General features: G+C 42.6%; 48 protein-coding genes (1 of these 48 running past the window's edge). 37 read left to right on the plus strand and 11 right to left on the minus strand.

The features are described 5' to 3' along the window. The first annotated feature begins 149 nt into the window (after positions 1 to 149). Positions 150 to 266, plus strand: a complete 117-nt coding sequence (locus LIZ66_RS19350; RefSeq protein WP_270430591.1) for a hypothetical protein — start codon at positions 150 to 152, stop codon at positions 264 to 266. Beyond that, positions 253 to 1,269, plus strand: a complete 1,017-nt coding sequence (locus tag LIZ66_RS10935) for an ATP-binding protein (RefSeq protein ID WP_227200823.1) — start codon at positions 253 to 255, stop codon at positions 1,267 to 1,269. The genes LIZ66_RS19350 and LIZ66_RS10935 overlap by 14 nt, the downstream gene beginning before the upstream one ends. A gap of 58 nt (positions 1,270 to 1,327) precedes the next feature. On the opposite strand, the gene LIZ66_RS10940 is transcribed toward LIZ66_RS10935, so the two are convergent. Continuing rightward, positions 1,328 to 2,449, minus strand: coding sequence for a DUF362 domain-containing protein (locus tag LIZ66_RS10940; RefSeq protein ID WP_195408758.1), 1,122 nt, complete (start codon positions 2,447 to 2,449; stop codon positions 1,328 to 1,330). Between the two features lie 147 nt (positions 2,450 to 2,596). Continuing rightward, the gene (locus tag LIZ66_RS10945) at positions 2,597 to 3,136 is read right to left on the minus strand and encodes a nitroreductase family protein (protein ID WP_118577635.1); all 540 of its coding nucleotides are present in this window, start codon (positions 3,134 to 3,136) and stop codon (positions 2,597 to 2,599) included. Between the two features lie 177 nt (positions 3,137 to 3,313). On the opposite strand from LIZ66_RS10945, the gene LIZ66_RS10950 reads away from it, so the two are divergent. The 5 genes from LIZ66_RS10950 (at position 3,314) to LIZ66_RS10970 (ending at position 6,526) form a co-directional block, all read left to right on the plus strand. Further along, positions 3,314 to 3,799: an RNA polymerase sigma factor gene (locus tag LIZ66_RS10950; RefSeq protein ID WP_118577634.1), complete on the plus strand. Its 486-nt coding sequence runs from the start codon at positions 3,314 to 3,316 to the stop codon at positions 3,797 to 3,799. Between the two features lie 64 nt (positions 3,800 to 3,863). Beyond that, a complete protein-coding gene (locus LIZ66_RS10955) occupies positions 3,864 to 4,364 on the plus strand; it encodes a fimbrial biogenesis chaperone (protein ID WP_227200824.1) in 501 nt (166 codons plus the stop codon). Positions 4,365 to 4,520: 156 nt separating this feature from the next. Beyond that, a complete protein-coding gene (locus LIZ66_RS10960) occupies positions 4,521 to 5,315 on the plus strand; it encodes a GNAT family N-acetyltransferase (protein ID WP_195408757.1) in 795 nt (264 codons plus the stop codon). A 195-nt stretch (positions 5,316 to 5,510) separates the two neighbouring features. Further along, entirely contained in the window at positions 5,511 to 6,047 is a 537-nt protein-coding gene (locus LIZ66_RS10965; RefSeq protein WP_195408756.1) for a DUF3877 family protein, read from the plus strand. A gap of 86 nt (positions 6,048 to 6,133) precedes the next feature. Then, positions 6,134 to 6,526, plus strand: coding sequence for a VOC family protein (locus LIZ66_RS10970; RefSeq protein ID WP_195408755.1), 393 nt, complete (start codon positions 6,134 to 6,136; stop codon positions 6,524 to 6,526). 111 nt (positions 6,527 to 6,637) lie between these two features. Here the strand turns inward: LIZ66_RS10970 and LIZ66_RS10975 are convergent, their stop codons facing one another. The 4 genes from LIZ66_RS10975 to LIZ66_RS10990 form a co-directional block, all read right to left on the minus strand. Next, complete coding sequence (locus tag LIZ66_RS10975) at positions 6,638 to 7,504, minus strand: IS3 family transposase (protein ID WP_227200843.1); 867 nt, start codon at positions 7,502 to 7,504, stop codon at positions 6,638 to 6,640. 32 nt (positions 7,505 to 7,536) lie between these two features. After that, positions 7,537 to 8,214 carry a helix-turn-helix domain-containing protein gene (locus LIZ66_RS10980; RefSeq protein ID WP_195477191.1) on the minus strand — a complete coding sequence of 226 codons (678 nt, stop codon included), beginning with the start codon at positions 8,212 to 8,214 and terminating at the stop codon, positions 7,537 to 7,539. Between the two features lie 193 nt (positions 8,215 to 8,407). Then, entirely contained in the window at positions 8,408 to 9,976 is a 1,569-nt protein-coding gene (locus LIZ66_RS10985; RefSeq protein WP_227200825.1) for a response regulator, read from the minus strand. Next, complete coding sequence (locus tag LIZ66_RS10990) at positions 9,973 to 11,703, minus strand: sensor histidine kinase (RefSeq protein ID WP_227200826.1); 1,731 nt, start codon at positions 11,701 to 11,703, stop codon at positions 9,973 to 9,975. Before LIZ66_RS10990 ends, LIZ66_RS10985 begins: the two co-directional genes overlap by 4 nt. Positions 11,704 to 11,997: 294 nt before the next feature. Here LIZ66_RS10990 and LIZ66_RS10995 point away from each other — a divergent pair, with 294 nt between their 5' ends. From LIZ66_RS10995 to LIZ66_RS11010, 4 genes are all read left to right on the plus strand, one after another. Then, positions 11,998 to 13,299 (plus strand): ABC transporter substrate-binding protein, encoded by a 1,302-nt coding sequence (locus LIZ66_RS10995; RefSeq protein ID WP_227200827.1) that lies wholly within the window; start codon positions 11,998 to 12,000, stop codon positions 13,297 to 13,299. A 24-nt stretch (positions 13,300 to 13,323) separates the two neighbouring features. After that, positions 13,324 to 14,202 carry a carbohydrate ABC transporter permease gene (locus LIZ66_RS11000; protein WP_227200828.1) on the plus strand — a complete coding sequence of 293 codons (879 nt, stop codon included), beginning with the start codon at positions 13,324 to 13,326 and terminating at the stop codon, positions 14,200 to 14,202. Then, positions 14,199 to 15,044, plus strand: coding sequence for a carbohydrate ABC transporter permease (locus tag LIZ66_RS11005; protein WP_195379561.1), 846 nt, complete (start codon positions 14,199 to 14,201; stop codon positions 15,042 to 15,044). The genes LIZ66_RS11000 and LIZ66_RS11005 overlap by 4 nt, the downstream gene beginning before the upstream one ends. A gap of 82 nt (positions 15,045 to 15,126) precedes the next feature. After that, positions 15,127 to 16,518, plus strand: a complete 1,392-nt coding sequence (locus LIZ66_RS11010) for a glycoside hydrolase family 32 protein (protein WP_227200829.1) — start codon at positions 15,127 to 15,129, stop codon at positions 16,516 to 16,518. Positions 16,519 to 16,692: 174 nt separating this feature from the next. Here LIZ66_RS11010 and LIZ66_RS11015 read toward each other — a convergent pair whose 3' ends face one another. Then, complete coding sequence (locus LIZ66_RS11015) at positions 16,693 to 17,391, minus strand: FadR/GntR family transcriptional regulator (RefSeq protein WP_148461516.1); 699 nt, start codon at positions 17,389 to 17,391, stop codon at positions 16,693 to 16,695. 279 nt (positions 17,392 to 17,670) lie between these two features. On the opposite strand from LIZ66_RS11015, the gene LIZ66_RS11020 reads away from it, so the two are divergent. From LIZ66_RS11020 to LIZ66_RS11070, 11 genes are all read left to right on the plus strand, one after another. Then, positions 17,671 to 19,026, plus strand: a complete 1,356-nt coding sequence (locus LIZ66_RS11020; protein WP_148461517.1) for a GntP family permease — start codon at positions 17,671 to 17,673, stop codon at positions 19,024 to 19,026. A 13-nt stretch (positions 19,027 to 19,039) separates the two neighbouring features. Then, positions 19,040 to 19,276 (plus strand): HPr family phosphocarrier protein, encoded by a 237-nt coding sequence (locus LIZ66_RS11025; RefSeq protein ID WP_118577612.1) that lies wholly within the window; start codon positions 19,040 to 19,042, stop codon positions 19,274 to 19,276. 18 nt (positions 19,277 to 19,294) lie between these two features. Next, entirely contained in the window at positions 19,295 to 21,040 is a 1,746-nt protein-coding gene (gene ilvD / locus LIZ66_RS11030) for a dihydroxy-acid dehydratase (protein ID WP_173715742.1), read from the plus strand. A gap of 2 nt (positions 21,041 to 21,042) precedes the next feature. Beyond that, positions 21,043 to 22,095: a sugar kinase gene (locus tag LIZ66_RS11035; RefSeq protein ID WP_148461520.1), complete on the plus strand. Its 1,053-nt coding sequence runs from the start codon at positions 21,043 to 21,045 to the stop codon at positions 22,093 to 22,095. 15 nt (positions 22,096 to 22,110) lie between these two features. Further along, positions 22,111 to 22,749 carry a bifunctional 4-hydroxy-2-oxoglutarate aldolase/2-dehydro-3-deoxy-phosphogluconate aldolase gene (locus tag LIZ66_RS11040; protein WP_173718054.1) on the plus strand — a complete coding sequence of 213 codons (639 nt, stop codon included), beginning with the start codon at positions 22,111 to 22,113 and terminating at the stop codon, positions 22,747 to 22,749. A gap of 201 nt (positions 22,750 to 22,950) precedes the next feature. Then, complete coding sequence (locus LIZ66_RS11045) at positions 22,951 to 24,483, plus strand: sugar ABC transporter ATP-binding protein (protein ID WP_148461522.1); 1,533 nt, start codon at positions 22,951 to 22,953, stop codon at positions 24,481 to 24,483. Continuing rightward, a complete protein-coding gene (locus LIZ66_RS11050) occupies positions 24,476 to 25,492 on the plus strand; it encodes an ABC transporter permease (protein ID WP_148461523.1) in 1,017 nt (338 codons plus the stop codon). Before LIZ66_RS11045 ends, LIZ66_RS11050 begins: the two co-directional genes overlap by 8 nt. A gap of 138 nt (positions 25,493 to 25,630) precedes the next feature. Next, a complete protein-coding gene (locus LIZ66_RS11055; protein WP_148461524.1) occupies positions 25,631 to 26,563 on the plus strand; it encodes an ABC transporter substrate-binding protein in 933 nt (310 codons plus the stop codon). Between the two features lie 213 nt (positions 26,564 to 26,776). Then, positions 26,777 to 28,423 carry a response regulator gene (locus tag LIZ66_RS11060; RefSeq protein WP_173715745.1) on the plus strand — a complete coding sequence of 549 codons (1,647 nt, stop codon included), beginning with the start codon at positions 26,777 to 26,779 and terminating at the stop codon, positions 28,421 to 28,423. 7 nt (positions 28,424 to 28,430) lie between these two features. Beyond that, positions 28,431 to 29,480: a sensor histidine kinase gene (locus LIZ66_RS11065; protein ID WP_148461526.1), complete on the plus strand. Its 1,050-nt coding sequence runs from the start codon at positions 28,431 to 28,433 to the stop codon at positions 29,478 to 29,480. After that, positions 29,477 to 30,961, plus strand: coding sequence for an ATP-binding cassette domain-containing protein (locus LIZ66_RS11070; protein WP_173715746.1), 1,485 nt, complete (start codon positions 29,477 to 29,479; stop codon positions 30,959 to 30,961). The genes LIZ66_RS11065 and LIZ66_RS11070 overlap by 4 nt, the downstream gene beginning before the upstream one ends. A 124-nt stretch (positions 30,962 to 31,085) precedes the next feature. On the opposite strand, the gene LIZ66_RS11075 is transcribed toward LIZ66_RS11070, so the two are convergent. Next, positions 31,086 to 33,497, minus strand: coding sequence for a glycoside hydrolase family 3 protein (locus LIZ66_RS11075; protein ID WP_148461528.1), 2,412 nt, complete (start codon positions 33,495 to 33,497; stop codon positions 31,086 to 31,088). 272 nt (positions 33,498 to 33,769) lie between these two features. Here LIZ66_RS11075 and LIZ66_RS11080 point away from each other — a divergent pair, with 272 nt between their 5' ends. Further along, positions 33,770 to 34,693 carry an AraC family transcriptional regulator gene (locus tag LIZ66_RS11080; protein ID WP_195380072.1) on the plus strand — a complete coding sequence of 308 codons (924 nt, stop codon included), beginning with the start codon at positions 33,770 to 33,772 and terminating at the stop codon, positions 34,691 to 34,693. A gap of 103 nt (positions 34,694 to 34,796) precedes the next feature. Here the strand turns inward: LIZ66_RS11080 and LIZ66_RS11085 are convergent, their stop codons facing one another. Next, on the minus strand, positions 34,797 to 35,537 hold the full coding sequence (locus tag LIZ66_RS11085; protein ID WP_118577600.1) for a lysophospholipid acyltransferase family protein: 741 nt from the start codon (positions 35,535 to 35,537) through the stop codon (positions 34,797 to 34,799). A gap of 202 nt (positions 35,538 to 35,739) precedes the next feature. Here LIZ66_RS11085 and LIZ66_RS11090 point away from each other — a divergent pair, with 202 nt between their 5' ends. From LIZ66_RS11090 to LIZ66_RS11130, 9 genes are all read left to right on the plus strand, one after another. Continuing rightward, on the plus strand, positions 35,740 to 36,186 hold the full coding sequence (locus LIZ66_RS11090) for a protease complex subunit PrcB family protein (protein ID WP_118577599.1): 447 nt from the start codon (positions 35,740 to 35,742) through the stop codon (positions 36,184 to 36,186). Between the two features lie 29 nt (positions 36,187 to 36,215). Beyond that, positions 36,216 to 37,772, plus strand: a complete 1,557-nt coding sequence (locus tag LIZ66_RS11095; protein WP_173734781.1) for a DUF3794 and LysM peptidoglycan-binding domain-containing protein — start codon at positions 36,216 to 36,218, stop codon at positions 37,770 to 37,772. A 241-nt stretch (positions 37,773 to 38,013) separates the two neighbouring features. After that, complete coding sequence (gene ispE, locus LIZ66_RS11100; protein ID WP_173715750.1) at positions 38,014 to 38,868, plus strand: 4-(cytidine 5'-diphospho)-2-C-methyl-D-erythritol kinase; 855 nt, start codon at positions 38,014 to 38,016, stop codon at positions 38,866 to 38,868. A 15-nt stretch (positions 38,869 to 38,883) separates the two neighbouring features. Continuing rightward, positions 38,884 to 39,558: a GntR family transcriptional regulator gene (locus LIZ66_RS11105; RefSeq protein WP_118577596.1), complete on the plus strand. Its 675-nt coding sequence runs from the start codon at positions 38,884 to 38,886 to the stop codon at positions 39,556 to 39,558. A 182-nt stretch (positions 39,559 to 39,740) separates the two neighbouring features. Continuing rightward, positions 39,741 to 41,231, plus strand: a complete 1,491-nt coding sequence (locus LIZ66_RS11110) for a spore germination protein (protein ID WP_173715783.1) — start codon at positions 39,741 to 39,743, stop codon at positions 41,229 to 41,231. Positions 41,232 to 41,240: 9 nt separating this feature from the next. Next, positions 41,241 to 42,929: a GerAB/ArcD/ProY family transporter gene (locus LIZ66_RS11115; protein ID WP_227200830.1), complete on the plus strand. Its 1,689-nt coding sequence runs from the start codon at positions 41,241 to 41,243 to the stop codon at positions 42,927 to 42,929. 24 nt (positions 42,930 to 42,953) lie between these two features. Continuing rightward, complete coding sequence (locus LIZ66_RS11120; protein ID WP_227200831.1) at positions 42,954 to 43,181, plus strand: hypothetical protein; 228 nt, start codon at positions 42,954 to 42,956, stop codon at positions 43,179 to 43,181. Between the two features lie 87 nt (positions 43,182 to 43,268). Beyond that, a complete protein-coding gene (murI, locus tag LIZ66_RS11125) occupies positions 43,269 to 44,090 on the plus strand; it encodes a glutamate racemase (protein WP_227200832.1) in 822 nt (273 codons plus the stop codon). Between the two features lie 24 nt (positions 44,091 to 44,114). Continuing rightward, on the plus strand, positions 44,115 to 44,561 hold the full coding sequence (locus LIZ66_RS11130) for a YwiB family protein (protein WP_227200833.1): 447 nt from the start codon (positions 44,115 to 44,117) through the stop codon (positions 44,559 to 44,561). Positions 44,562 to 44,614: 53 nt separating this feature from the next. Here LIZ66_RS11130 and LIZ66_RS11135 read toward each other — a convergent pair whose 3' ends face one another. Continuing rightward, the gene (locus LIZ66_RS11135) at positions 44,615 to 45,985 is read right to left on the minus strand and encodes a sensor histidine kinase (protein WP_227200834.1); all 1,371 of its coding nucleotides are present in this window, start codon (positions 45,983 to 45,985) and stop codon (positions 44,615 to 44,617) included. Between the two features lies 1 nt (position 45,986). Continuing rightward, the gene (locus LIZ66_RS11140; protein WP_227200835.1) at positions 45,987 to 46,691 is read right to left on the minus strand and encodes a LytR/AlgR family response regulator transcription factor; all 705 of its coding nucleotides are present in this window, start codon (positions 46,689 to 46,691) and stop codon (positions 45,987 to 45,989) included. 495 nt (positions 46,692 to 47,186) lie between these two features. Between LIZ66_RS11140 and LIZ66_RS11145 the strand changes: the two genes are divergently transcribed. From LIZ66_RS11145 to LIZ66_RS11165, 5 genes are all read left to right on the plus strand, one after another. Continuing rightward, positions 47,187 to 49,952, plus strand: coding sequence for a glycoside hydrolase family 3 N-terminal domain-containing protein (locus tag LIZ66_RS11145; RefSeq protein WP_227200836.1), 2,766 nt, complete (start codon positions 47,187 to 47,189; stop codon positions 49,950 to 49,952). Between the two features lie 266 nt (positions 49,953 to 50,218). Next, a complete protein-coding gene (locus LIZ66_RS11150) occupies positions 50,219 to 53,248 on the plus strand; it encodes a beta-glucosidase (protein ID WP_227200837.1) in 3,030 nt (1,009 codons plus the stop codon). Between the two features lie 97 nt (positions 53,249 to 53,345). After that, positions 53,346 to 54,359, plus strand: coding sequence for an alpha/beta hydrolase (locus LIZ66_RS11155; protein WP_227200838.1), 1,014 nt, complete (start codon positions 53,346 to 53,348; stop codon positions 54,357 to 54,359). Between the two features lie 374 nt (positions 54,360 to 54,733). Continuing rightward, positions 54,734 to 56,674, plus strand: coding sequence for an alpha-L-rhamnosidase-related protein (locus tag LIZ66_RS11160; RefSeq protein WP_227200839.1), 1,941 nt, complete (start codon positions 54,734 to 54,736; stop codon positions 56,672 to 56,674). A 153-nt stretch (positions 56,675 to 56,827) separates the two neighbouring features. Then, positions 56,828 to 57,671, plus strand: partial view of a glycoside hydrolase family 2 TIM barrel-domain containing protein gene (locus LIZ66_RS11165; protein WP_227200840.1) — the beginning only. The gene runs 1,781 nt beyond the window's last position; only the first 844 of its 2,625 coding nucleotides appear in the window; it begins with the start codon at positions 56,828 to 56,830; the stop codon falls past the right edge of the window.

A 57,671-nucleotide genomic window follows, 5' to 3' on the forward strand; every position in this document is an offset into this window, starting at 1 on the left:
GTATCCCGCCAGATTTCAGATACTCTGGTAACTTAGTTGCCGAGTAGTTCACGAGAAAGGTAGATAGTTATTTAAGACAGTGGAAGGATAAAGAAAACAGGCTTCCGCTAATCATTAAAGGTGCAAGACAGATTGGGAAAACGGAATCTATTGTTCATTTTGCAAGTGAAAATTATGAGAATATAGTTTTTATAAATTTTGTGCTGGAGGGGCAGTATAAAACTATATTAAGTGACGGATATTGCCACTTCTTTGAAGGCTTTTAAGCTGGATGGAAGATTTGATGTAATTTGCAGCGGATCTCTACTTGGAATTAACTATAAAAAGATCCACAGCAATAGCGTTGGCTATAAAACAGATTACGAAATGTTTTCCATGGATTTTGAGGAGTTTCTCTGGGCAAAGGGTTACTCAGATTTACACATCGAACAGATCCTGGAACATATGTGTTCTGGGAAAGCATTTTCTGATACGGAGTTGTCTGTTTACAAAAAACTGTTTCTTGAATATTGCGTGCTTGGGGGCATGCCAGCAGTGATCAGACAATATATAGAAACGAATACATTTTCTGATACTTTGGAAATTCAGCATCAGATTCAATTAGATTATGAAGAAGATATCAGAAAATATGCAGAAGGGTTAGACCAAACGAAGATTGCCAGTGTATATCGAAGTGTTCCGGTACAGCTGGCAAAAGAGAATAAAAAATTCCAGTTAAGTAAAATTGAGAAAAACGCAAGAAGCAGAGAGTATTCGGGCTGTATTGACTGGCTTAAGGATGCGGGAGTTGTTTCTGTTTGCTACTGTTTGGAATATCCGGAATTGCCGTTAAAAGGAAATTATGATGAATTGAAGTTTAAGCTGTACTATCCAGACACCGGCCTGCTAATTGCCTCTTTAGATGAAGAAGCGCAGGAAGATTTACGTGCAAATAAAAATATGGGTGTTTATAAGGGGGCTTTATATGAAAATTTCGTTGCAGAGGCGTTTCTGAAGCAAGGATTAGGATTATATTATTACAAAAAAGAAAATGCAACTTTGGAAGAAGATTTTTTTGTCAGGACAAAAGATGAACTGGTTCCGGTTGAAGTAAAGGCAAATAAAAATCGCTCAAAATCTTTAAGAAAATTGATTGATAATGAAAGTTACAGCGATATTAAGTGGGGAATAAAACTGGCTGACAGCAATGTGGGAATAGAAAATGGCATTTATACATTTCCATATTTCTGCTCCTTTTTGATTAAAAGATATCTGGCAAAAAGAGGCTAAAATTAAACGGCTGCCGCATTGTTCAAAGTGTTTTGATAATGCGGCAGCTATTTATTAATTAAATTCTTTTCAGTTCATAGCTTCTTGTTCCAAGTCCAATCTTCTCACCATGATCCAGAGTTGCTTCCCACTCTACATTCGGATTGGAATCCATAAAGTGGTTGTGGTGGCAATGCCATTCCGGTTTCGCAAGATTGTCGCCAAGCTGGCTGTTGCGGATTGGTTCTGCAGCAAGACATGCATCTACGCAGGCCTGATCAAGAGCAATCGGGTCGAAGCTTGCGAACATTCCGATATCCGGAAGAATCGGAGCATCATTTTCGCCGTGGCAGTCACAGTTAGGGCTGATGTCCTGAACCAGAGCGATATGGAAGCATGGGCGTCCATGACAGACTGCCTGTGCATACTCTGTCATCTTACGGCAGAGAAGCTCATTGGAATTGCTGTGCGGGTTGTGAATTGCATCAAAACTGCAGGCACCGATACAACGGCCGCAGCCCTTGCATTTATCATAATCAATGACCGCTTTTTTCTCCGGATATGTAATAGCGTCACTTCCGCATTCCTTTGCGCAACGTTTGCAGCCGCGGCAAAGGTCTGTTTCGATAACTGGTTTACCACTATTGTGCTGAGCCATTTTTCCGGCACGGCTTCCGCAGCCCATACCAATATTCTTGATTGCGCCGCCGAAACCGGTGGCTTCATGTCCCTTGAAATGAGTAAGACTGATGAATACGTCAGCGTCCATTACAGCACGGCCGATTCTGGCAGTTGGACAATACTCTGCATTCTCTACAGGAACTTCTACATCATCTGTACCGCGAAGTCCGTCACCGATAATGATCTGGCAGCCAGTGGTGATAGTATTAAAGCCATTCAGATTCGCACAATCCATGTGCTCCAGGGCATTCTTACGGCTTCCCGGATAAAGGGTGTTACAGTCAGTAAGAAACGGCATTCCTCCAAGCTCCTTACAAAGATCGGCTACTACTTTTGCATAATTGGGGCGCAGGAAAGCAAGATTTCCAAGTTCGCCGAAATGCATTTTGATGGCAACGAATTTACCCTCCATATCGATGTCTTTGATTCCTGCTGCGATGCAAAGCTTTTTCAGCTTGTCCAGCTGGCTTGTGCCGACTTTACAGCGGAAGTCAGTGAAATATACAGTTGATTTTTCCATAAAATTCCTCATTTCTGATTTTTATTTATCTTCATATTATTCTTGTGATTGCTTTAATGTCAAGTTATTTTTGTACTATAGCGTGTCCTCAAAATCGTTCCCACAAATTGTAACTCACATCTTGCAGAAAGCCTTTTCAAACACGTTTTAAAAGAACTTCAGAACATCCTCCAACTCTCTGCGTCTCGGACGGCTGGGCTCCTCATCGGCTTTTCCCACAGCAATAACGGAAACAATGGTTTCACTTTCCGGAATAGAAAGCATTTCACGAATTTTGTCCCCATCCCGAAGTCCCATAATCAGAGTGGAAAGACCAAGCTCTGTGGCTTTCAGAATCAGGTTTTCGTTCTGAAGACCAAGGTCGTAACAGCCCCATCCATTTCCAATCTCATTATCAGGAGTGCCGTCTGTCTGGAAACCGGCACGGTTATGTACGAAGGTGGTGACGATTAAAGCTGCATGCTCAGTTTTTACATCGTTATTAGCGTAACACAGGCATTCCTTACGAAGCTTCTGACTCATGTCCGCTGATAAAACACAGTAATAACGACCTGTTTCTGTATTCTTCCATGATGGCGCTTCCAAAGCGGCCTGTACAAGCTGCTGGATCTGCTCTTTAGTAACATTTGTATGGGAACTGTACTTACGCACAGATCTTCTGTTCTCAATAAGTGTCTGAAATTCCATGAAAAAGCCCCCTTAAAGTATGTTTTGGCTGTATTTTAGCATAATTCATTGGATGTGAAAAGTTAAAATTTTTTGTAACCTTTCTCCCTATTTATTTGTATAATTAGTGAAGGTACCCGACACAAGAAAATAACAGACCGCTGCTTTTCATACTGATCAGCAGCCAGAGGAGTTCTCATGAGACAACCAGTTCAACAGCTGATCCAGCTCTACCAGAACAATCTTTTTACCGCAGCGTTTAATATTTGTCAGAATCAGATGGATGCGGAGGATGCTGTTCAGGAGACGTTTGTTCAGTATTACACCAGCAGAAAAGAATTTGAAAATGAGCAGCACATCCGGGCATGGCTCCTTCGTGTGGTTATCAATAAGGCGAAAAATATAAACAGGACTTTCTGGAAGAAAAATAAATGCTCTCTGGAGGATTATATGGAAACTCTTTCTTTTCCAGATTCCCAGTCAAGAGATTTGTTTGAAGAGGTAATGAAGCTTCCGGACAAGTACCGCATTGTGATTCACTTGTTTTATTACGAAGATTATCTCGTCAGGGAAATAGCCGAAATCCTGAAGCTTTCAGAAAGCAATGTAAAGGTTCGGCTTTCCAGGGGAAGAGCCTTGCTTAAGGATTCTTTAAAGGAGGAATGGGAAAATGACGAATGGTGAAAAATATAAAAAAGCTTTTTCCGTATTGCAGACTTCAAAGGGCTCATTACAGGAGGTTGAAAATATGGCAAAATTACAGAAAAGAACAAAAATGAAAACTGCAGCTGCAGTGATTGCAGGCTGTATTATCCTTGGAGGAACCGGTACTGCATATGCAGCGAATGTTGGAGGTATCCAGCGCACGGTTCAGATCTGGCTTCATGGTGATCAGACACAGGCGACCTTAGATGTTTCCAATGACGGTACTTATACTATGGAATACTATAATGAGGATGGCACACTTCATCAAACCGGTGGCGGTGGAGTATCTATTGATGCTGACGGAACTCAGCGCGCTCTTACAGCGGAAGAGCTTATGGAGGAAATCAATTCTCCTGATGTAGAATACGAAGAAGATGGAAGCGTATGGGTTTATTTTCATAATCAGAGTATTGACATTACCGACAAATTTGATGATAATAATGTTTGTTTTGTAAAGGTTACAGATGGAAAAGAGACATTCTATTTAACGGTGAAATATAAGAATGGGTACACTTTTTCAAATGATAAATATATAGAACCGTAGAGCTTTTTTCAAACACGCTCTAAAGCGTTTGGTAGGCGTGGAACAGCTGACTTTCATATATGGTGATGTCACCGACATGTTCGTTTAGATAATTGAATTAAGCAAGGATGGCGAGGGGCAAAGGTCTCTCGCCTGATTTACGTAAGGGGGATGAATATGATTTATGAATTAATAGAAACGGGCAGAGCCAGTGCTCTTTTTGCAGGCTGGCAGGATAGTGTGGTCTGGTCCGCATTGCAGGGAGTGATGGGGAAAATATATGTGGATTCTCTGGAAAAACCGGAGAGTGGTGTTGTTATGCTTGGGGATTTCTGCTTCCTGAGTGGAAAACCGGAATCAGAGATCATTTCCGGAGCTTTGACAAATAGTGCATCAGAGGAAGTGATTCTGGTTCCGCAAAATGATGACTGGGCACAGATGATTGTGGAGTGTTACGGGGAGAAGGCAGAGAAAGCGCTCCGTTATGCAATCAAAAAGGAACCTGGGATTTTTGATTTAAAGCAGCTTCAGAAGGTAGCACAGAGTTTGCCAGGAGAGTATGAGATGAGACTGATCGATCAGGAGCTTTTTGAAATTTGCAGAGATACACAGTGGAGTAAGGATCTGACAGCAAACTACGAAAGCTATAGTCAATACAAAGAGTATGGACTTGGTGTTTGCATTTTAACGGGCGGGGAAGTAGTCGCCGGAATTTCCTCTTATTCTGGTTATGGCAGAAGAAGTGACGAGAATCTTGGATGTCATGGTGGAATTGAAATTGAGGTAGTAACCCGTGAGGACTACCGGAGAAAAGGTCTTGCATATATCGGAGCGGCGCGGCTGCTTCTGGAGTGTGACAAACGCGGGCTTTATCCAAACTGGGATGCAGCCAACAAAATGTCAGTAGGACTGGCAGAGAAACTGGGGTATCATTTCAGCCATGAGTATGTGGTTTATAAAGTGAAAAAGTAAGTTGCGGCGAACCTGGAAGTATGATAGAATATGAAATGCTGAAACAAAATGTTATATAATTGTGATTTTTGTTATAAAAAATAAAAGAAAACACTCACAATAGAAGAAAAATGTCAACTGATTGAAAAAGTGGCGGAAGCATTCGGCTGAAAGAATGGGATGTAAGGCTGCTTTTTAGTGGAAGTAGGAGAACTTATGACTGGATTTGAGAAGCTGGAAAACAGTTTAATAGATGTAATAAAGGAAGAACAGGCTAAGCTTGGATTTAAAGAAGAGAAGATTCACTTATATTATCCGCTGTCTTCCCTGAATCATTTCTTCCTGGCACAGGACAGCGCAGATGAAATGGCAGCCCGTCTCCAGAACCTGCCGGAAAAATTGACATCCAAACTGGGAGAAGTGAGGGTGTCTCATAAAGGGGACAGATTCTGCTTTTATATACCGGAGCCAGGAAGCGTTTATGTACATGAGAATATGAAAGAGAATGAATTTATTAAAGTACTTATTGAACTGGTTCAGAAGCATGAATGTACGAAGGTAAAATTACTTGACCTGTTTGCTTCTTACTGGGAAAAAACAGAAAGCCAGGAAATGGACAATGGGGAATTTGATTTCTATATCCGTTTTCTGGATAAGGCAGACGATACGTACTATTACTGCTTTAAGGACGAGGGATTTCACTTTATTTACCATAGATTTCTGCCAGAGGATTATGAGGATTTTGGATTTTGAACAAGCGTAAATCTTGACAAACAAGAAAACTTGTGCGTATATTGTAAAAAAGCTGTTGCTTGTTCATTACAAAGGAGGAAATCGAAATGGATTTGAAAAACTATTCAACAGGTGTCCAGCACATTGGAATTCCAACGAACGATATTGATAAAACTGTAGATTTTTACCATAAACTGGGTTTTGAAACAGTTTTTGAAACAGTTAATGAAGAGGCGGACGAGAAGGTTGTATTTCTGAAGCTTGGAACTCTGGTTGTGGAAGCCTATGAGAATCATGTAGCAGTCTTTCGTGCTGGAGCAATTGATCATGTTGCACTCGATGTTAAGGATATAGAAGAAATTTATCAGTACATTAACCAGGCTGGTTTGAATACCACACAGGACAGTATTCATTTTTTACCATTCTGGGAAAATGGAGTAAAGTTTTTCACTATTGAAGGTCCGAACAAAGAGAAGGTTGAATTCAGTCAGTACTTATAAAGGATATTTACAACAGGAAAGGGGCTGTCACACTGAACCGCTCCCCGTCAAGTAGACAATTGAAAAAATATAAATTTTTCCTGCCAGCAGAAATTTATCTGCTGGCAGTTTTTATGCGGCTTGCAAGTAAATTTCGTGTTTTTCCATTGGTGTTAAAATTCCGAGATTCCTTTGTAAGCGTTTATTGTTATAGTAATCTATATAATCTTCGATCATTTTTACGAGAGTACCTCTATCAGTGAATCGTTTTCCATAGTATCGCTCTCTCTTCAAAATCCCCCAAAAGCCTTCCATTGGTCCATTGTCGATACATTTAGCAACTCGCGACATGCTTTGTATTATTCCAGCATTTACAAGTTTTGTATGAAATGTCCTGTTCGTATATTGGAATCCCCTGTCACTGTGAAACAGTGGCTGCGCACCAGGATTTCTAAGTAAAGCATTGTCTACCGTATCAAACACCAAAGCATTGTTGTTCTTATCACGAATAACATACGAAACAATCCGTCTATCATATAGGTCCAGTATTGCACTTAGATAAACTTTATGCTTTTCAATCCCAATATAATAATGGAATTCTGTCACATCAGTGAGCCATTTTTCATTTGGTGCTTTGGCAGTAAACTCCCGATTAAGTATGTTTTCAGCTATATACTGAGGGTTTGCAGCCTGTCTTGTGCATCCGCTGTTAGAATACTTGATAGTTGATTTTATATTAAGTTTACGGCAAATGCGTAGCACACGTTTATCGTTTATATCAATACCATGATATCGTTCCAAATCATCTCTGATCCTTCGATAGCCTTTATCCGGTGAGTCTGTGTGAATCTTTTCTATCTCGTCAGCAATAAACCTATTCTTTTGCTCGCTTTTGGGAATTTCTCTGTGTAGCCATTTATAATAAGCTGCTCTAGAAACATTACCAAGTTTGCAAAGTGCAGCAACTGAATAATTATGATCTTCATGTTCTTCTTTGATTGCCTGCTATATATGTTCATGACGGACCAGGCTTAGCCCCGCCTCCTCTCTATTTCTTCGAGTTTTTTTAAAAAAGATGCCTCCATTTCAGCACGTTCTTTCTCTGCTTTTAAAATTTTAACTTCAGCACGCAGCTTTTCTAATTCACTCATCTCATCGGGACGTTTTCGTTTGCCACGGTTATCTCTTAAAGCTTCTACTCCACCAGCTTCATATTTGACTATATAATTGCGAGCCTGTTGATAGGACACCTGGTATTGTTCTGCTGTTTTGGCATAATTACGATTATGTGCGATACAATACTGTACTATTTCAACCCGTTCTTCAAAAGTGGTTTTTCTTCCTTTGGTCATGATAATGCTTCCTCCTGTTCCAGAAGATTTTAATTCTTCATGACCATTATACTTCTTTATCCAGATTTGTAACTTAGCTTTTGAACGGATTTCGTATTTTTTGCAAATATCATCTTGAGAACCATAGCCTGCTAAATAATCTACGACTGCTTGTTGTTTCAATTCTTTGGAATATTTTTTATTCCCTTTCAATGTGAATGCATTTGCTCCCATAGATTCATAGTTTCGAATCCATTGTTGGACAGATGCGAGACTTACATCAAACATATCGGCAATTCGCCGTTGACTTTCTTTTCCATCCAGATATAGATTTACAGCATATATCTTATCCGCAACAGATACTTTTCTTTTAGACATAAAATATGCTCCCTCCTAAGTGACAAGTTTTTATTATTTCACTTGCCTACCTAGAAGGGAGCATATCACACTAAGTGCGACAGTCCCAGTTTTTTTGGCTATGAATTAAGATGTCATGTATGCATGGATATTTGCTAACTGCTGTGAAGGGAAACGTCCAGGTGCTCATAGCACTGTTTGTTTCATTGTTTGATTATCGGCATAGCTTAGGGGAGATTCCATAATATTTCTTGAATACTTTGCTGAAGTAACCGGAATCTTTATAACCGACAAGAGAAGAAACTTCTGTAATACTGGTATTTCCCTGTTCCAGTAATCGTCTGGCATGTTCCATTCGGACTGAAAGTATATAATCTGTAATGGTACATTTCATATATTTGTTGAATATTTTCCGAATATAGCTGGCATCCAGAACAACATTTTCCGAAATTTGCTTCACTGATAACTCCTCATCCATATAATGCTGCTGAATATAATCCTGAACCAGATGAATTATTTCCGATGCACGTGAAGGCTTGGAATTGCCAGAAAGCAGAATCGCTTTCTGACATATGTGAAACAACAGATCACAGCTGTCATGTGTTGAGGATTTCAGAAAAATATTTGGATATAAAACAGGGTCATTATCCAGCACATCATTGATATTAATTTCTTTTTCTGAAAGAAAAGAAAGAATGATGGAAAAAAGCGGAGATAATAGAAGCTGAGCAGTATACATGTCAGAATTCTGCAGCAAAACCTGTTGTTCAATTTCCAGCAGTACCTCTTTCGCATCTTCCAATGATGTCTGACGCAATGCCATAAGAAAGCGGTTGTAAATATCCAAACCAGCAAAGCGTGGTGAAAATATGTGATTATTATTGCTATAGCGGTAAATGGGACTGTCTTGTGATGTCTTATATTGCAAAGCAAGTAAAGCCTTTTGGTAGCTGTCCGCTATCTGACCAGAATCTTCTGCAATGGTTCCAATTCCGAAAGCAAGGTCTATAGAAAACCATTTTTGAATGAATGTTTTGACGGTTTTCATAAAATCAAAGGAAAAATTCTCCGCTCTTTTTTGTGTCTGAAAATTAAAAAGGTAAACAATGTTATTATAAGTATCCTGGAAAGAGTAATAGTTAACTGTTGAATTTATCAATTCATCCAGGCAGTTTTTTACACTGAATTTCAGAAGAGATAAATTTAATTTATTAAGCTCCTGGCAGGAGATATAATTAAATTCTACTATGGCAATCTGATAAATATCTGATACTTTCCATTGGTCAAAAAGATATTTTGCACCATCATCAGATTCAGATGGTTCTTTTGAGAAGGAAAGAAGAGAATACATATAATTATCCAGGGTAAAGTCATGCAATTTCTTTTTGCGAATAGTTTCCTGCTGCTTCTGTTTATATTTTTGTTTCAGAGTTTGAAGAAGCTCAGAGAGTTCATCCGGAGATATTGGCTTTAGCATATAGTCTTCAACCTGGAGCTGTATTGCCTTTCTGGTAAATGAGAAATCAGAATATCCGGTTATAAATACAATCATAATATGTGGATATTCTTCCTTGATTTTTTCTGCCAGTGTTAATCCATTGATATGGGGCATATTAATGTCCAGAAAAACAATATTAATAGTATTTTTTGAAAGCTCAGAAAGAACTTCCTCTCCGTTCTGAGCAAGGCAGCAGACCTGGAAACCAAGGGAATGCCAGTCTACGGCAGTAAGCATGTAATTACGAAAATATAGTTCATCGTCAGCTATTAATACACGTATCATAATTCCTCCCAATTCTTTGGTATACAGATGACAACAGCTGTACCGGTATCTTTTTGACTGAAAATCCGAAATTTGCATTTGTTATTGTAGTAAAGGAAAAGTCGGTTGTAAACACTTTTCAGTCCGAAATGATCTTCTGCTTCAGGAGAATTCAGATAACGGCGAAGCTTTGCCTGTTCCATTCCTACTCCGTTATCACAAACACATAAAGTAATATGGTCAGTCCGTACTCTGGAGAGAATCTTGATAATTCCCGGAGATGTTTTTTCCTTTATTCCATGATATAAAGAATTTTCTACAAGAGGCTGTAAGGTCATTTTGGGGATTATGTAGTTTTCTGCTTCTGGTTCAGCTTCAATCTGGAAATCCAAAATAGTAGCATAACGGTATCTCTGAATGAGCAGATAATTTTGCAGCATACGGAATTCTTCCCGAATTGGAATCAGTTCTTTTCCATTACTGAGCACACAACGATAATAATCTGCAAGATATTTTGTTACAGTGGCTGCCTGTTTTTCCTGTTTTTGATAGCAGGAAATATAAATCAAATCCAATACATTGTAGAAGAAATGGGGATTGATCTGAGCCTGCATTAAGGACAGTTCATATTTTCGTTTCTGACGCTCATCTTGTTTGATCTGTGCAGTCAGTTTTTCCAGTTCCTGAACCATGCTATTAAAATTATTGGATATATCTCCGATTTCATCATTTTGCTTAAGATTAGAGCGAACTTTTAAATCTCCAAGTTCGACGTGCTGCATTCTTTCAGAAAGATATTCCAAAGGGCTTGTAATAAGTCTGGTAAAAGCAGAAATCAGGAAAATAATAGTGATTGTGCTTAATATCAGGATAAGAACCAGTAAAAACATATTTATGGCAAAAGTGGATCTGAGGCTTTCCAGTGGAGTTTCGTTGACCAGAATATAATCAAGAAAACCTGTGGGAATCCAAGTTAGCATGTGCTTTTCTTTGTCTATGTTTATAATCCGGGAACCGGTTTTAGCACTATATATAAAAGAATAACTGTCAGGATCTGCCTGACACAAAGCAGTGCTTCCTGAATTGGAAACCACAATTCCCTGTTTGGAGTTAATTATATAATAGTTTTGATTTAAATTGTCAAACAAAGAAGAAATAGTAGCAGCTTTTGTGTTTAAAAATAAATAACCAAGTGTTTTTCCGGTATTAATATTGATTACTCTTTTTGAAAATGTTAAAACTGGTGAATCGGTTCCGAGATATGCACGCTTCTGTATATTGAGAAACTGATTCTGCGGAACACCGGTTGAAGGAATATTATCAAGCAGCGCTTCCTTAATTTTGCTGAGGTCAGGCTCCCTGTCGGTACCGGCGTAGACAATTTTATCATTTACAGTGAGATAAACCACAGAGTCTACAAAAGAAAATAAGTGCAGGTTATAGTTAAAAGCAGACTTCAGGTAGGAATTAGTCGGATTGCTAAAATAATAACTTTGAGTTTGGTTGATTGTGCTGATCAATTCATTTGAACAGAGAATGACATTATGATATTGGGTTTTCATGTCATTGTGGAGTAGATGACATTCATTTTGAATATGTTCTACAGAACTTTTCAGCTCTTTTTGCGAAAACTGGTAATTGGCGAAAATAAGTAAAACAATGTTTTGCAGCAATACAAGAAACATGATGATAAGAATCAGTTTCTTTTTCAATGTAAAGTCAGGTAATGCAAACCGCTTTGCAGACATGATTTCTCCTCCGGTTCCGAAATAAAGTAATCTTACAATATAGGATAAGTACAAAATAATTTTAGGAATTCATGTACTGTAAACCTGTAATGAATTATAACATTATCGTATGGAGAGTTAAAGCTGAACAAAAGAAATGCCTGTTTTTTCTAAAAAGAAGCCTGTTTTTTCCAGATGAAGAAAAGAAGCCTGTTTTTTACAAAAACAAACCTATAAAACACAGGAAATTGTCAATGAAATCAAAGATAATAGAGACATCAAATACAACAGGTAATCAAAAAGGAGGATTAAGAAATGAAAAAAAGAGTAATCAGTTTTATGATGTCGGCAGTCCTTACATTGTCTGGACTTGGCTGCTACGGACTTGCAAATGTGCATGCAGAAACGGATACGAATGTTGAACGGAAATTAAAAATTTTTGCACATTATGCAGAAGCAGAGAAACCGATTCTGGATTATGCAATCAGCAAAGTTCAGGAGAAATACCCGAATGTAACGTTCGAAATTGAGGCACATCCTAATGATGATGGTCAGACATTAAAGACACGTGCCGCAACAGGAGACATGCCTGATATTGCACATGTAAATGCCGGAGATGTGGAATCACTTTCAGCAAGCGGCAGCTTACTTGATGTAGCTGAGTATGTAAAGGATACCGGATATGCAGATAAAATGACCGAATCTGCAAAGGGAACGGAAGTCTATGATGATGGAAAAACATATATTTTCCCAGACTCCGGAGCTTCTTCAATTCTGCTCTATTACAATAAAAAGGTATTCGAAGATAATAACATTAAGGTGCCGGAAAATTATGATGAACTTCTTGAGGCAACGAAAGAACTGGTAGCTGATGATATCATCCCATGTGCTCTTTTTGCCAAGGAAGGTTTTGTGAGCGGTGCATTTTTCGATATGTTTGCGCTGAAATCAAATCCAGCTGGATTAAAGGCTTTATCAGAGGGAAAGGCTCATGCATCAGATAGTGGATATGCAGAGGGCATTAAAAAAATGGTTGACCTTGTAAATGAGGGATTCTTCCAGGCTGGATGTACATCTACAGACTATGAGACAGCACAGAATCTGTTTACATCAGGTCAGGCAGCAATGTTTATTAACGGCGACTGGGATATTTCTTCTTTAGTAGAAAAAATGGGCGATGATGTAGGATATTTTGAATCCTATCCTATGGCTGATGCTGGAAAAGAGCAGGATAATTACTATGCATTTTCCGGTGGTTTTACATATGAGGGATATGCTGTTTCTTCTGATACAGAGGATCCGGAGCTTGTTGCCGATATTGCTTCAATTCTGGCAGAAGGTACTGTAGAAGGAAATTATATCTATCAGTCCAAAATTCCAACTGTAATTAATATAGATTCTTCTATTGAACCGAATACTCCGGTTCCGGAACTGGCAAAAAAAGAAGCAGAAGAATTAAAGAACATGGATTTCCAGACTGCATGGACACACACTTTGAAAAATGCCGAGTTTGCCACAAGTTTTGTAGAATTATTACAGGAAATGCTTACAGGAATGGATGCAGATGATGTAATTGTGTCTATTGATGATCTCGTAGACAGTGTTGGTGGAAACTAAGAGTATAGACAGAGGTGAATATATATGAATAAGGTGATGGCAGATAAGAAAGCAATAATGATTTTTACGCTGCCTTGTCTGATCTTCTTTGGGCTGATAGCCTTTTATCCGGTCTTTCAAACTGTAATCATGAGTTTCTTTGACTGGGATGGATTGACGACCAAAACATTTACCGGACTTGCAAACTACATAAAACTTTTTCAGGACAGAATATTCTGGACATCTTTCCGCAACAGTTTTCTTGTTGCAGGAGTTCTGATTGTTTTTGAAGTAATTCTTGGAACGTTTCTGACACTTGTGCTTATGGATAAGAGGATTCAGTGTAGAAAATTTATTCGTAGCAGTTTATTCATACCAGTTGTTTTGTCAGTAACAGTAGTGTGTCAGCTGTGGTCCTCCATATTAAATCCGGAAATTGGACTGATCAATCAGATTTTCTCTGCATTAGGTCTTGATTTCCAGCAGCAATGGCTGTCAGACAAGCATGTGGCGATTTTGGTCGTGGCATTTGTAAATGCATGGCAGTATATGGGATATCAATTTGTAATTATTTATTCAGCGGCAAATTCTATTCCAACAGATTATATTGAAGCCAGTCGTATTGATGGTGCTACCAGATGGCAGACAAATTTTTACATTATTTTGCCTATGCTGAGAGATACGCTGAGAAACTGTCTGATCTTTGCTGTGACAGGTGGATTTAATATTTATTCGCAGATGCAGCTGCTTACTCAAGGTGGTCCTGGAACTGCTACATACAGCCTGACTTATATGACATTCCGCAGTGCATTCAAACTTAGAAAATATGGATATGGCTGTACTTCAGCAGTATCGCTAATGCTTATGTGTCTGGCTTCGATTGCAGTTATTAACATGCTTATGAGCAAGAAGGAAAATGAATGATGGAAAGAATCAAAGTAAGATCTCACAAGGCCTGGGTACAAACAATTATATTATTGATATTTGCCTGCCTTAGCATATACCCGCTATTATATCTGACATGTTATTCGCTGAAAACAAACGATGAAATATTCTATTCAAATCCTTTTGGGCTTCCTTTGCATCCGCAATGGAGCAACTATATAAAGGCAATTACAACCTTTGATATTATGACATATTTTAAGAACAGTCTGCTAACTACTGCCATTGCGTTGGTTGGTGTTTTTATTCTGATTTTGCCATTTTCCTATGCAGTAGCAAGAATGAAGTGGAAGTTAAAGGGAGCAGCCTCCATGTTTATTTCAATCGGCCTTTTTATCCCTTTGCAGGTCAGCCTGATTCCTCTTTCTGTTCTTATCAAAAACATGGGACTTGCAAATACTCATTGGGCGTTGATTTTGCCGTATATTGCTTTTAATCTGGCATTTCCGTTTATGATAATTTCATCCTCTTTTCGGGCTTTGCCTGCTGAACTGGAAGAGGCAGCGGTAATTGATGGAGCAAGTATTTATAAAACCTTTTTTTCAATCATGCTTCCACTGGTAAAACCTGCAATCACTTCAGGCGCTTTATTTGCCACACTGGGAATATGGAATGAGTATATTCTTCCAACGGTTATGATTTCCAGCAATGAGCTGAAAACTTTGCCGGCAGGACTCGCAACCTTTGTGGGACAGCACAGTACCAGCTGGGGAGCTATGGGTGCGGCAATGATGATTGCCAGTATACCTACAATTATTCTGTACCTGTGCTTCAGTGACAAAATTGAAAACTCTCTTACAGTGGGAGGCGCAGTAAAAGGATAATTAATTGATAAAAGGACTTTTTACCATATGGGACAGGCATTCGATATATGAATGCCTGTAAAGAAAAGGAGAATATCTTATTATGCAGAAATTATACTATCAGTTTCCGGGAACCTGGTTCGGCGATTGTATGCCATTTGGCCATGGAGATAAATTTTATTTATATCATCAGAGAGATACCAGAAAACCGGGACCATTTGGAGAGCCATTTGGCTGGGATTTAGCAACAACCTCTGATTTTGTTCACTACGAAGATTGTGGAGTGGCAATTCCAAGAGGAACTGATGAAGAGCAGGATCAGTTTATTTTCGCAGGAAGTGTTTTTGAAGCAGAAGGACAGTATCATATTTTCTACACCGGTTACAACCGTGATTATCCGGCTCTTGGAAAACCATCTCAGGTACTGATGCATGCATATAGTGATGATCTGGTTACCTGGCACAAAACTCAGGATGCTCTTACCTTTACACCACAGGAAGGCTATGATTCAGATGACTGGAGAGATCCATGGGTGATTCGTGACGAGGAAAATGACCAGTACTTACTGGTTCTTGGAACAAGACTGCAGGGACCAAAAACAAGACAGACCGGTAGAACTGTTAAATTTACTTCCAAGGATCTGAAAAACTGGAAGTTCGAAGGTGATTTCTGGGCGCCGGATCTTTATACCATGCATGAAATGCCAGACCTGTTTAAAATCGGTGACTGGTGGTATCATATTGTGACAGAATACAGTGACAGAAGCAAAATGGTTTACCGTATGAGCAAGAGCCTGAATGGTCCATGGATCGCACCGAAGGATGATGCATTTGACGGCAGAGCTTATTATGCAGGACGTACTTTTGAACTGAATGGACAGAGAATTTTGTTTGGATGGGTTGCAACGAAAGACAAAGATGATGATGACGAAAACTTTATCTGGGCAGGAACCTTCATGGCACATGAGGTATACCAGAAAGAGGATGGTACTCTTGGTGTAAGAATTCCGGAAACTGTATGGAATGCTTTTGACAAAGAGGAAAAGAAGGACGATTTCGTAATCGATACACCAACTAAGAGTTCTGAAGTTGTTATTGGAAAAAATACCGGTGACATTTTCAAATTTGAAGCAGATGTGGAGTTCTCTGAGGGCACAAGAACATTTGGCGTGAGATTTTATGAGGACGAGGATAAAGCAGAATCTTATCAGTTTGTATTTAATACTACAGAGAACCGTTATGTATTCGAGAAGAAACCGAACTGGCCATGGCCTGCAAATCAGAACATCGGACTGGAAAGACCAATTGATCTGATTCCGGGAAAGAAATATAACATTCGTATGATCGTGGATGATACAATTGCTACCATTTATGTGGATGGTGTGGCTTTGAATGCACGCGCATACAAGAGACCAGGGGAAAGCTTATCACTGTTTGCTTCTGAGGGAAGCCTGAAGGTTACAAATTGTAAGGTGACTACCGGGCTGAAGAAATAAGTCGCAAAAAGGAAATTTTTAAGACTTCATTAAACTGATACATAATTTTATAAAAAAGTCATAGGGTATCATAAGAGACATGGTATAAGTTCCGAATCTTATGATACCCTTTTTATGGATTTCACATAATATAAAAATGTTAATATTGTTATAAAAACAACAAAAATATAGCATTTATTCAGAGCCTTTTTTTTTCATCTGAATCCGCTTACGGTTATAAACCAGATGCAGATACATAGCATCCTGTGCGCGGAGTGGTTCATGAGCGGCAATGGCATCCGCAATCTCACGGTGGGTCTCGATGGTTTCTTCCAGCAGTGTACCTCTGGTGGTCTCTACAAACAGAGGAATCGAGCTGTTGATCACAGGAACCAGTCTTGGAACTACAACATTTTTGCTGCTTAAAGCAATAGCTGCATGAAACTCTATATCCTTTTGTGTATGGTCCTCGTGCTTTCTTAATAATTCTTCAACTTCATCGCAAAGTGCGGTGATTTTTTTTATGTCTTTTTTATCGGCGCGTGTAGCTGCCATTGCAGCAATAGGGGGCTCAAGGAGAAAGCGCACTTCCAGAAGGTCATTGATCAGCTTTTGCTTATTGCCGATAAAGGTAAAGCCTAGTGGGTCATCCACCATTCCGGGAGAAGAGGCAATATAGGTACCAGAGCCCTGGCGGATCGTAACAATATTTCGGGATGCGAGAAGCTTCATGGCTTCCCGGACAGAACTTCTTCCTGCGTTCAGACGTTCAGAAAGAATGGTTTCATTCGGTAATTTATCTCCTGGCTGTAAGTTTTCTTCTAAAATAAATGCAATAATATCCTCTGATATTTTTTGTGGAAGACTTTTTTCTTCTGATAACAAATTCATCATATGATTTACTCCGCTTCTAATGTAATAATTCTTATTTTCTATGATAATGTTTTTTAAATCCAATGTCAAAACGCTAAATTGCACAAAAAAAGATACACAATTTTAGATAAAATTCCGTATTGCGTTTTTGACGAATAGATTATATTATAAATACATCAGATGAATTCAAAGAAAAAAACAGCAACTAAAGGAAAAATGACATAAAAACCACCAAAAAGGTCAGATGAATTCACAAGAAGATTGTAAAACATCAGATGAATCAAGGAGGTAAAAAGAAAAATGGAAGAAACAACTTTTGCGGCGGATCCAATGAGACTGATGATCGCGGCGGCGGTGGGAATTGTGGTTCTGCTGGTACTGATCATCAAATTTAAGCTTCATCCGGTTCTGTCAATGATGATTTCCGCAATCATCATTGGAGCGGGAGCAGGAATGCCGCTTACGATGATTTCGGACACAGTAGAGAAAGGTGTTGGAAAGACACTACAGGGAATTGCGCTTCTGGTAGGATTGGGATCCATGTTTGGCGGAATTTTGGAGGTAAGCGGAGGAGCCCAGAGAATAGCAGAGACATTGATCGGTAAATTTGGTCAAAAAAAAGCCGGATGGGCACTTGGACTTACAGGACTTGTAATTGGTACCACCGTATTTTTTGAAGCTGGTGTTGTGGTACTGATCCCATTGGTATTCAGTGTTGCGAAACAGACCAGAAAATCCACCCTGTATTATGCGATTCCCCTTCTTTCCGGTCTGGCCAGTGGATATGCTTTTGTTCCACCTTCAGCAGGCTCGGTACTTGTGGCAAATGCCCTTGGCGTGAACCTGGGAACCATGATCATGGTAGGAGTTCCAACCGCACTGATCTGTATGATGGTTTCCGGAATCTTCTGGGGAAGCTTCATTGGTAACAAGATTCATACAGAGCTTCCGGCAAATGTGGAAGAGATTAAAGATGATGGAAAAGACCTTCCGCCTTTTGGCCTGGTATTAGGTGTGATCCTGATTCCGCTTGTTCTGATCCTTCTCAGCACATTATCCAAGTATATGCCGCTTCCAGAAGGAGTAAAGGATGTTCTGGGATTCATAGGAAAACCATTCCTTGCACTGACCATTGCGACATTGGCATCTATGTACTTCCTGGGAATCAAACGAGGATTTACCGGGGCGCAGTTAAAGAAAATCCTGGATCATTCACTCAGACCGGTAGGCATGATCCTTCTGGTAATTGCCAGCGGCGGAGTGATCCGATGGATGCTTCAGGATTCCGGCCTTGGAAACATTATTGGACCGGTGCTGGAGAAGAGTGGGCTTCCATTGATCCTGATCGCATTTCTCATTGCACTTCTGGTCAGAGCTTCTGTAGGAAGTTCAATTGTAGCGATGACAATGGCATCCGGAATTATGGCAACCATGCCGGCTGTAATGGGTACCAGCATGCTTTACAGAGCTGCTATGTGCTGTGCAATCTGTGGCGGCGCAACTGCACTGAGCCATGTGAATGATGCAGGCTTCTGGCTGGTAACCTCATTCCTTGAGATCGACGAAAAGACAACCCTGAAATCCTGGACGATCATGGAAACACTGATCGGTGTTACGGCACTTATTGTAAGCTTTATTGTTTCAATCTTTGCATAGGAGGCAGGACGCAATGATAAAGATACCGGTTTATTTAAGAGATATGTGTGATGCCAAGCATCTGGTGCAGGCTGCATCAGGATGTGAGAAAAATGTAGATCTGATCTGTGGAAGATATATTGTAGATGCGAAATCAATGCTGGGGGTGTTCAGTCTTCCCACATTTGATGATGTAGAACTTGGAGCAGAAGAAGAGGACGAAGAGAAACTCAGGAAAACACTGGAAAGTTTAAAGCTTATCAGAGAATAAAAAATGGAGGAAAAAATCATGCAGTTAAAAAGTCAGGAAATGAGAAAACTTGCACCGGAGCTTGATCCGCTGCGTATTGGAACAGGATGGACAAAAGAAGATCTTGGAAAAGTCCAGGTTATGGTTGAAAGCACCTATGGTGACAGCCATCCGGGAAGCGGACATCTGAATATCCTTGTAGAAGAAGTCCGCAAAGGAATCGCAGAAGAAGGCGGTTTCGGAGCACGTTATAACTGTACCGATATCTGCGACGGTGAAAGCCAGGGAACAGATGGAATCAACTACAGTCTGGCCAGCCGTGAGATGATCGCCAATATGATCGAAATCCATGCAAATGCTACTCCTTTTGACGCAGGTGTATACCTTTCAAGCTGTGACAAAGGTGTTCCGGGAAATCTGATGGGACTTGCCAGAGTAAACATTCCTTCCGTATTTGTTCCAGGTGGAACCATGAATGCCGGACCGGAAATGCTGACACTGGAGCAGCTTGGAATGTACAGCGCAAAATTCGAGCGTGGCGAAATTGATGAAGAGAAGCTTGACTGGGCAAAATGCAATGCATGCCCAAGCTGTGGCGCATGTTCCTTTATCGGAACTGCATCTACCATGCAGATTATGGCAGAGGCACTTGGACTTGCACTTCCAGGCACAGCCCTGATGCCTGCAACCAGCCCTGACCTTCTTGACTTTGCAAGAGAAGCGGGAAGACAGGCAGTGAGAATTGCCCAGATGGAAAATATGCGTCCTTCCGACATTGTGACTATGGACAGCTTTGAGAACGCAATCCTTGTTCATGCTGCAATTTCAGGAAGCACCAACTGTCTGCTTCATCTTCCGGCAATTGCCCATGAGTTTGGCATTGAGATCACAGGTGATACCTTTGATAAGCTGCACAGAAATGCAAGATATCTTCTGGATGTACGTCCGGCAGGCCGCTGGCCAGCAGAGTGCTTCTACTATGCAGGTGGTGTACCGGCAATCATGGAGGAGATCAAAGATCACCTTCACCTGGATGTCATGACAGTTACCGGAAAGACATTAGGTGAAAACCTGGAAGAACTGAAGAACAACGGATTCTATGAAAAATGTGATAAATGGCTTCAGGAATTTAACAAACGTTACAACGTAAATGTTACGAAGGAAGACATCATCCGTCCATATGACAAAGCAATCGGAACAGATGGAAGTATTGCAGTTCTCCGTGGAAATCTTGCTCCGGAAGGCGCAGTGATCAAACACACTGCATGCCCGAAGGAAATGTTTAAATCTGTTCTCCGCGCAAGACCATTTGACAGCGAGGAAGAATGTCTGGATGCAGTTCTGAAGCATAAGGTTCAGAAGGGTGATGCAGTTTTCATCCGTTACGAGGGTCCAAAGGGAAGCGGAATGCCGGAAATGTTCTATACCTCTGAGGCAATCAGCAGTGATAAGGAACTTGGAAAGAGCATTGCCCTGATCACAGACGGACGTTTCTCAGGAGCATCTACCGGCCCGGTTATCGGACACTGCAGTCCGGAGGCTGTTGATGGAGGACCGATCGCTCTTGTGGAAGAAGGAGACCTTATCGAAATCGATGTTATGGAAAGAAAACTGAACATCATCGGAATCGCAGGAGAACGCAAGTCTATGGAAGAAATCGATCAGATTCTTGCCCAAAGACGTAAAAACTGGAAACCACGTGAAATGAAATACAAAAAAGGTGTCCTGAGACTTTTCAGCCAGCATGCTGCAAGTCCAATGAAGGGAGCTTATCTGGAGTATTGATTATGAAGTATAAATTTATTACCATCGGCGAGATCATGCTTCGCCTGACTCCGCCGGATTATGAAAAAATCAGAACAGCAACATCTTTTGAGGCAAGATATGGGGGAAGTGAGGCCAATGTGGCCCTCTCCCTTGCAAATCTTGGAGTAGCTGCCTCATTCTTTACAGTAGTTCCGGGAAACAGTCTTGGAAAAAGTGCTGTACGTATGCTGCGAAGCAATGACGTAAATTGCGACAGCGTAGTTTATTCAACAGAAGAAGAGACACCGACACATCGGCTTGGAACCTATTATCTGGAGACGGGTTACGGAATCCGCCCAAGTAAAGTGGTGTATGACAGAAAGCACAGTGCCTTTTCAGAATATGACTTCAGTAAAACAGATGTGAAGAAACTTCTGGAAGGTTACACCTGGCTTCATCTGAGCGGTATCACTCCTGCACTTGGAAAAAGCTGCAGTGAACTGATCCTGACCTGCCTGAAAACAGCAAAAGAGAATGGTATGACAGTCAGCTTTGACGGAAATTTCAGAAGTACATTGTGGAGCTGGGAGGAAGCAAGAGATTTCTGTACCCTCTGTCTTCCATACGTAGATGTTCTTTTTGGAATCGAGCCTTACCACATCTGGAAAAATGAAGAAGATCATACCGCAGGTGATGTAAAGGATGGTGTTCCATTCCAGCCGGACCGTGAACAGCAGGAAAAAGTCTTCAAGGCTTTTGTAGAGAGATATCCGAATATCAAATGCATTGCAAGACATGTGCGTTTTGCACACAGCTGCAGCGAGAACAGCCTTATGGCTTATCTCTGGTTAAACGGAAAAATTTATGAAAGCAAACGGCTTACCTTCCATATTCTTGACCGTGTTGGAGGTGGAGATGCATTCGTAAGCGGTATTATTTATGCCCTGATGAATGAATATACACCGGAGGATATTGTGAACTTTGGTGTTGCAGCCAGTGCAGTGAAGCATACCATTCATGGTGACGGAAATATTACAGATGATGTTTCTCTGATCAGACATGTAATGGAAATGAATTTTGATATAAAAAGATAACGAAAGGAAATTCAAATGATGGATATAGCAGAAAAGTTTCAGAAGCTTGGTGTTGTTCCGGTAGTTGTACTGGAAGATACAAAAGATGCAGTACCCCTTGCCAAGGCACTTGTTGAAGGTGGACTTCCATGTGCAGAGGTAACTTTCCGTACAGAGGCAGCAGAAGAATCAATCCGTCTGATGACAGAACAATTTCCGGAGATGCTTGTAGGAGCAGGAACTGTTCTTACCAGAGAGCAGGTGGATGCAGCTGTAGCAGCTGGTGCGAAGTTTATTGTAAGCCCTGGATTTGATCCGGAGATTGTAGATTACTGTCTGGAAAAAGAAATTCCTGTTTTCCCAGGCTGCATCACACCGTCTGAGGTTGCACAGGCAGTAAAAAGAGGCCTTAAGGTGGTAAAATTCTTCCCGGCAGAACCAGCAGGCGGAGTTTCCATGATCAAGGCTATGGCTGCACCTTATGTGGGAATTAAGTTTATGCCCACTGGCGGTATCAATGCAAAAAATCTGGAAGACTATCTTTCCTTTGACAAAATTATATGCTGCGGCGGAAGCTGGATGGTAAAAGGAGAGCTTGTAAATAACGGAGAATTTGACAAGATCAGAGAACTGACAGCAGAAGCACGAAAACTGGTTGATTCCATCCGAAAATAATCGGAGGTATTACACATATTCATATTCACAAAAAACAGGATCCTGCATGAAAACAGGGTCCTGTTTTTTACACACATACCCTTCATACAATAAAAAAACCCCTATAAACCCAAACTCTCCCCCTCTATCCCAACCCCATCGTATGAGTTAAGATAATATCAACAAAGGAAAACAAAAACAAATAAATAAGGAGGGAATGGAATGAATGAGGTCATTGTCTCCATGAACAATATCAGCAAAAGTTTCCCGGGTGTTAAGGCTCTGGATCATGTAAAATTTGAGCTGCGTTCTGGAGAAGTCATGGCGCTGCTGGGAGAAAATGGAGCCGGAAAATCGACCCTGATGAAAATCCTCAGCGGTGTATATACCAGAGACGAAGGAACGATGGAAATCTTCGGAAAATCCTATGACGACCTAACACCAAAGCAGGCCCAGGAAGCAGGAGTAGCCATTATCCATCAGGAATTGAACATGTGCAGGCACTTAACAGTAACGGAGAACATGTTCCTTGGAAGAGAAGTAAAAGGTGGTTTATCCTTAAATAATGCGAAGATGCGGAAAGAAGCCAAGAGGGTTCTGGACGATCTTCGAATCGACATCAGTCCGGATCAGATCGTAGGAGATCTGCCAGTATCCAAACAGCAGATGGTTGAAATTGCAAAAGCACTTTCCATCGATGCAAGGATCCTGATCATGGACGAGCCTACATCCTCTCTGACAGCAAAAGAAATTGATGATCTTTTCCGTATCATCCGAAAGCTGAGGGACGAAGGAAGAGGAATCGTATACATTTCACACAGACTGGAAGAACTGTCCCATATCGTGGACAGAGTTACCATCATGCGAGATGGACAATACATAACAGACGGTAATTTCAAAGACATGGACATGGACTACATTATCAAAAATATGGTAGGCCGTGAAATCAAAGAAAAATTCCCGAGAGTGGAATGCAGGAAAGGCAAGAAGATTTTTGAAGTGAAAAATCTCAATGCCGGAAAAATGGTCCGAGATATCAACTTCTCTTTATATGAAGGCGAGATCGTAGGATTTGCGGGACTGATGGGAGCCGGAAGAACGGAGACTACAAGAGCCATCTTCGGTGTTGATCCGAAAGACAGCGGAGAGTTTTATGTGGATGGTAAAAAAATCGAAGTCAACTGTCCAATGGATGCCATTCGAAACGGTGTTGTGCTTGCTCCTGAGGATCGTAAAAAAGACGGTCTCTGTACGAAACTGAGCATCCGTCAGAACCTGGCACTGCCAAATCTTGACCTTGTATGCAATAAGATGGGTGTGATAAACTCAGGAAAAGAAGATGCTCTTTGCGAAAAAGCAGTGAAGGATCTCCAGATTAAAACACCGAATGTGGAAATTGATTCCGGCAATCTTTCTGGTGGAAACCAGCAGAAAGTAGTTGTTGGAAAATGGCTCGCAAGAGATTCAAGGGTTGTTATCTTTGATGAGCCCACAAGAGGAATTGATGTTGGCGCAAAGGTAGAAATTTACAATCTGATGAATGAGCTGAAAAAACAGGGAATTGCAGTTATGTTTGTATCCTCTGAAATGCCGGAGGTCATGGGAATTGCAGACCGTATCATCGTAATGTGTGACGGACGTATCACCGGTGAGGTTTCAGCAAGGGAAGCCACCCAGGACGAGATCCTTACAATGGCAACATCCTTTGAAAACAAGAGTATTAAGGAAACTGAGGGAGGAAGTAAAAATGAATAGTAAACAGCAACGCCCTTTAAAGAAATTATTGGGAATCAGGGGAATGGGGGCAGCACTTACCGCATTCGTGGGGCTGATCATTATTTATATCGCATTTGGTATCATTAACCCGGCGGTTTTTTCAGGACAGAATATGTTGAACCTGCTGCGTTCCATGTCCAAGTACCTGTTGATCGGTATTGCACAAAGTTACGTACTGATCACTGGAAACATTGACCTGTCAATCGGATCCATGGTCGGAATGAGCGCCATGATCGCAGCTACCTTAATGACAACAGGAATGGTACCATTCCTTGCAATTGTGATCGCACTTATTGCCTGTCTGGTAGTTGGTGTGGTAAATGGATATCTGGTTGGAAAATTTAAACTCCCTCCATTTATTGCAACTCTGGGAACCATGTTCGTAGCACGAGGAATTGCCTACATGGTAAACGGAAACAGAAATACAGATGCCATTGCAACAGGTGTTGGAAAAGAAACGGCTGATGCATTCCAAAATTGTTTTTATTACGGTAAAACGCTTGGCATTTATAACACATTCTGGATCGCACTTGTTATTTTTGTTATATTTTTCTTTATCTTATCCAAGACACGTACAGGCCGTCATATTTACGCAATCGGTTCTAACGTGGACGCGGCAAAGCTTTCTGGTGTAAACGTAGTTTCCACCACAGTAAAGACTTATCTGGTAAGCTCCGTATGCTCCTGTGTAGTTGGTCTTATCCTTTGCGCACAGGCTGGTATGGGAAATATGGAAGCTGGAAACATGTACGAGATGTATGGCGTAGCAGCCGGCGTAATCGGTGGCGTTTCCCCACTTGGAGGAACTGGAATCCTTCTTGGAACCTTCGCAGGTGCAGCTGTCTGGCAGACTCTGGAAAATGGTCTGAACATGATCGGTGCACAAGTTGGTATCCAGCGAGTTGTAATCGGCGTGATCGTAGTTGCAGCCGTATTGCTGGATGTAGTTGTAAGAAACGGACAGTTTGGCAAACACAGAAAAAAATAACCGCAAGAAAACAGTATTTTTCACAGGAAAATGAAATCGACAACTGAATATGGGAGATGTAAAATAATTTCATGAAACTAAACCGCAAATGGAGAAGGCGGGTAGTTATAAAAAATAATTTTTAGGAGGATTTTTACAATGAAAAGAAAACTTTTAGCTATGGTATGTGCAGTATCTATGATCGCTTCCCTTGGAGCAGCTACTGTTTATGCATCAGATGATGTTAAGGCTACAGGCGATGAGAAAATTGCGCTGATCACAATGGACTCTATCGACCAGCACTGGATCACCCTGAACGAAGGCGCTCAGGAAGAAGCAAAAGAGCTTGGTGTAACAGTTGACTTCATGTCCCCGAATACAAAAGATGACGCTCAGCAGATCGAGTGTGTAAACAATGCAGTAGCAGGCGGTTATGATGCAATCATGGTTGCTGCAAACGGACCAGACGCTATTTCTTCCGCACTTCAGGAAGCAAAAGATCAGGGAATTAAGATCGTATATGTTGATTCCCCTGCAAATGTAGAGGCAGAAGCTACTTTCTCCACAGACAATGAGGCAGCTGGAACAACAGCAGGAGAAGAGATGAAGAAGGCGCTTGAGGATGCTGGTATTACATCTGGTAAAATCGGTATCATTAATGTAAACGCAGCTACTGATTCCTGCGTAAACCGTGAGGAAGGCTTCCGCGCAGCATTTGACGGCACAGACTTCGAGATCATGGAAACCCAGTACGGCGAAGGTGATGCTGCAAAATCCCAGAGTATCGCAGAGAACTACATTACACAGGGTGTTGTTGGTATCTTCGGATGTAATGAAGGCTCCACAACTGGTGCCGGAAATGCCATCAAAGCAGCTGGAAACGCTGACATCATCGGTGTTGGTTTTGATAAATCTGACGCGATTCTGAACCTGATCGACGACGGATATCTTCTTTGCACAATGGCTCAGAACCCAGATGTTATGGGATCTGAAGGCGTAAAAGCAGCTGTAAAAGCAATCAACGGCGAGGAACTCGGCGGAGAAGTTACAGATACAGGTGTATCTGTGATCACAAAGGATTCTGATAAATAATCTGAAATAAAAGGAATATTGTTCATGGAACGTCATGGATATGATGACGGCTGGGGCAGTAATTATAAGGAGCAAGAAACCGTCGGTTTTTCCGGCGGTTTTCTTGCTTAAAATGCTGAAATGGATTATTATTAGAAGTAAGAAAAAGTGGAGAGAGTTTCTAAAAAAATGGGGAAATTTCTTCACAGTAATCATGTAATGGGGACGGAGAACATGGAGATTTTAAAGGTAGTAATTGCAGATGATGAGGTGCGGATCTGCCAGCTGATCCAGGCACTGATCGACTGGGATTCTATGGGAATGAAGGTGGTGGGAATCGCCCACAACGGAGAGGAAGCCTGCGAAATGGTACGGCAGACACAGCCGGATATTCTGATCACAGATATCCGCATGCCAGGCTGCAGTGGCCTGGAGCTGGTAAAAAGGGTGAAGGAGCTGGATTCCGCTCTGGAAGTAATCATAATCAGCGGTTACGCCCATTTCGAGTATGCACAGCAGGCTATCAGTTACGGTGTGGGACATTATCTTCTGAAGCCGGTAAACAAGGGGGAACTGACTGCTACCCTGCAGAAATTGCAGAAAAAGATCGGGGAGCGCAAGGAGTCGGAACTGAATCATCAGGAGCTTGTAAATAAGGCGAAAAGGGATGATGACCATTTACGGGCAAATCTGATCGACCGGCTGCTGGATCAGCCGGATATGCCGGTTTCACAGGACACATTGACGAGCATTTATCATCTGAAAGCAAGACAGGGAGTGTACCAGGCGTTTTGTGTAAAAGTGGATTATGGAAGAAAGATCATTTCTGGCGGCAGAATGGATGGAACAACAGGTCTGGCTGGCGCACGAGAGATCAGCTCCACTTCCAGTGAAATCCTTATGGAAAAAGTACGTGAGGTCCTGGAACGAAATCTGAAAAAAGACAGCCGCGAATTAGTTCTTCTGATTCGTGATGACTATTGCTACGGTATTCTTAACTATCCGGAAAGTGAGAAGGAATCCATCCGCCGGAGCATGAAGAGCAGCCTTACCCAGATGGAAATCCAGAAAAATATGTTTCAGCATGTAAGCTTTTCCATGGCAGTTGGAGCTGCATACAAAGAGGCAGAGCATTTGGCTGACTCTATGCAGGAAGCCCGAAAACTGATCCAGGAAAGGCTGGTAAAAGGGGACGGACGGGTTCTTGACTGTCTGGGAAAAGCTTCAGAAATCCAGGAGAGCGAGTTGCTGAAAAAGTATCTTCGTGAGATTACTCATGCCGTAGAAATTTCCAGCATTCAGAATGCAGCAGAAGCAGTAGAGGATTTGCAGGATACGGTAAATAAGGCGAAAGAAATTCGTGGCAGCGAGATTTTTGAACTGGTGTATGCAGCAGCTGATATTTTTGCGGCAAGTATTCGGATTCCAGAGCGTACTGCTACTGTGGAGGAATTCCGTAAACAGTGTGATAAATGTGGAAAAATAGAGGAAATTTTTTCCTGTCTTGGGGATTTCCAGAAAAAATATATCCAGGAGCAGGCTGAACGCTATGAAACTGATACTATCCGCCCGGTTCGCAAGGCAAAGGAATATATCCAGAACCATTTCAGTGATCCGCTGACTTTAGAGGAAGTCAGCGAGATAGTGGGACTTAGCACTGCTTATTTCAGTGCCTTATTCAAGAAGACAGAAGGAGAAGGTTTTGCAAAATATCTGATCAACGTGAGAATGGAACAGGCCAAGCTACTCCTTCGGGAATCCAATCTTCCAGTAACAGAAATCTGCAGGAGGGTAGGATATAACGATCCGAAACATTTCACACATACCTTTGAGAAAGCGGCAGGGGTGAAACCCTCTACATATAGAAAATTGTATGGATAAATCAAAAATGAAATTTAAAGAAAAACTGAAATACATATCCAACCGGGCTCTTGTCCTGGGAACGGTAGTCTTCGGGAGTTTTATTATTCTGGCGGTAATTCAGCTGTTATTGGCATATAAAGGCGAAACACCCTGGTGGATGGCCATAATTATAACAATATTTGCAATTTTGTTTCCGATTGTATTCTGGCTGTGGATTCACCGCCCTTACATGCGCTGTGAAAAAATGACGGATCGTTTTCTGGATGGTTATATTTTTTCCGAAAAAGAAGATATGGAACTCTTGAACCTGACTCCAAGCATCCAGAAGCAGATGAAAATGGTAGACCGCATTGTGCGTTCTCCCCAGTATATGGATCTGAACAAAAGACAGGCTCAGTACCTGGCTTTGCAGAATCAGATCAATCCCCACTTTCTTTACAATACACTGGAAAGCATCCGTGGAGAAGCTATTATTGCAGGTCTGGACAGCGTTGCAGATATGACAGAAGCCCTGGCAAGATTTTTCCGTTACACCATTACCAAGGTGGAGAATCTGGTTTCTGTGGAGGAAGAACTGGATAACTGTGAGACTTATTTTGGAATTCAGAAATATCGTTTCGGGGACCGGCTGCAGCTTCATATTGATTATGATATTGCAGAGTATGAAAAGATCATGAACTGCAGAATCCCCAAACTGACGTTGCAGCCGATTCTGGAAAACAGCATTATCCATGGCGTGGAGCTGAAGGTTGGCGGTGGAAATCTTTATATCCGTTTTCAGTGTACAAAGGATCGCCTGCTCATCCGTATTTCAGACGATGGGGTGGGAATGGACGAGATGACTTTAGCAAAGCTGAACCAGAAGCTGGGCAAGTCAACCAAGGCCATTCACGACAATGAAGAAAAACAGGGCGGAATTGCTCTGGTGAATGTGAATAACAGAATCCATTTGATCTTTGGGGATGAATATGGCATGCATGTTTATTCTGTACCAGGAGAAGGAACAGATGTGGAGATCACCATCCCTATACTTACTGACGACAGACAGGTGAAAAACAGGAGCGTGTTGGTATGAGAAACGAAGTTCTCAGAATGGAGCGTGTGACGTATAAAGAGGATGAGGTTGTGAAGCTGGAGGACTTCAATCTTCAGATTTTTCAGGGAGAGATTATGGGATTTATGCCTGTTAACAGTCATGGAAAAACAGCTCTTCTGAAGCTTCTGGAACGGAATCTTCCCCTCTATGACGGTTATATTTATTATGGAGGGGAAAAGGTAAACACCTGGAAAGAGAATTACAAGGCAGCAAACAGGATCAGCATTATCCAGGAGAAAAGTTCTCTGGCAGGAAATCTGAACATTGCAGATAATATTTTTGTCCTGCGTCCGGGCTTTCGCCAGTGGGTGATCCGCACAAAGATCCTGAACCGGCAGATGGAACCTTTTTTAGAAGATATCGGAATGGACATTCCCCTTAATAAAGATGTGGAGAAGCTTTCTACTTTTGAACGGATCATTGTAGAATTGCTCCGGGCTGTGATTATGGGATATCATCTGATCGTGCTGGACGAAGTTGGAGCCCTTGTCAGTGATGATGAGTTGAAAAAGCTCCATGGAATTATCCGTCGTTATGTGAAAAAAGGGTTTTCTTTTCTTTATATCTGTTCTCATCTGGAAGAGATTTCCAGTATCTGTGACAGATGTGCGCTGTTTACCAATGGAAGAATCCAGAAGATTCTGGAAAGAGAGGAGCTGTTCAATGATCCGCCCGTAACTTACATGACGGAATATAACGACATGGTCCGTTATCATACGGAAAAAAGGGAAGGGCAGCAGGCTGCACCGGTTGTTTTTCAATGGAAGGGCTACGGAGAGGATGCAGCCTGCAATTTTTCCTTTGATGTGCATAAAGGAGAATGCCTGGCCGTACAGATTATGGATGCCAGGGGAATGGAGGAGCTACGGAAGATTCTGACCGGAGATATTTTACCGGAAAGTGGAGAAATCCTGTTGAATGGGAAGCAGACAGAGATTCCGGGAAATGGCAGGATTGCAGTAATCCAGGAACGTACTACAAAAACCATGATTTTTCCGAAACTGGATTATATGAATAATCTCTGTATTTGTCTGGCAGAAAAAGTTCCTTCAATCTGGCACAACAAACGTCTTCAGAAAAGTATTCGGAATGAATACAGTCCCATATTAGGGACAGATGTTTTTGAAATGCCGGTGGAGGAACTGAGTGAAAAGCAGAAGTATCAGCTGGTGTATACAAGAGTATTTTTGCAGAAACCGGAGATTCTGTTTTGTATTCAGCCTTTCTGCGGCGCTGATCTTGCTCACAGGATGTTTATCTGGAGTATGTTGGAAAAGTTCCTGGATAAGGGGATTTCGGTGGTGATCTTATCTTTGAATTTATCGGATTCCCTGGCTATGGCAGATCGCCTGTTGATTCTTGGGGAAAATGGGAAAAAGAAGGAAATTGTAAGAGAAAATTTCCATAAGATTACCTCGTCGGTGCCCTGGCTGCATAGGTATCCGTCAGAGAGAAAATAAAATGTATAAAACATAATACTAATAATTCGGATTGTATTTTCAAACACGCTCCAGAGCCTAAATAAGAAGCCCATGGCAACAGAAATAAAATTGCCATGGGTTTCTTTATAACTAAAATTCAATTTCAGTCAATCTTCAGAATCAGTTCCAGCACCCGTCTTGCACAGTGCTCTAATTCCGGGCGGCCAAGCTGTCCCATTTCCATGGCCTTTTTCACACGTTCTGGGAAACCAGTTCCCATTTTTACGTCATTTCCGGCCTTGATTTCTTTGTAATGCTCTGCTCTTGTCCACCAGTCAGTGGTGACCATTCCCTTGAAGCCCCACTCGCCGCGGAGAACATCTTCCAGAAGCTCACGGTTCTCAGAAGCGCGGTGACCATTGATTGCATTGTAGGAGGACATGATCGTCCATGGCTGTGCTTCTTTTACAATGATCTCGAAACCTTTCAGATAGATCTCGCGAAGTGCACGCTCGGAAACACGGGAATCGCTGTGCTTTCTGTTGGTCTCTTTGTTATTTGCTGCGAAATGCTTTACAGAAGCTGCAATGTGCTGGGACTGGATACCTTTTACCATAGCTGCGCCCATTTTTCCGGCAATCAGCGGATCCTCGGAATAGTACTCGAAGTTTCTTCCACAAAGCGGATTTCTGTGGATATTTACTGCAGGGGTAAGCCATACAGCAAGATTGTTCTCCTTCACTTCTTCGGCGCCAGCCTGTCCAACCTGCTGAACAAGAGCCGGATTCCAGGTGCAGGCAAGAAGGGTTGCACAAGGCCATGCTGTTGTGTTCATGCTGCATTCCCCGCTGATACGAAGACCGGCAGGACCGTCTGCTGTCATAATGGATGGAACACCATAATCCGGAAGATTTCCAAAGCCGAAGGTATTGGAAACACCTACGTTTGGCTGTCCTCCAAGAAGATGAATCAGATCGTCATCGCTTAACTGTTCCATAAAATCATCCAGGGAAAGCCTGCCTTCTGCTACATCAATAAACTGTTTTCTGCCAAAGTTGTCGAAAAGTGTGCCACGTGTACAGCAGCGGACTGCAGGGGTAATACCTTCCTCAGTGCCCGGCTCCATTTTCTCAAATACGCATTCGTTCATGTCATTGCATGCAGACTGTGGAAGCTCCTCAAAACTGCCGTCAGAGAGCATACGCTCTTTCAGGCTGGTTGGAACAAGATGAGCTGTCAGCTGCTTTGTGATCATATTTTCATACAGTTCCATTGTCAGGAGGCTCTCCTTAGTGTCGCGCACAGAAGTTCCAATATAGAACTTATAAGTACCTTTTTCCAGAATATATGCGGATTTCTTGATTTTTCCAAGGTCATCGTAGGAAGCCATGTCAGCCTTTGCAAAGGAAAGGCGGATCTGCTGTGTCTCACCTGGCTGAAGAAGACGGGTTTTTGCAAAAGCAGCAAGCTGGCGGGCTGGTTTCTTCAGAAGTCCCTGTGGAGCTTCGAAATAAATCTGGACAACTTCTTTTCCAGCCAGGTTACCGGTGTTGGTCACCTGAACTTCAGCGAAAATCTGATCCTCTGTTTCCCACATAGCGGTGGTGTTCAGGCAAAAGGTGGTGTAGGAAAGTCCGTATCCAAATGGATAGATTACTTTTTCCTGTGCTCCTGGAAGGGTTTCAAAATAACGGTAGCCTACATAAATATCTTCTGTATAGTTTACATAATCAAAAGACTCATGGAAGTTAGCAGTGGATGGATAATCATTTACGTCTGCAGCAAAAGTGTCAGCCAGCTTACCGGATGGATTCCCTTTGCCGGTGAGAAGCTCCGCCATGGCAAGCCCGCCTTCCATGCCACCCTGCCATCCAAGAAGAGCGGAGGAAATCCGGTCATCATTTTTTACCCAGGAAAGGTCCATGATTCCGCCGATATTGAGAACGACTACGATATCATCAAAGCGCTCTTTTACCATGGAAAGCATTGCTTTCTCCCTGGTAGTGAGATAGAAGTCGCCATCTGGGAAAACTTCGCCGGAAATTTTCGGCATGGTGGTTTCTGTATCCCATGGATTAAATTCGTTGTTGCATTCAATGCTGGAACGGTCCCAGCCCTCGCCGGAGAAACGGCTGATCACAACAACTGCAACGTCAGCAAATGCTTTTGCGCCGTCAGCAAGCTCCTGGGAAAGCTCTGGCTCTACCGTCATTCCTGGTGCGGCACCTTTTTCATACTGATGTCGGATATCGGTGCGGTAAAAATCGGATAACGGTTCGTAGATCTGAACGGCGTTTTCCTGCATTTTCAGCCCATCGTAAAGGTTGTGTACATAAGAAACCATAACATCACCGCTTCCGCCGCCGCCTTTTACATAGTCGAAGCTGCCCTTGCCAAAAAGGGCGATGCGTGTGCCCTCAGTAAGAGGAAGCAGGTTTTTCTCATTTTTTAGAAGAACCATACCTTCTTTGGCGGCTTCTTTGGAAAGAAGGATATGTTCTTTGCTTGCGGTAACACGGCCGCTTTCCCTAAGGGGAAGGTTTGGCTGGAATTTAACTCTGGTCCATTTGTTCATTGTGGGATGTCCTCCTGTAGATAAATTTATAATTAGAAATTTTTTTCGTGTAGTTGTCTTGATGTTGCTATTGTACTGGAAAAAGCGGTGGTGTACTAGATGGTTTATTGCTTCTTTTATAGGTCTTTCTTGATATTACAGATGAAATATTATATATTATCATAAAGAATAGATGGTGTATTTTGATTTTAAACCTGTGATATAAGTGTTGTGTATTTTGGATGAGGATGGAAGTCGGGAAATTTGAGTGAAAAAAGAAGGTGAGGCATACTATGAGAGCGGAATATGAAAACGTGCTGGATGATCATTTGGGACAAATTCATTTTACATATGTAAATACCTGGGATGAACTGTTACCAGCACACTGGCATGAGCATTTGGAAATTATTTATGTGCTTGGCGGCGAGATTACAGCATCTATTAATGATGTGAGTTATGAGTTGAAAAAAGGGGATATTTTTCTGGTAAATTCCAATGATATCCATTATACCCATACGCATGAGGATGCCAGGTATTATCTTTTACAGATCCCGCCGGTTCATCTGGAAAGAATTTCTGCAAAGTGGGAGGGACTGAAATTTCAGGAGTTTATAAGGTCGAAATCAGCTGACGCATGTGTTCAGGGAGAACAACTGGAGAATGTGCAGGGAAAGGGACTTGTGGAGATGAGGGAGAATCGAAAGTCTACAAATCGGGCTGATGATCTGTATGATCAGTTGAGAGACGTATTTCGGAAAATTGCAGGCTTTTATGAAGAAAAAAAAGAAGGCTATCATCTTCTGGTGCTTTCTGCTGTTTACCGTTTACTTTATTTTCTTTATACAGAAGGAATCAGGAGTGAGGAAGATACAGAAACCGCTCACGGCACTCTGCGAGACTTGGAGCGGATGAAGTTATGCATGGAATTTGTCCGGGAACATTATGGGGAAAGAATTTCCCTTGCCGATGCTGCAGGGCTTTTGGCCATTACACCAGAGCATTTCTGTCGCCTTTTTCGCAAATATACAGGACAGACCTTCCTGGCTTATGTAAATCAGATCCGCATGGAGCATTTCCACACAGATCTTCTGGAGACAGATAAAAATATAACATTTCTTCTGGATAAAAACGGGATTACCAATTACAAAGGTTTTTTGCGAAAATTTAAGGAAGCTTATGGGGAATCGCCGAAGGAAGTAAGGAGAAGAAAAAACTGAAATATTAGAAATTCATGCTTTTAAACCCGTTGAAAATGAAAAAAGCAGGACAGCCTTAAATTCTTTATGTAAAGGTCTGTCCTGCCAGTTGGAAGCTGACGCATTATAACTGCGCTTTATTTTTTACCAGCATTTCATGAATGATATTCTGTGTATAAGCACCCAGATGTTTTTTGTCCTCTTTTTCCAGCTGGTCTATGTAGATTGGTTTGCCATATTCCAGGATAACGTGGGTTTTCTTAACTCTTGGAAAATGGTTTTCCCAGATATCAGCGGAGCCGCTGATCGCCATCGGGATGATCGGACAGTTTGTCTTTGCGGCAATTTTGAAGCTGCCCTCATGGAATGGAAGCATGTCCAGTTCATCTTCATTTTTGTTTCGTGTACCCTCTGGAAAAATGCAGATGGAAATGCCGGATTTCACTTTCTCAATAGCAGTGAGAATGGTTTTCAGTCCCTGCTTAAGGTCATTACGGTCAAGAAACAGGCAGTGAAGACGTTTCATCCAGGTAGAAAGCAGAGGAACCTTTTCCATCTCTTTTTTTGCGATATAGCCGGTACGGATGGGGCAGCGTGGATAAGTGATCGGTACATCAAAAAAGCTTCTGTGATTTCCGATATAAAGAACCGGCACATCAGTTGGTACATTTTCCTCTCCGATAACAGTCAGCTTCACACCGGATATCCACAGGATAAAACGAAATACTGCCTGAACGATCCGAAGAGAGCTGATTTCCTTTGCCATAGGATTGAATTTGCCGATGATCCATTCTACAAAGAGAATGGGAATGGATAAAATCAGGAATCCAACCACTACGATCACGCATAAAATAAAACGAATCATATGATTTTCCTTTCTTTGATCTGTGCCTCATGCGTAGGAAGCATGTTTTGGCATATTGTTTATGTCTATTATATGTAATTTGAAAAATTCTTGCAATAAATCTTTTTTATTCCTCATACAATAAAATAAATGGAGATTGCTGTTTGCTGTGTTTAAAGGCTGAGCATCAGATGAACAGCAACGAGACATCTGAGGTGGCAGAATGAAAAAAACAAAAGCAGTTCTTCTGGGAGTAATTTTGTGGTCACTGCTTTTGATCAGTGGATGCAATTTTATCCGCATTGAGGAAGAGCCGCGGAAGCCTCTGGAGTATTCCATTGTAAAAAATGAAGAGATACCGGCAGAACTGGCTGCCCTGATACAGGAGAAAAAGAAGAATGAATTTCAGCTGACCTATCAATGTGAAAAAGACCTGTTTCTTGTAAAAGGATACGGGGAGCAAATGAGCGGAGGTTACAGTATTTCCGTGGAAGAACTGGGGTGGACTTCCCAGGCTGTTTTTTTCCGGACAATGCTGCTGGGGCCATCAGACGAGAAAATAACGATCAGTCCGCCTTCCTATCCGTACATCGTGGTGAAGACGGAATACCGAAAAGAACCTGTGATTTTTGAACGCTTTACTGAAAAAAGCGAAAATGATGCAATATAGCAGTCTGGTGAAAAAAGGAGTGGAAAATCGTGGAATTAAGAAAAGAAAGTGTGCAGATGCTTCAGATAAAAAGCCGTGCAGCCAGCCAGGTAACGTTTGATACAGATTATAATGTACCAGATGCAAAGCCGGATGTGGGCCGACTGATCCAGAACAAGGGTGACGTTTCCATGGATGAAGTGCGTCTTAGCGAAGGAAAGGCATTTATCAGCGGAAACCTGAACGTGGATATTCTCTATGTGGGGGAAGAAAACCAGAAGGTGAGCAGTCTGGGGGCAAAACTGCCTTTTGATGAGACTTTGAACCTGGAAGGGATTGCAAGTGGGGATAAAATGTGCCTGAAGTGGGAGATTGAGGATCTCAGCGTGCACATGATTCATTCCCGAAAACTAAACATAAAAGCAATTGTCACCTTTTATGCAGTGGTAGATGAAATGGCAGGGATTCAGCTTCCGGTGGAAATCAGTGAGGAGGGAATTTCAGTAAAAAGGAAGAAAGTCCGTTTAATGAGTCTTATGGTACATAAAAAGGACACTATGCGGATTAAGGATGAAGTGACTTTAGTGTCCAATAAACCGAACATTGAACAGCTTTTGTGGTATACCATCGATGTCCGTGGAATGGATCTGCGTCCAGAGGATAATGTGGTGAAGGCAAGAGGGGAGCTGTCAGTTTTTGTCCTGTATTCGGGAGAAGATGAGGAAAATCCGCTTCAGTGGGCAGAGTATGTGCTTCCGTTTAATACGGAAGTGGAGTGTACTGGTTGTATGGGAGAGATGATTCCAAATATTGGCTTTTCCGTTATGCATCAGAGCATTGAAGTAAAACCGGATTCCGATGGGGAAGAACGGGTAATGAGTGTAGACACGGTGCTGGAACTGGACATGAAGCTTTACCGCGAAGAAGAGCATGACCTGATTCTGGATGTGTACTCGCCTTTGAAAGAATGCATTCCTCAGGGAAAAGAGATGTGTCTGGAAAGCCTCCTGGTACGGAATGACTCCAAATGCCGCGTATCTGACCGTATTGAACTGAAGGAAAGCCAGGGGAAAATCCTGCAGATCTGTCACAGCCAGGGACGTGTAAAGGTTGAGAAAACGAAAATTGTAGAAAATGGAATCCAGGCCGATGGAATTGTATTTATGAAAATCCTGTATATTACAGGAAATGATGAAATGCCATTCTATTCCGTTGATGGGATGATCCCTTTTTCCCATATAATTGAGGCAAACGGGATCAATGAGGACAGTATCTTTTTTCTACAGGCAGATCTGGAACAGCTGTCAACGTCTATGATCGACAGCAATGAGATTGAGGTGAAGGCTGTGATCAGTCTCAATGTGCTGGTGCTTCAGTGTGAAAACCGGATGATCATAAGCAAAGTGGAGGAGCGTCCCCTTGATATGGAGAAAATCCAGGCAATGCCGGGAATCACGGTGTATGTGGTGAAAAATGGGGATTCTATGTGGGATATTGCGAAAAGATTTTATACTACAGTGGAGGAAATCTGTGAGCTGAATGAACTGGAAGAGGACAGAGTTGTGCCTGGAATGCCGCTGCTGTTGGTGAAGAAGGTGGAAGGGTAAGGCGGCTTTCTGTTTACTGCATATATTTGGAGAAAACCTTTTCAAACATGCTCTGGTCACGTTGTGGACAGTAACGATATATATAGAATGAGAAATTTCCTCGCATAAATGTATTGAAAAAAATACAAAAATATTTTACAATAAAAGCATTGATAAAATTGTATACAAAGTACAAAGAAACTGCTGCCCTTAGAGCCTGCCAGAGGTTTTATGTGAGCGGCAGCTACAAGCGGAGGAAATTATGCGTTTACGTGCACTTGCAAAGATAAATCTGGGACTTGACGTGGTTGGAAAACGTGATGACGGATATCACGAAGTCCGTATGATCATGCAGACCATACAGATGTATGACGTGCTTGAAATTGAGAAAAAAAAGGAGCCGGGAATTGTCCTTACCACGAACATTCCTTACGTTCCTACTGACGAGCGGAATCTTGTATATAAAGCGGCGAAAATGTTAATGGATGAGTTTGATATAAAAGAGGGGCTTACCATGAATCTGGAGAAGTTTATCCCGGTAGCAGCCGGCATGGCTGGTGGAAGCTCTGATGCGGCAGCTGCTTTTGTTGGAGTGAACCGCCTGTTTGGACTGGGACTTTCTGAGGAAGAGCTGATGAAGCGTGCTGTGAAGGTTGGAGCTGATGTTCCTTATTGTGTGATGCGCGGAACTGCTCTTGCAGAGGGAATCGGGGAGAAGCTGACCAGACTTCCCAGAGTACCTTACTGCTATGTTCTGGTGGGAAAACCAGGAGTAAATGTTTCAACCAAGACTGCTTATGAGAACCTGAAACTGGACGATCCTGCTGTGGTTCATCCGGATATCGATGGTATGGTGACAGCTGTCAGAAATGGTGATCTTGATGGAATGATTTCCAGAATGGGAAATGTATTTGAACCGGGAATTATCAGCAAATATCCTGTGATCCAGGAAATCAAAGATTTGATGGAGAGCAACGGAGCACGTAAGGCCATGATGAGCGGAAGTGGTCCTACTGTATTTGGCATTTTTGATGATAAGGAGAAAATGGATCGGGCAGCAGCTGTTCTCAGGGAGAGCAGACTTGCGAAGACTGTTTTTGCCACAGATGTTTTTTAGCGGAGGAAAATACAAATGACAAGTGATTTTACAGTGCATATGGATGAGTATCTTCCACTTAGGGAGGTCGTTTTTAACACATTGCGTCAGGCAATCCTGAAGGGAGAACTGAAGCCGGGCGAAAGACTTATGGAGATTGCCCTTGCGGAGAAGCTTGGGGTGAGCAGAACTCCTATCCGGGAGGCCATGCGTAAGCTGGAACTGGAAGGGCTGGTTGTGATGATCCCGAGACGTGGAGCCCAGGTTGCCAATATTACAGAGAAGGATCTGAATGACGTTCTGGAGGTCAGGATCACTCTGGAAAATATGGCTATTGAGAAGGCCTGTGCCAATATGACAGATGCGGATATCCGGAAACTGGAGCAGGCGGCTGAGGTTTTCCAGACCAGTACGGCGGAAGGAGACCTGGTAAAGATGGCTGAGGCGGATGTGAATTTCCATGAGGTAATTTATGAAGCTGCTGATAATAAAAGACTGATGCAGGTTCTGAATAATCTTCGCGAGCAGATCTACAGATATCGTGTAGAATATTTGAAAGAGGATGAGTCCAGAAACCGTCTGGTGAAAGAGCATGAGAAAATTACCAGGGCGATTAAGGAACGGGACGTGAAAGCGGCACAGGAGCTGTCTTTTGAACATCTGGAAAATCAGCGGATGGGAATTATTCAGGCGATTCGGGCAGAAGAGTAAACTGAGTGGTTTTCTGGGAGCGGAGCGGGCACATCCTGCCCGCGTTCCTCTTTTGGGGAAGTTGAGAGAAAATGAATATAATTGTTTTTATGGGAGATACTGGGAGAGATAACCAGTGTCTTTTTTTTGTTGCCTGAAAATGGAAAAGAGGAGCAGCGTTGGATAAAAATGATAATATTGTTATGATTTCAAAGGATATTCGAGCAAATGAACGGTATATAAGAGAACGTCTGGCAGATTGTGGAGATATTCAGATCCGGAAGATGCGGCTGGGGGATGAGCGGAAGGTTGACTGTCTGATGGTCTATATTGAGGTAGCGACTTCCAATATGATGCTGGAGGACTCTGCCATTGGAAAAATGGTTGGGCATTTCTGGGAGATTTCGCCTGGGGAGATGCAGGAATTTGTGGAGTATAACAGTCTGGGAATTGCGGATGTAAAGAAGCTGACTGACATGGAGCAGGTGTTTGCAGGGCTGCTTGCCGGAAACGCGGTTTTCTTTATGGACGGATTTGACCAGGCTATGAAAATTTCCAGTGCCGGTTATCCAAGCATGGGGGTAACAGAAGTGGAGATGGAGAAGGTTCTGCGAGGTTCCAGGGAAGGCTTCTCTGATTCTGTGAAAATAAATTCGGCACTGATCCGGAAGCGGCTACGGGATACCAGATTAAAGGTAGTGGAATTTTATATTGGGGAGAGATCACATACACTGGTACAGATGGTGTACATGAAAGATCTGGTGCAGGAGGAATTTCTGGAGCAGGTGAAAGAGCGGCTTGGAGAGTTTCGAATTGATGGAATTCTGGACAGCGGAATGCTGGAACAGCTGACGGAGGATTCCTGGTTTTCCCCATTTCCACAGTATCAGACTACGGAAAGACCGGATCGGGCGGCGCAGGAAATTTTAAATGGAAAAGCAGTGCTTCTTTGTGATAATTCTCCGTCAGCGCTTATTTTACCAGGTGTTTTTCACAGTTTTATGGAAAGTAGTGAGGACTGGTATAACCGATTTGAAATGGCATCGTTTCTTCGAATACTGCGCTATGTGGCAATGGCAGCAGCTACGTTGCTGCCGGGGCTTTATCTTGCGGTGATCCGGTTTCATACGCAGATTCTTCCCACGAACATGCTTCTGTCCTTTGCCCAGGCAAGAGAAGGTGTACCATTTTCCAGCATTGCGGAGCTTGTTCTGCTGGAATTATCTTTTGAACTGATTCGGGAGGCAGGTGTGCGGATTCCGGGAGCACTGGGGAATGCTATGGGAATTGTGGGAGGACTGATCGTGGGATCCGCTGCTGTGGAAGCGAATCTTGTTAGCCCGATCGTGGTCATGGTTGTGGCAATAACTGCACTTGGTTCTCTGGCAATCCCAAATGAAGAATTTGCCTCAGCATTTCGGATGCTTAAATACTTCTTTTTGTTTTTGGGAGGATATCTGGGGATTTTTGGAATTGTGATCGGAGTATATCTGACAGTATCACATCTGGCAGGACTTCTCAGCTTTGGAGTCCCATATCTGACGCCCTTTGTCAAACAAAGTATGGATAATGGGACTGGAAACAAAATTGTGAGAGTGCCATTTAAAAAGAGATGGAGGCGTCCTTCATATGTCAGACAAAATGAGCGAGTGAGACTGCAAAAAATCCGCAATAAAAACAGGAAGGATAGGTAGCAGGAATAAATGAAATTTGCAGAAAATAATCGAATCTCCCAGCGGCAGCTCTACAGGCAGATCGTGATTGCGTTTATTGCACCATTAATATTGTGCCTTTTCGGAAACAGAAAAACTCTGGGGCTTGGTGGGCTGGCAGGGACTGCAGCAGCCCTTGCAGCTGTGCTGTTTTATGTGATTTTCCTCATCCGTCTTCGTTATGCTTTTGCCAGGCCCTGCAAAACAGCCGGTGTGGTGTGGGGACGGCTGGCAGCGTTGTTTTTTCTAATATACTGTACTCTTGGAGCAGCGTTTCTTTTGAATCTTCTGGGAGAAATTGTTGCAGTTAGTCTGGGAACAGGTATAGGAAAAAAATGGCTATGTCTGATCACATTGCTGGTTTGCAGTCTGGGCACGCAAAAGGGGATTCAGAGACGAGGCAGAATGGGAGAAGTGTCAGGAGGCGTGGTACTTGCAGCGGTTATGCTTATGTTAGTCCTGGCTGTGGGACAGGGAAAATGGGAGTATTTTCAGGAAATGGTATGGAATTCCTCTTTCTCAGGAAGAAAAATTATGGAAAGTGGATATGATGTGATATGTGCATTTTCCGGATTGGGGCTGCTTCCCTTTGCATTGGACAGTGTAGGAAACAGTAAAGATACAGGGAAAACTGTAAGTTTTGCCGTTTTTACCCTGGGAATTTTGCTTATTCTGACGGAATTGCTGCTTCCTTCCGTATTTGGATGGGGGCGCCTGAAATATGAAAGCTGCCCGATTTTGCCGCTTCTGGCAGGTGCGGAGCTTCCAGGGAATGTATTGGCAAGATTTGATGTCCTCTGGATGGGATTTCTTTTATACAGCCTTTTATTTTCTATTGGAAGTTTTCTGCATTATGGTCATTTAATTGTGGAAAAAGCAGATATGGGAACTGGAAAGCTGTGGATATCCACTCTGGTTTTTGCCGTAGCTGTGTGGGATATTGAAAGATGGGGAATCCGGAATAGTTTTCCATTATATTTGAAATATATTTTTGTGCCCGGAATGCTGGTGCTTCAGATTATTTTTTTTATGACAGGCAAAAAGAAGTGGAAAAAAAAGCTTGCCGCAGCGTGTGTCAGTGCATTGTTTCTGTTAGCCGGCTGTGGTGGTGTGGAACCGGAGAAACGCATGTATCCGCTTGCACTTGGAGCCGATATTACAGAGGGGAGATATCAGCTGACTTACGGAATTCCGGATCTTCCAAAATCTACAGGACAGGAAAAAGACGGGGAAGACCAGGGGAATGCTGCTCCGTCGATTCAGGGAGAAACCTTCCGTGAGATTGAAAATATATACAGCCGGACACAGGAAAAATATCTGGATATGGGACATCTGGAAATTCTGGTTTTGGGCGAGAGTCTGTTGGATGGAGGGCGTTGGGAGCAGGTTCTTGAGTATCTGAAGCAGGAGCCGACTATAGGTGAAAATGTTTATGTGTTTCGCTGCGATGCGGCATCTGAAGCAGTAGCCTGGGTAAGTCCTCAGGATATTTCCCTTGGTGAGTATCTTCTTGGGCTTCTGGAAAATAATCCAAATGGAAGCCCGGGACAGGCAGTAACTCTTCGTGAGGTTTATCATGAGTTTTATGAACGTGGTGCTTTGCCTGAATTGCCGAAACTGGAAATTTATGGAAAGGAACTGGAGGTGATTATTCCGGACTGGGACAGGGAATACTTTTGATAGAAAAATATTGGAGGTACTTTTATGTTCTGTTTAAGAAAAAACAAATATCATATAGCGGCAGCACTTCTGACAGCAGTATTACTTTGCCAGGGCAGTGAAAATTTTAATAAAAATTTCAACCTTCTTGCATGGTGGGGAACCATTTATCCCCAGTTCTGTTTTATGGAAGCACCGAGGACAGAGGAAGGCCAGAAGGCAGAGCCAAGATTTCATTTCTGGATTGTGGAGACACTTAACGCTTTGATGTAGTACAAGCACTTGCACCGCTGCTCCTTTGGTGTTAAAATGAAGTACAGATTGCGAATATCGCTTAACTATGAATTTGGAGATAGATGAATGAAAATAGACAGAGATGCGCCTGTTGGTGTGTTCGACTCCGGTATTGGCGGACTTACTGTGGCAAGGGAGATCATGCGGAATCTTCCAGCAGAGAAAATCGTGTATTTCGGTGATACTGCCAGGGTTCCATACGGAAATAAATCCAAGGAAACGATTATAAGATATTCACGTCAGATTATCCGTTTCCTGAAAGAACAGCAGGTAAAGGCAATAGTGGTAGCGTGTAATACAGCCAGTGCATTTGCCCTGGATGCAGTCCGGGAAGAATTTGATATTCCTATTTTAGGGGTGATTGAAGCCGGTGCCAAGGTAGCTGCGCAGGTTACCAGAAATAAACGGGTGGGAATCATCGGTACAGAAGGTACTGTTGGAAGTGGAATCCACGCGGAGGTTCTGAAAAAGATCGATCCGGAGATTACAGTGATCGGAAAGCCATGCCCCTTATTTGTACCGTTGGTAGAGGAAGGCTGGACTCATGATCCGGTAACAGTGGAAGTTGCAAGCAGATATCTGAGGGAACTACAGGAAAAAGATATTGATACACTGATCCTTGGCTGTACCCATTATCCACTGCTCCGTTCTACCATCGGACAGATCATGGGAGAGGGTGTTACTTTGGTGAACCCGGCGTACGAGACGGCACTGGAGCTTGGCAGACTTCTGAAAGAGCAGGATATGCAGAGCACCGGACAGGGACAGTCTGATTTCCCATATCGTTTCTATGTGAGCGATCTGGCAGAGAAATTCAAGGGCTTTGCCAATTCGATTCTGCCATTTGATGTGGAGAAAACGCAGAAGATTGATATTGAGAAATATTGAAAAAGAGAAAGAAATGGAAAAACAATGGAAAAAGAAGTTTTAATTCACGTAAAAGGTTTACATATGATGGACACACCAGAAGGTGATGAGCCAATCGAGATTGTGGTTCCGGGAGAGTATTATTTCCGCAACGGCAGTCATTATCTTCGCTATGAAGAAATGCTGGACGAGCAGGGAGATCCTACTGTAAATTATATCAAGATATCCTCCAGGGGAATGGAAGTCCGAAAAAAAGGACAGGTAAATACACATATGGTTTTCGAGCAGGGAAAGCGTAATATGGCATTTTATACCACCCCATTCGGAACTCTTGAAATGGGAATTTCAGCGACGAATCTGGAATTGGAAGAAAGTGACGGTCAAATTGCCATGAAAGTGAACTATTCTCTGGACTTGAATCAGGAGCATGTGGCAGATTGCTGTCTGGATATTCAGGCGCAGGGGAAGAATACAACGGAATTTGTACTGTAAGAAGCAGCCGGAAATCACGCTTTTGCAAATGTGATTACCGGCTGTTTCTGGTATTATATAGAGAAATTATTATGATTCTCTGTAGAATCATCTGCAGATGTGGTGACAGGACTTGGCATAGGAATCAGAATCTTCAAATGAAACCAATGGTCACTAGCACTGACATCTACTGCACCGCCGTATTTCTGAGCAGTATATTGCACACTCTTTAAGCCATATCCATGAAACTGGGCATCCTTTTTGGTGGTTTCCGGAAGCCCATTGCCAAGCTTCATATCCCCTTCGTAATAATTATCAAACAGAATAATAAGAAAATTTTTTCTGGAATGTGCATTGATATGGATCAGTCTTTTTTCTTTATCCGGAATCTTTAATTCGCACTCTATGGCATTGTCCAGTGCATTACCGAAGATGGAACTGATATCCATGGCATTCATGAAATCAAAAAGAGTACCATCAATCACACTTGTTATAGTAACGCCATGTTTCTGACAATAGAGCATTTTCAGGGTGAGCATTACATCAATCACGCTATTGCCGGTTTTATTCTGAGCCTCATAGCTCTGCAATTCTTCTTCCATCTGATTCAGATAAGCATTTCGTTTATCCATATTTTGTTCGGCACGTAGGGCGATAATGTGATGCTTCAGGTCGTGGTACTTGTAATTGATCAGTTCTACTGCCTCGCGTGCTTGTTTGTACTGTGCATACTGATTATGAAGAAGATTCTGGACGCTTTCCAGCTCATAACGCACGCGAAGATCCATACGCTGTACATGGTAAGCATACATAATGGCAACGCCTCCCAGATCCACCAAGGTTCTTACGTTATAGATCTCATCAGAGTAATTTCTGTAAATCGGAAGGCTTGGTGCTACGAACCCAAGATTGCTCATGAAGAAAACTGCTAATCCGATAATGGCATAGGATGCCAGCTCCCGGCTTGTAATATTAAGGGGCTGTTCCTTTGACTGATAACGGTGATATAAGCGTTCGCATATGGTAAAAAGAATTCCATAGCAGACGATCAGGATCAGTATGCTGATTAATGGTGTAGGGGGTGTTTTGCTGTGTTGAAAAAAAAGGTCGACCTGCCATTCACAGGAGGCTACAAATTCTGCGATTACGAAAGCTCGTATAGTATAATAGGCTGCATCCTTCCAGTTTATATCTGCACACAGATAAATGAATGTATACATCATAAGCCCTGCGGCTGACATGCACAAAATCCAAAGAAAATCATCCAGTCTCGGAGTCAGAGACAGGAAAGTAGACTGCAGAAATAAGGTTCCGGCAGCGATAAGTATGAATTTTCTGGTGCTTACCCGGTGTTTGACTTCCAAAAGGCAGATTACGCAGGAAAGCCATTCTGCAATCGCAGTATAAATTCTTGGTATATTCGGAGATATGGATAATAGTGACATATTAATTTTCTCCCCAATATTTGGTAAGATCCTGGAGAAATGCATTCTGGCGCGGACGGCTTAGCTGTAAGCTTTCGCCTTTTACCATAGCACATTTATCCTGGATTCCATCTACGTGTGCCAGATTAATCAGATAGCTCTTATTTCCACGGGAAAAACCATAGCTGCTAAGTGATTCTTCTGCAGCATTCATGGTGCCGGATGCAGTGTAGACGCCGGTGCAGGTATGGTAGATCAGATTATGCCCCTGACTCTCTATATAGTAGATATCTGATGTATCAAGACGAAGAACCCCACCTTTTACCGGAACAACAACATAATTGCTGCTTCGGTGCTTCAGCCTGGAAATTGCCTGACTAAGCCGTTCCTTGAACGCAAAGTAGGAGATAGGTTTCAGGATATAGTCCATGGCACCTACCTTATACCCTTGTATCGCGTATTGGGTCATATTTGTAATAAAAATGATGACGACACTGGAATCAATACTGCGGATTTCTTCAGCAGCTGTCATACCGTCTACAAACTTCATCTGGATATCCATTAAAATAATGTCATATTGAGATTTATATTTGGAGGTGATTTCGTCACCATCCCGGTATACAGTTACAGCAATTTCTTCATTTGCAGTTTTCTGATATTCGTGAAGATAGCTGATTAACTGCTGTACATACGCTTCTTCATCTTCTACAATTGCAATTCTAATCATATGCTTTTCCTTTTCTGCATCACGTAAATGTTTTCTACTATTATAATATGCTACCAGTGTCAAAAGGTCAAGAAGCTGTTCTGGTTGTATGGAAATTAAGAGTGGTTAATGTTACTGTTCACTGGTAACGTTCTGCGAGGCGTTTTTTGTGAACAAAGTTCACAGAAAACTCGAGAATTAAGTTTGCGTAGCAAACGCTGCTTCTTGTGCTTGTCACAAGAAGGTTCGTCTTTCTGTGCATCGCGAAGCGCGTTACTGTGAACGGAGTGAACAGTAACTGGTTAATTTTACACAACGAAACGAAAAAGTGCACAAAAATAAAAATAATAAATGTGCATAATGCATAAAAGAGGCGAGGAGACACCAGAAGTATTTAACAATTAATGCAAAAAAACAACAATTTATGCAAGTGAAGCAAAGGATGAAATGATTTGTGTTATATTCTTGTTACAGCGAGGAACGAAGTTAAGTTCTTACAAAAAGGAGGACAACAATATGAAACAGAGAACCAGACGTTTGATGGCGTTAATGCTTACCGCAAGTATGGCAGCAAGTGGAGCTGCGGTTCCGGTAGCAGCTGCAGATGATCCATACAAACAGGCAGAGGCAGCTGCAGATGATCCATACAAGCAGGCAGCAGCTGCAGACGATGATCCGTACAAGCAGGCAGCAGCTGCAGACGATGATCCGTACAAGCAGGCAGCAGCCGCAGACGATGATCCATACAAGCAGGCAGCAGCCGCAGACGATGATCCGTACAAGCAGGCAGCAGCCGCAGATGATGATCCGTACAAGCAGGCAGCAGCTGCAGATGATCCGTACAAGCAGGCAGCAGCTACAGATGATCCGTACAAGCAGGCAGCAAATGCAGACGATCCATACAAACAGGCTGAGGAAGCTTCTGATGCAACAGATGCAATTGGTGGAATTGTTCCAAGTGCAGATGCAAAATATACAATCTCCGTTACAGAAGATGGTTGGATTAAGGTTGAGAACGAAGATGGAGATACTCTTGGTCTGGCAGCTGATTCTGCAGTAAAGCTTCTTGAAGCTGATGGCTATGCATTCAAGGATATGAACCAGAATGGTGAGCTTGATAAATATGAGGACTGGAGACTTTCTACAGAAGAGCGTGCAGCTGATCTGGTGAACCAGATGCAGGGCGAGGAAATGGCAGCAGTCCTGACACACGGTGGCTGGGGCGATTTCACAACAGAGCCTCTTGCAGAGGATGATGGCTCTTATACCTACCTGATGCAGGGCGGACGCGGTGGCGTTACCCGTAACATTAAACAGGGCGGAACTGCTCATGCAAAGTGGGCAAACGCAATTCAGGCAGTTGCAGAGCAGAGCTTCTACGGAATTCCGGCTATGATTTCCATTGACCCGGCTAACATTTCCGGTCTTGTTGAGTCTCTTTCCCTGGCATCCACAATGGATACAGAGCTTGCAGCTGAAATTGGCCAGGAGACAGCAAAAGAATATCGTGCAGCTGGTGTGAATGCACTTCTCGGACCGCAGGTTGATATCGCTTCCCCGATCATGTCTCGTGCAGGCGGCGCATACGGTGAGGATCCGCAGCTTACACTTGACATTGCTACAGCATATATCAATGGAATGCAGTCCACATATGATGAGAACGGTGAAGATCTTGGCTGGGGCGATGAGTCCGTATACTGCTTCACAAAGCATTTCTCTGGTGACGGTTCCACAGAAGGCGGACGTGATGACCATGCAAATGGCGGACGTTACGCAGTATTCCCAGGAAACAATCTGGAAGCACACCTGATCACATTCTTTGATGGTGCATTCAACCTTCCTGGAAAAACAGGTACTACAGGTATCATGACACAGTATGGTATTGATGTCGACGCTGACGGAAATCCATACGGCGGTGAGTGGGCTGGTGCTTACAATACATATCTGAATGGCATGCTTGATGAGGCAGGCTTTGAAGGTCTTAAGATCACTGACTGGGGTGTATATCAGTTCGCTGGTGTTTGGGGAGCTGAAGATCTTGAAGAAGCTGACCGTATCGCAACAAGCTGGGAAAATGGCGTAAACCTTCTTGGCGGATACAGCGATGTTGATACAGCAAAAGCAGCTTATGGTGTTCTTGTTGATCGTGACGGTCAGGACAAAGCTGACGAGATTATGCGTGCAGCAACAGAGAAATTCGTTGCTGTAATGATGAATCTTAACACATTCGAGAATCCATATGTAGATACAGCTTATGCTGATACAATTATCACAACAGACGGTTCCAGCGACTTCGCAAAAGAAGGCCAGAGAGAATCCATCGTTATGCTTAAGAACGACGGAACAATCAGTGCTGATGGTGCTGCCTCTGAGAAGCCAACCGTATATGTACCATATGTATACAACACAGGATGGAGCGCAACCTGGATGCGTGGTATTGCTGATGGAACTCCAACATGGACTCCGGGAATGGATATTGACAAGCTTAGCCAGTACTTCAATGTTGTAACTGATACCCTTGGCGATCCTACCGGTGAGGCAGACTCTGAAGGAAATGCAACCTATACAAAAGATGACCTTACACGTGCAACAGCAGACGAGATCGCAGCTTGCGACTATGTACTTGTTGGTATGACAAATGCATATGCACCTTCTTATGAGTCTCATCTGTCAGGCGCATTCGGTGGCGAGCCGGTTGCTGATGATGTTGAAGAGGTTTGGTATCCGGCATCTCTTCAGTATGGCGAGTACACAGCTGATACAGCTCGTGAAGTTTCCATCGGTGGAAAAACTCTTGAAGATGGAACAAAAGAGAACCGTTCCTATAAGGGTGTAACAGCACACGAGGTTCCGAACTATGGTGATCTGGAAGCTCTTCAGTATGCAAATGAGAACGCAGGTGATGTTCCGGTAATTGTTTCCATGAAGATGGAACGTGGAATGGTTTGGGATGAGGTTGAGCCTCTTGCAGACGTAATCCTTGTAAACTACAACCAGCAGCGTGAGGATATTGTAGCAGAAGTTATCCTTGGACAGACAGAGCCAACTGGTCTTCTTGTATTCCAGCAGCCTGTAAACATGGAAGCTGTTGAAGCTCAGCTTGAGGATGTTCCTCGTGATATGGAATGCTACACAGATGCAGCAGGAAATACTTATGACTTTGCATTTGGTCTTAACTGGTCCGGCAAGATCGATGATGACCGTACAGCTAAATATACAGCAGAGCCTCTTACAAAGGTACAGAACTTTGACTACTCTGCATATGAAGCTGCAAACAAATAAATAAAATATTAAGCTAAGCCCTGGTCAATGCTTAGTATGGCCCGGCAGAGAGAAATCTTTGCCGGGCTTTAAATTTATGTAAGATAAGAGATCAAACGAAAAGTAGGCGTTTGGCTGGCTGTCATAGACAATTCATGCAAAAACACAACAATTTGTGAAGTAAAGTCCTATACAATACGAATTTATGGTAAAATTCGAGTTAAAAGAAACAACCGCCAATGAGCCATATTTTTATGGTCGCGTGGATAAAAAGAAGGAGGAGAAAAATGGTTGATTTATTAGTAAAACTTCTTGGACCAACACTGTACAATCTCGGCGTTAGTGAAGCAGATCTCATCTCTTACCTTACACAGCTGGAAGGCTATATTTATGCAATTATTGCCGCAGTTGTTGTATTGGTAGCTGTGATGTTCCTTGCTCACTTTGCGAAAAAGGGATTTCGTTGTGCAGTTCGTCTTGAAGCATTTATGGCATTTCTTACTGCTATTCTGATCATTGTGAATTCAATTTGCTATGGTCCGATGTATGCAAACGTTTCAGGTTTCCTGAACGCATCAAAAGCAGAATTCTCTGAGGAGACAATCCAGCAAAGTAAAGACACAATTGAAAAAGTAGGAGAAGAAGGTATGGTTCTTGTAAAGAACGATGGTCTTCTTCCGTTATCTTCTGATGTAACAAACCTGAATGTATTTGGCTGGGATTCCACCTGCCCAATCTATGGCGGAACCGGTTCTGCCGGATCTCATTCTGATGGAAACGTGAGCATTCTGCAGTCTCTTCAGGATGCAGGATATAAAACAAATGAAACACTTTCCAATATGTACACAGAATACTGTGCAGAGCGTCCGACCATTTCCATGTCCGCTCAGGACTGGTCACTGCCGGAGCCAAACATGAAGCATTACACAGACGATATCATGAACGAAGCAAAAGACTTCTCCGATACCGCAATGGTTGTACTTGGACGTCCTGGCGGTGAGGGGGCAGACCTTCCTACCAACATGAGCGCTGTTATCAACGGCACTTACAATCAGGGACTTGCAACCTCCAATGCGCCTGCAAACTGGCGTTACATGAATGCAACCTATACAAACAACGGTTCCTATGATGATTTTGAAGAGGGTGAGTCTTATCTGGAGCCTTCTGTAACAGAAGAACAGTTGATTGAAAAGGTTTGCTCCGAATTTGACAATGTAATCGTTGTAATTAATGCAAACAATACAATGGAGCTTGGCTGGGTTGATAACTATGAGCAGATTAAATCTGTTATTCTTGCTCCTGGAGCTGGAGAGACTGGTTTCACAGCACTTGGTGAAATCCTGAATGGTACTGTAAACCCATCCGGAAAAACAGCAGACACTTATGTTAAGAATCTGCTTTCCACACACTACATTAACAATATCGGAAACTTCCCATACACAAACGTAGATGATCTGAAAGCACAGGCACTTGCAGCAGATTCTTCCTACAAGGGAAATGTTTCTTTCGTAAATTATGTAGAGGGAATTTATGTTGGTTATAAATTCTATGAAACAGCTGCCGAGGAAGGTCTGATCGACTACGAAAGCAGCGTGCAGTATCCGTTTGGATATGGTTTAAGCTACACAAGCTTTGATAAGACAATGACAAACTTCAAGGACAATGGGGATACCGTTTCCTTTGATGTTGAAGTAACCAATACAGGTGATGTTGCCGGAAAAGATGTAGTAGAAGTTTACTATACTCCTCCTTACACAAACGGCGGTATTGAAAAAGCATCTGTAAACCTTGTTCAGTTTGAGAAAACAGAAACACTTGAGCCGGGAAAATCCCAGACACTTTCCTTCGAGATTGCAAAAGAGGATATGGCTTCCTATGATTCTGATGAGATCAAGGTAGCTGGCGGCGGATATATCCTGGAAGCAGGCGAATATACAATTTCAGTTCGTTCTGATTCCCACACTGTAATTGCAGAAGAAACCTTTACCGTAGATGAGGACATCGATTACAGCACAGAGGGACGCTCTACAGACAAAACTGCTCCGGTAAACGTATTTGAAGATTATACACAGGGTGACTTCATCCAGCTTTCCAGAGCAGACGGCTTCAAGAATGCCGGAGCTTCCTGGGCTGCACCTACAGCAGAAGCAGCACAGATGTCTGATGAGCTTCGTGCAGAAGTAGAAGCAAACACATTTGGCATTTATGACAGCAGCAAGTATGATAATGTAGATGATGAGATGCCGACCATGGGCGCTGACAATGGACTGACACTTTTCGATTTGAAGGGTGTGGACTACAATGATGCGAAATGGGATGAGCTTCTTGACCAGCTTACCTATGAAGATATGACCACAATGATCAACGTAGGCGGATGGCAGACCGCAGAAGTTTCTTCTGTTGGTAAGATTGCAACCTCAGACTGTGACGGACCTGCAGGTCTGAACAACTTTGTAACTAAGACATATGGTACTTCTTACCCAACAGAGGTGCTGCTTGCACAGACCTGGAATAAGGACCTTGCCCGTGAGGTTGGAGAATCTATGGGGCAGGAGTTCTCAGATGTTAAGAATTATGGATGGTACGGACCTGCTATGAACACACATCGTTCCGCATTTGCAGGACGTAACTTCGAGTATTATTCTGAAGACGGCGTACTTGCCGGATATCTGGCTATGAACCAGGTAAATGGTGCAGTAAGTAAGGGTGTATACCCATATGTTAAGCATTTCGCAGTAAACGATCAGGAGACAAACCGTGAATCCTTCCTGCTTACCTTTGTTTCTGAGCAGGCAATGAGAGAAATTTACCTGAAACCGTTTGAAATTTGTATTAAAGGCTTAGAGGGCGGTTCTATGGCTGTGATGACATCCTATAACTGGCTTGGAAGCGTTCCGGCTTGTGCAAACTCTGACCTGCTTCAGACCGTTCTTCGTGATGAGTGGGGCTTCCAGGGCATGACTATCACAGACTATGACGGATCCTATGGCTACATGATTTCCGAGAATTGTGTAAGAAACGGAAATGACCTGATGCTTGGTTATGGCAATTCCGAGTCCAACCAGTTCCCGAACCAGAGTGCAACAGGCACACTGGCAATGCGTCAGGCATGCAAGAACATTATGTACACGATTGTAAACAGTGGTGCGTATGCTGGTGATGAAAATCCGGTTGGAGGCAAATCCAACATGGATAAGCTGTTTATGAAAGTGAATGTGACTGCCGGAATCGTAATCGGCGCGATTGCAATTCTTGTTCTGGTACATGCGCTTAAGAAGAGAAAGAAAATGAAAAAAGTTGAAATTACGGTAGAATAAGCTTTGGGAGAAAAAGGGCTGGCATAGAGAAATATGCCGGCCTTTTTTGGAGGACATTACTCATAAATATATGCGGGAGAAGGGAGCTGGCGTACGAATGAAGAGAGTTGTAAGGTGTTTTCTGTATCTGACATTTTTGATAACCTGTTGCAGTTATGTTTATGCGCAAGATGAAAGTATCGGGAGAAATGTGTATGGAAAAGAGGAAGAATTTGTAAGGAGCATTCCTCTGGACTCGTTCTATGCAGAAGAATGCAGTGAAAAAGGAACAGTAGAAACTTTAAGATATACCTGCCATTCCTATGCGCTGGAAGCAGTGACCGGGGAAAGCGATATAATGGTTGAGAAATCTATGAATGTTTATCTTCCTTATGGCTATGATGACAATAAAGAATATGATGTTCTTTATCTGCTCCATGGAACGGGAGGATTTGAAGATTACTGGATTGGGGACAGCTCTACTGGAAGAATAACCTGCAATGTTTTGGACAATATGATTCAAAGGAAAGAATGCAAACCGGTCATTGTAGTATCTCCAACTTACTATTCCCCGGTTGTGTCTATGGGGTACCGGGATATGGAACCGACAGAACTGTTTGACACGGAAAAAGATCCTTATGCCGACCAGTGGCCAATGTATTTCTGGAAAGAATTAAGAAATGACATTATTCCGTTGGTAGAGTCAGAATACTCTACTTATGCGCAAAAAAATGTAAGTGAGGAAAATCTGCAGAATACCAGAGATCACAGAGGCTTTGCAGGCCTTTCCAGAGGCTCAAAAACAACGGTAAATTCCGGTATGATGCATTGTGCAGATCTTTTTGCCTATATTGGTTCTTATTCAGGGGCTTGGGCAGATGTGGAAGAATTTAAAAAGATTCTGGAATCAGATGAATACAAAAAATATGACTTTAAATATTGGTACAATGGAAATGGAACGGACGATTTTTCGTTGGAAAATCATGAGGAGTTTCTGGATGAAGTATTGGAAAAGATGCCAGAGCGATTTTCACTGGATAAAAATGTAGCTTGGGTCGTATTCCAAGAGGGCGGTCATGCGTATAATTGCTGGATCGCAGATTTGTATAATTCGTTGAAGGTGTTTTTCTGATGATGTCTGTACTATTATGCCAAAGAAAAAAGCTTTCATTTTTAATGTAATGATGCAAACAAAAAAGGTGCGACTTAAAAGTTTGTTTTTAAGTTGCGCCTTCTTTGTTTGTATAAAAATCAGAACGTTCTGCGCGTGGTAGATTAATTTAACCTGAAATAGCACGTGCTTTTTCCGCGCCCTTCTTTTTTTAATTCACCAGCCGTAACCAGATACGAAAGCGTAATCTGTAGCTTTTTAAACGTGGGATGTTGTGGACTCCTGGAGAAATTCATTTTATACTATAGTTAAATTATGAGTAGATTTACAAGAAATGAGAATTGGTTATTGTTCAAAGATTGTGAACAGCAATAATTTACGGGAGGAAAACAGAAATGGAACATACATTTTGGATCTGGTATCCGGGAGATTTTGAATTATATCATGCCATGAAGCAGAATTTCAGCCGTGTGGAGAGAGGTTTTGGATGGCCGGCATTTTGGAAGAGTGAGGGCTTCCGCAACCGTGTGGCTTTCCGCCGGACTTATGAATTGGAGCAGGAGACCAGTTTTACTGTATTTTCCAATGCGATTGGTCATGTGCTTGTAACCAGGGAGAATGGGGAGAAGAAATATCCATTTGGAAAGAAGATTACAGTAGCACCTGGAAAGGTGCGGATCTCTATTCATGCAGGCTGTGTGGAGGCATTTCCTTGCGCTTATGTGCAGGGTGAGGTGATCCATTCTGATAAAACATGGAAGGCAGAGGATTATTCCCAGCCATTAGTGCCGGTTGGAGTGTGTAAGTATTTTACCAAGCCGGGACAGAATCCTACTGTGTGGGAATATACAGAAAAAGAGTGCAAGCCGGTGAAAATCAGCGAGATAAACGGTGGCGTGCTGGCAGAGTTTGCGACGGAACTGACGGCGGCGGTTTATGTGAAAAGTAAACGCAGTAATTGTGTTGACAGTACAAGCGAAGATGAGGATTTAGAGGTTTTTTGCGGTGAATCTGAGGACGAAGCTCTTGACCTTGAGCACTGCTACTACAGCTGGCAGCCGAATCCGGTTACAAATCGATGCCCATGCTGTGCAGTCCGTTTTGCATTCATTCCGAATTGCAAAGCCGAAGATGTGGAAATCACAGCATTCTATCAGTATGTAGATTTCCCGAAACGCGCTTCCTTTAAGTGTAATGATGAGAAACTAAATAAAATCTGGGAGGTGGCGGAGCATACCTTCCGTCTTTGCAGCGGTATCTTTTTCCTGGATGGGGTGAAACGTGACAAATGGATCTGGTCTGGAGACGCCTACCAGAGCTTTTTTGTAAATCAGTATCTGCTGGCAGATCCTGATATTGACCAGAGAACTCTTTTAGCACTACGTGGAAATGATCCTATGACAAGACATATCAATACCATCATGGACTATTCCCTGTTCTGGATCCTGGGCGTGCTTTATCATTATGAGGCATATGGTGACCTGGAATTTGTCCGCCAGGTTTATCCGAAAATGTGCTCCCTTATGGAGTTCTGTGAGGGTCAGCTGGATGAAAACGGATTTCTTGTAGGTCGTGAAAATGACTGGATCTACATTGACTGGGCTGACATGGATAAGACTGGTGCCCTTTGTGCAGAGCAGATGCTGTTCGCAGCATGCTGGCAGACCATGGCGAAAGTGAGTGCGGCTCTTGGAGAAGAAAATCCGGAATACATGGAGAAATATGAGAAACTGATCGGGCAGATCCGTAAATTATACTGGGATCAGGAGAAAGGCGCATTTATTGATTCCTTTGAATCCGGTAAGAGAAATGTGACCCGTCATGCCAATATTTTTGCAATTCTTTTTCACATTGCAACACAAGAAGAGCAGGAGAAAATTCTGGCAAATGTAATTAAGAATGATGCAATTCCGGCAATTACAACTCCGTATTTCAACTTCTTTGAACTGGATATGCTCTGCCAGACCGGAAATCTGGAATTTGTACTAAATAAGATTCGCAATTACTGGGGCGGTATGCTGGACCGCGGTGCAGTTACCTTCTGGGAAGAGTTTGACCCGGAGGCACCAGTAGAAACTCAGTACGATATGTACGGCGACCGCTTTGGAAAAAGTCTCTGCCATGCCTGGGCTGCAAGCCCGATCTATTTCCTGGCGAAGTATTTCATGGGGCTGAAATTTACTGGAGTCGGCGGAAAAGAATTTGTGGTAGAACCGCATACTGAGTTTTTCGACAGCTTTGATTGTACATTGCCTGTTGCTGAGGGACAGGTACATATTGTGTGGGATGGGAACGAGCTGAAGGTAGAGAAGGCAGCTCACAGACTTGATTTATAAAGTTCTGTGGGCTGTTATTAGCGTTAAAAAAAGGACTGTTCACGCTAATTCTTCCACAGAGATAGGAAAAAGCAGTAAACTGTTAACAGATTGAGAATGCCGAAAAAGTAGTTGGTTTAAGGACAGAGATTTCAGAAAGGAGCAGTTTACTGTATGCAGAAAATTGATTTTAACAAGGATTGGATATGCAGGTGTCTTACCCGGGATGAGGAAGCTTATCCGGTGACTTTGCCACATGATGCAATGCTGAGTGAGCCGCGTACTCAGGAGAGTACCGGCGAGGGAAATGTTGGATGGTATATTGGTGGAGATTACGAATATACTAAGAATTTCTTTGTGCCAGAGGAGTATAAAGATAAGAAAGTCCTCATTGAATTCGAGGGGATTTACCACAATGGCGAAGTTTACATAAATGGGAAAAAGGCGGCTTACCGTCCTTATGGTTATACCAATTTTTATGTGGATACAGAGGGCTTTTTCCAGTATGGAAAAGAGAATGAGATCAAAGTCATTGCGCGCAATGCTGACCAGCCAAACAGCCGTTGGTATTCAGGAACCGGTATTTACCGTCCGGCTTATCTGCATGTTGCAGGGGAGAAATATATTCCGGTAAATGGTGTGAAAATCCGTACTCTGAGTTATGATCCGGCAAAAATTGAGGTTGTTGTAAAGACTTCTGCGCCGGGAGAGGTTTCCCTGAAGATTGAGTTTGAGGGCTCTAAAGTACTTAGAGTAATTGGTGAAAGTACAAAAATAGGGAATGTAAACAATGACAGAATAATATCATCAGATAATAAAAACATGCAGCCAAATGGATCAGTACAGACTGGAGAAAATGGTCAGAAGAGTGAATTGGTGCAGGTGGAAGCAGAAAAAAATAATCAGGCAGCAGAATACCAGGCCATCTTCCAGCTGGACGTTCCAAACGCAAAGCTCTGGGATACAGAGCACCCGAATCTTTATACCTGTAAAGCAGTTTTCGGTGAAGACGAAGTAA

The organism is Blautia faecis, assembly GCF_020554845.1.
GTDB lineage: Bacteria > Bacillota > Clostridia > Lachnospirales > Lachnospiraceae > Blautia_A > Blautia_A faecis.

Excerpts from the sequence above, each read along its gene's own strand:
- LIZ66_RS11155 (WP_227200838.1), top strand. The coding sequence starts at position 53,346 with ATGAAGAGAGTTGTAAGGTGTTTTCTGTATCTGACATTTTTGATAACC.
- LIZ66_RS10970 (WP_195408755.1), top strand. The coding sequence starts at position 6,134 with ATGGATTTGAAAAACTATTCAACAGGTGTCCAGCACATTGGAATTCCA.
- LIZ66_RS11010 (WP_227200829.1), top strand. The coding sequence starts at position 15,127 with ATGCAGAAATTATACTATCAGTTTCCGGGAACCTGGTTCGGCGATTGT.
- LIZ66_RS10940 (WP_195408758.1), bottom strand. The coding sequence starts at position 2,449 with ATGGAAAAATCAACTGTATATTTCACTGACTTCCGCTGTAAAGTCGGC.
- LIZ66_RS11130 (WP_227200833.1), top strand. The coding sequence starts at position 44,115 with ATGGAAAAAGAAGTTTTAATTCACGTAAAAGGTTTACATATGATGGAC.
- LIZ66_RS11020 (WP_148461517.1), top strand. The coding sequence starts at position 17,671 with ATGGAAGAAACAACTTTTGCGGCGGATCCAATGAGACTGATGATCGCG.
- ilvD (WP_173715742.1), top strand. The coding sequence starts at position 19,295 with ATGCAGTTAAAAAGTCAGGAAATGAGAAAACTTGCACCGGAGCTTGAT.
- LIZ66_RS11075 (WP_148461528.1), bottom strand. The coding sequence starts at position 33,497 with ATGAACAAATGGACCAGAGTTAAATTCCAGCCAAACCTTCCCCTTAGG.
- ispE (WP_173715750.1), top strand. The coding sequence starts at position 38,014 with ATGCGTTTACGTGCACTTGCAAAGATAAATCTGGGACTTGACGTGGTT.
- LIZ66_RS10990 (WP_227200826.1), bottom strand. The coding sequence starts at position 11,703 with ATGTCTGCAAAGCGGTTTGCATTACCTGACTTTACATTGAAAAAGAAA.
- LIZ66_RS11140 (WP_227200835.1), bottom strand. The coding sequence starts at position 46,691 with ATGATTAGAATTGCAATTGTAGAAGATGAAGAAGCGTATGTACAGCAG.
- murI (WP_227200832.1), top strand. The coding sequence starts at position 43,269 with ATGAAAATAGACAGAGATGCGCCTGTTGGTGTGTTCGACTCCGGTATT.
- LIZ66_RS11040 (WP_173718054.1), top strand. The coding sequence starts at position 22,111 with ATGATGGATATAGCAGAAAAGTTTCAGAAGCTTGGTGTTGTTCCGGTA.
- LIZ66_RS11060 (WP_173715745.1), top strand. The coding sequence starts at position 26,777 with ATGGAGATTTTAAAGGTAGTAATTGCAGATGATGAGGTGCGGATCTGC.
- LIZ66_RS11055 (WP_148461524.1), top strand. The coding sequence starts at position 25,631 with ATGAAAAGAAAACTTTTAGCTATGGTATGTGCAGTATCTATGATCGCT.
- LIZ66_RS11120 (WP_227200831.1), top strand. The coding sequence starts at position 42,954 with ATGTTCTGTTTAAGAAAAAACAAATATCATATAGCGGCAGCACTTCTG.
- LIZ66_RS10960 (WP_195408757.1), top strand. The coding sequence starts at position 4,521 with ATGATTTATGAATTAATAGAAACGGGCAGAGCCAGTGCTCTTTTTGCA.
- LIZ66_RS11160 (WP_227200839.1), top strand. The coding sequence starts at position 54,734 with ATGGAACATACATTTTGGATCTGGTATCCGGGAGATTTTGAATTATAT.
- LIZ66_RS11115 (WP_227200830.1), top strand. The coding sequence starts at position 41,241 with ATGAAATTTGCAGAAAATAATCGAATCTCCCAGCGGCAGCTCTACAGG.
- LIZ66_RS10995 (WP_227200827.1), top strand. The coding sequence starts at position 11,998 with ATGAAAAAAAGAGTAATCAGTTTTATGATGTCGGCAGTCCTTACATTG.
- LIZ66_RS11110 (WP_173715783.1), top strand. The coding sequence starts at position 39,741 with ATGATTTCAAAGGATATTCGAGCAAATGAACGGTATATAAGAGAACGT.
- LIZ66_RS11085 (WP_118577600.1), bottom strand. The coding sequence starts at position 35,537 with ATGATTCGTTTTATTTTATGCGTGATCGTAGTGGTTGGATTCCTGATT.
- LIZ66_RS10980 (WP_195477191.1), bottom strand. The coding sequence starts at position 8,214 with ATGTCTAAAAGAAAAGTATCTGTTGCGGATAAGATATATGCTGTAAAT.
- LIZ66_RS11150 (WP_227200837.1), top strand. The coding sequence starts at position 50,219 with ATGGTTGATTTATTAGTAAAACTTCTTGGACCAACACTGTACAATCTC.
- LIZ66_RS11035 (WP_148461520.1), top strand. The coding sequence starts at position 21,043 with ATGAAGTATAAATTTATTACCATCGGCGAGATCATGCTTCGCCTGACT.
- LIZ66_RS11105 (WP_118577596.1), top strand. The coding sequence starts at position 38,884 with ATGACAAGTGATTTTACAGTGCATATGGATGAGTATCTTCCACTTAGG.
- LIZ66_RS11070 (WP_173715746.1), top strand. The coding sequence starts at position 29,477 with ATGAGAAACGAAGTTCTCAGAATGGAGCGTGTGACGTATAAAGAGGAT.
- LIZ66_RS11145 (WP_227200836.1), top strand. The coding sequence starts at position 47,187 with ATGAAACAGAGAACCAGACGTTTGATGGCGTTAATGCTTACCGCAAGT.
- LIZ66_RS10965 (WP_195408756.1), top strand. The coding sequence starts at position 5,511 with ATGACTGGATTTGAGAAGCTGGAAAACAGTTTAATAGATGTAATAAAG.
- LIZ66_RS10945 (WP_118577635.1), bottom strand. The coding sequence starts at position 3,136 with ATGGAATTTCAGACACTTATTGAGAACAGAAGATCTGTGCGTAAGTAC.
- LIZ66_RS10950 (WP_118577634.1), top strand. The coding sequence starts at position 3,314 with ATGAGACAACCAGTTCAACAGCTGATCCAGCTCTACCAGAACAATCTT.
- LIZ66_RS11090 (WP_118577599.1), top strand. The coding sequence starts at position 35,740 with ATGAAAAAAACAAAAGCAGTTCTTCTGGGAGTAATTTTGTGGTCACTG.
- LIZ66_RS11015 (WP_148461516.1), bottom strand. The coding sequence starts at position 17,391 with ATGATGAATTTGTTATCAGAAGAAAAAAGTCTTCCACAAAAAATATCA.
- LIZ66_RS11135 (WP_227200834.1), bottom strand. The coding sequence starts at position 45,985 with ATGTCACTATTATCCATATCTCCGAATATACCAAGAATTTATACTGCG.
- LIZ66_RS11000 (WP_227200828.1), top strand. The coding sequence starts at position 13,324 with ATGAATAAGGTGATGGCAGATAAGAAAGCAATAATGATTTTTACGCTG.
- LIZ66_RS10955 (WP_227200824.1), top strand. The coding sequence starts at position 3,864 with ATGGCAAAATTACAGAAAAGAACAAAAATGAAAACTGCAGCTGCAGTG.
- LIZ66_RS10985 (WP_227200825.1), bottom strand. The coding sequence starts at position 9,976 with ATGATACGTGTATTAATAGCTGACGATGAACTATATTTTCGTAATTAC.
- LIZ66_RS11025 (WP_118577612.1), top strand. The coding sequence starts at position 19,040 with ATGATAAAGATACCGGTTTATTTAAGAGATATGTGTGATGCCAAGCAT.
- LIZ66_RS11065 (WP_148461526.1), top strand. The coding sequence starts at position 28,431 with ATGAAATTTAAAGAAAAACTGAAATACATATCCAACCGGGCTCTTGTC.
- LIZ66_RS11080 (WP_195380072.1), top strand. The coding sequence starts at position 33,770 with ATGAGAGCGGAATATGAAAACGTGCTGGATGATCATTTGGGACAAATT.
- LIZ66_RS11050 (WP_148461523.1), top strand. The coding sequence starts at position 24,476 with ATGAATAGTAAACAGCAACGCCCTTTAAAGAAATTATTGGGAATCAGG.
- LIZ66_RS11005 (WP_195379561.1), top strand. The coding sequence starts at position 14,199 with ATGATGGAAAGAATCAAAGTAAGATCTCACAAGGCCTGGGTACAAACA.
- LIZ66_RS11045 (WP_148461522.1), top strand. The coding sequence starts at position 22,951 with ATGAATGAGGTCATTGTCTCCATGAACAATATCAGCAAAAGTTTCCCG.